Origin of the sequence: Delftia sp. JD2 (assembly GCF_001682645.1) — a bacterium.
In the GTDB taxonomy this organism is placed as follows: Bacteria; Pseudomonadota; Gammaproteobacteria; order Burkholderiales; family Burkholderiaceae_C; genus Comamonas; species Comamonas acidovorans.
Genome location: NZ_LFJT01000009.1, coordinates 55,806 through 112,258 on the forward strand (window position 1 = coordinate 55,806; position 56,453 = coordinate 112,258).

A 56,453-nucleotide genomic window follows, 5' to 3' on the forward strand; every position below is an offset into this window, starting at 1 on the left:
TGAAGTTCGGCCAGGTGCTGTCCACGCGCAGCGACCTGATGCCGCCCGACGTGGCCGAGGAGCTGGCCCGGTTGCAGGACCGCGTGCCGCCCTTCGATTCGCAGATTGCGGTGGACACCATCGAGCGCGCCTTCCGCAAGAAGCTGGACCAGATCTTCGTGAGCTTCGAGCGCGAGCCGGTGGCCAGCGCCTCCATCGCCCAGGTGCACTTTGCCGTGATCAGCGACCGCAACGGCGTGCAGCGCGACGTGGCCGTCAAGGTGCTGCGTCCGGGCATGAAGACCGTGATCGACAAGGACCTGGCGCTGATGCACATGATGGCGCGCTGGGTCGAGCGCCTGTCGGCCGACGGCAAGCGCCTCAAGCCCCGCCAGGTCGTGGCCGAGTTCGACAACTACCTGCACGACGAGCTGGACCTGATCCGCGAAGCCTCCAACGCCGCGCAGTTGCGCCGCAACATGGAAGGGCTGGACCTGGTGCTGATCCCCGAGGTGTACTGGGATTTCTGCCGCAACGACGTGATGGTCATGCAGCGCATGACCGGCGTGCCCATCAGCCAGGTCGAGCGCCTGCGCGAAGCTGGCGTGGATATCCCCAAGCTGGCACGCGACGGCGTGACCATCTTCTTCACCCAGGTCTTTCGCGATGGCTTCTTTCACGCCGACATGCACCCGGGCAACATCATGGTCAGCCTGGAGCCCGAGACCTTCGGGCGCTACATCTCGCTGGACTTCGGCATCGTCGGCACGCTGACCGAGTACGACAAGGAATACCTGGCGCAGAACTTCACGGCGTTCTTCCGCCGTGACTACAAGCGCGTGGCCGAGCTGCACATCGAAAGCGGCTGGGTGCCGCCGAGCACGCGCGTGGACGAGCTGGAGGCCGCCATCCGCGCCGTCTGCGAGCCGTACTTTGACCGTCCGCTGGCCGAGATTTCGCTGGGCATGGTGCTGATGCGCCTGTTCCAGACCTCGCGCCGCTTTCAAGTCGAGATCCAGCCGCAGCTGGTGCTGCTGCAAAAGACGCTGCTCAACATCGAAGGCCTGGGGCGCCAGCTGGACCCCAACCTGGACCTGTGGAGCACGGCCAAGCCCTTCCTCGAAAAATGGATGCTGGACCAGATGGGCCCGCAACGGCTGTGGCGCGAGCTGCTGGCCGAGGCGCCGCGCTATGCCAAGCTCATTCCCGAGCTGCCGCGCCTGATCCATCGCCGGCTCACGCGCAACTCCGGCGAGCACGACGAACTGCTCAAGGAGCTGCTGCAGCAGCAAAAGCTCACCAACCGCCTGTTGCAGGCCATCGTCAGCGCCGGCATCGGCTTTGTCATCGCGCTGATCCTGCTGCAACTGGTGGTGCGGCTGCGCTGGTACTGAGAACACTGACGGGTTTCCGGACCTCTCCCTTTTCCCACTTTGAAACAGGAGTGCCAGCGTGCTGCTCTCTATGGTGATCGCCTACCTGTTCGTGACCATCGCCATCGGCCTGTGGGCGGCCAGGCGGGTCAAGAACACGGCCGACTTCGCAATTGCCGGGCGCCATCTGCCCATGTACATGATCATCACCACCACGTTTGCCACGTGGTTCGGCTCGGAGATCGTGCTCGGCGTGCCCGCCAAGTTCATCGAGGGCGGCCTGCGCGGCGTGGTCGAAGACCCGTTCGGCGCGGGCATGTGCCTGATCCTGGTGGGCCTGTTCTTCGCGGGCAAGCTGTACCGCATGACGCTGCTGACCATCAGCGACTACTACCGCCACCGCTATGGCCGGTCCATCGAGATCGTCTGCTCGCTGATCATCATGCTCAGCTACCTGGGCTGGGTCTCGGCCCAGGTCACGGCCCTGGGCCTGGTGTTCAACCTGCTGTCGGGCGGCACGGTCAGCATTCCCGTGGGCATGGCCATCGGCGTGGTGTCCATCCTGGCCTATACGCTGTTCGGCGGCATGTGGTCGGTGGCGGTGACGGACTTCCTGCAGATGATCATCCTGGTCGTCGGCCTGGTGGTGCTGGCCTGGTTTGCCAGCGACATGGCTGGCGGTGCCGGCAAGGTCATCGACCTGGCCGTGAGCCGCGATCTGTTCCAGTTCTGGCCCGAGCCCAGCTGGCATGAAATCCTCTTCTTCTTTGGCGCGGCCATCACCATGATGCTGGGCTCCATTCCCCAGCAGGACGTGTTCCAGCGCGTGATGTCGGCCCACAGCGAGAAGGCCGCCACGCGCGGCACCGTCATCGGTGGCTCGGCCTATATCTGCTTCGCCTTCGTGCCCATGTTCCTCGTGGCCAGCGCGCTGATCATCATGCCGCAGGAGGCAGCGGAGCTGCTCAAGCAGGACCCGCAGAAGGTGCTGCCCACCCTGGTCATGGACAAGATGCCCTTCGTCATGCAGGTGCTGTTCTTCGGCGCGCTGCTGTCGGCCATCAAGTCCTGTGCCTCGGCCACGCTGCTGGCGCCCAGCGTGACCTTCACCGAGAACATCTGGCGCCAGTTCCGCACCCAGGCCAGCGACCGGGAAATGCTGCTGGCCATGCGCATCAGCGTGCTCGTCTTCAGCATCTGCGTGCTGGCCTACTCGATCAAGATGGAAGGAACGCCCATCTATGAGCTGGTCTCCAGCGCCTACCAAGTGCCGCTGGTCGGCGCCTTCGTGCCCCTGGTCTTCGGGCTGTACTGGAAGCGCGCCACCACGCAGGGCGCCATTTGCGCCGTGGCACTGGGCATTGGCGTGTGGGTGGTCTTCATGGCCACTCCTGCTTTGCACGAGGCATTTCCGCAGCAATTGGCGGGCCTGCTGGCGGCTGTGACGGGGATGGTGGCCGGGTCACTGGCACCGCAGTGGCTGGCCAATCGCAGCGCAGACATTCTTGAATTCAGGCCCGAAAGGTAAGCGCCGCTTCCTCATCATTTGTAAAAACAATTGATGACAATCATCAATAGTTATTAACTATATAGTCAGCAGCTGGGATTGTGGAGGTCCCGGAATGCTGACTTGGGTGGTGTGAAGCACAGGTCGTGACAGTACGGCGGACCTCCGAATAGCAAACGCTTGGGAGGAAGCACCGTCATGAAAACACTCAAACTGATTGCGAGGGCTCGCCGGCTGAAGCTGCGGCCTGTCGCTGGCGTCCGGTTCCGATGGAGTTGGCTTGGAGGCGCCTTGCTTGTGCCAGCCCTGTGCGGCCAGGTGGCAATGGCTGCGCCGAGGATCCCGGTCGCGCCGGTCATTGTCTGGAGCGAGGACTTCGAAAACCCGCAGACACCCCCCATCACCACGGAGGGGCGGGATCTGCTGGCCTACCAGGGCGCGGACCCTGCGGGGCAGATGTATACCGCCGACCCCCTGTACCGGATGAGCGCCAACCAGTGCAATGGCATAGTCACGTCCTTCAACCAGGCTCCAGGTTCGACGGTGATGATTGCGGCCTGCTCGGACCATGGCAATTGGAACAACCTGCAGCAGATGGCCGAGGTCGCCGGGCGCTATCAGGGCCAGAGTGCGGCGGCTGCACGCAACAATCACGTCATGGCAATGCTTACAGCGAATGGGACCTTTCCTGCTGGCGCAATTGCCTTTCGCACCGCCACCAATATTGCACAAAGTGCCAGCAGCAGATTCCTCACGGCCCGTACCGATGTGGTGGCGACCTTCTGCTCGTCGGGATTTGTCGCCCCGCTGCTGCGTTTTTCTCTGATCAATGACGCTGGTACGGAACTGCCCATCTCCACGAACGCGATCAATCCATGCGTGGGTGGACAGTCATTCAATACAACACCTATCGGTATTGCCGGCACCCAGACCGCTGTGGCCCAGACGGTGACTTCTCCGGGAGCACTGCTCTTCAGCGGGACCTCTGTCGGGTTTGTTCTGCACAACGACCAGACCAGCTCCATGGGCAACGATTCGTCGATCGACAACGCGCAGATCATCGATGTCACGCCGCAACTGGACAAGGCCTTCTCGCCTGCCAGCATCCAACTCGGCCAGGTCTCCCGGCTGACCATGACCATCACCAATACGACTGATCTGCTGCGCAAGCGAGGCTGGTCGTTTACCGACAACCTGCCTGCAGGACTGGTCGTCGAGGGCAATGCCAGCACCACCTGCCCCGGAACGACCGTGCAGGCGGCAGCAGGCGGCAGCACCGTGACCGTGTCCAACGGAGACCTGGCCCAGGGCGCTGCCTTCTGCGAGGTGAGCCTCGACGTGCGTCCGACCGCGACAGGCAGCTTCACCAACGGTCCTTCCAACCTCAGTCTTATTGGCCTGAACCAGCCGGCCACACTGGCTGTGCTGGCGGTTGCGCCAGCGGCCGACATGCAGGCCACCAGCGTCGATCTTCCGCCGTCCATGACGGTGGGGGCGCCGGTATCCGGCAGCTTCAGCTGCACCAATGCGGGACCCAGCCCTGCGGCGGCAGCATCGTGCGCCATTTCAGGTCTGCCGGCAGGCGCTTCCGTGTCCTGCACTCCCGCTGTTCCTACAGGATCGCCGCTGGCCGCAGGCGACAGCATCGCCTGCACGGTAGGCTTCACGCCTGCTGTCACGGGCGCCATCACGGCACTGGTGACGGCCGGCAGTGCAACGACAGATCTGGTGCCGAGCAACAATGCGATGTCCTTCCCCTACAACCCAGGGGAGTCGGCGGACATGAGGGCCACGGAGCTGACCCTGCCGGCCTCCATGGCGGTGGGCACGCCGGCATCCGGCAGCTTCAGTTGCACCAACGCGGGGCCCAGCCCTGCGGCGGCAGCCTCGTGCGCCATTTCAGGCCTGCCGGCAGGCGCTTCCGTGTCCTGCACTCCCGCTGTACCTACAGGATCGCCGCTGGCCTCGGGCGCCCGCATCGACTGCACGGTGGGCTTCACGCCCACAGCGGGCGGGGCATTCACGGCCCTGGTCTCCGCCAGCAGCGGCACGCCGGACCCGGTGCCTGCCAACAACACCATCTTGCGCCCCTACAGCCCCGGGGAGCGTGCCGACATGCAGGCCACCTCCATCACGCTTCCCCTGACCATGACGGTGGGCGTGCCGGTGTCCGGCAGCTTCAGCTGCACCAATGCCGGCCCCAGTGCGGCGACGGCGGCTTCGTGCGTGATCTCCGGCCTGCCAGCCGGGGCGACCACGTCCTGCACGCCCAGCGTCCCCACGGCCTCGCCATTGGCATCGGGCGGCAGCATCGCCTGCACAGTGCAGTTCACGCCCACCACAACGGGCACCATCGCGGCCTTGGTGACGGCGAGCAGCAGCACGGTGGATCCGGTGCCGGCCAACAACACCAAGGCCCACCCCTTCAACCCCGTGGAGCGGGCCGACATGCAGGCCACCAGCGTCACGCTGCCGGCCACCGCCAACGTGGGTGTTCCCGTGAAGGGATCGTTCGTCTGCACGAATGCCGGCCCCAATGCGGCGGCCTTTGCCAATTGCTCCATCGCAGGGCTGCCGGCAGGTGCCAGCACCTCATGCACGCCTGCGGTGCCGACTGGCGCGCCGCTGGCCTCGGGTGCCAGCATTTCCTGCACGGTGAGCTTCACGCCCACCACGCAGGGCAGCCTGACAGCCACGGTGACGGCGGTCAGTGGAACCACGGACCCGGAGCCGGCCAACAATTCGCGTGACCAGGAGTTGGTGGTTGCTGCCGCATTGACGCCGGAGCCGGTCCCCGCCACCGGGGTGCCTGCCCTGGTGCTGATGGGCCTTGCCGTCATGCTGGCCGGTATGGGGATGCAGCGGCGCCGGGCACGGCGCTGAACATGGACGCGGCAGGCGCCCCGGCAGCGGGGCTTGCCGGCACCGCCCTGATGGAATGCCAGTCCGCGCGACTGGCATTTTGCATTTCGGGCCATAAGGTACCGACTGATGCATGCGGCTTGCGGCTCTCCGGCCTGGGCCTTTGGGGGCAAGGCAGCCGCAGTATCGGGCGGATGCCTATAATCGAAAGTTTTGCATCTTCTCTCGTATAAGCATTAGCGCCATGCCTATTTATGCATACAAGTGTGGCTCCTGCGGTCATGCCAAGGACGTGCTGCGGAAAATCTCGGATGCTCCGCTGACGACCTGCCCGGCCTGTGGTGCCGAGGCCTTTTCCAAGCAGCTGACGGCTGCCGGCTTCCAGCTCAAGGGCTCGGGCTGGTACGCGACCGACTTCAAGAACAGCGGCAGCAAGAGCGCCGCCACGCCGGCTCCAGCGGCAGACACCCAGGCCTCGGATACATCTGCCGCACCTGCGGCAACTGCGCCTGCTGCGGCCCCCGCATCCGCTCCCGCACCCTCCACGGGCCATTAATCAAGGCTTGCATTTCTCATGTCCGCTCTGCGCAAATGGCTGTTCGCCGGCCTGCTGGTGATTGTTCCTCTGGTGATCACGCTGGGCGTGCTCAACTGGATCATCGGCACGCTGGACCAGACGCTGGCCATCCTGCCCGAGGCCTGGCATCCGGACCGGCTGCTGGGTTTCCACATTCCCGGCTTCGGCGTGGTGCTCACGCTGCTGATCCTGCTGGTGGTTGGCGCTGCGGCCAGCAACTTCATCGGCCGCAAGCTTGTCTCCTGGGGCGATGCGGTGGTCAGCCGCATTCCCGTGGTGCGCTCCATCTATTCCAGCGTCAAGCAGGTGTCCGACACCGTGTTCTCGGACAGTGGCAATGCGTTTCGCACCGCCGTGCTGGTGCAATGGCCGCGCGAAGGCGTCTGGACCGTGGCCTTCGTCACCGGCTCGCCCAGCGGAGAGGTCGCCGCCTATCTGCGTGACGAATACCTGAGCGTCTTCGTGCCGACAACGCCGAACCCGACGGGCGGCTATTTCGTCATCGTTCGCAAGAGCGATTGCATCGAGCTGGAAATGAGCGTGGATGCCGCGCTCAAGTACATTGTTTCGATGGGCGTGGTGACTCCTCCGGATCTCACACTGCCCGCGGAATCCAAATAACAAACTGTCGCGCCCATCCCGGGCGCAGGAAGCTTTTCATCATGGCCATGCGCTCCCATTACTGCGGTCTAGTGACCGAAGCCCTGATGGGCGAAACCGTTACCCTGTGCGGCTGGGTGAACCGTCGCCGCGACCATGGCGGTGTGATCTTCATCGACCTGCGCGACCGCGAAGGCTATGTGCAGGTGGTCTGCGACCCCGACCGTGCCGAGATGTTCAAGACCGCCGAAGGCCTGCGCAACGAGTTCTGCGTGCAGGTCAAGGGCCTGGTGCGCGCACGTCCCGAAGGCACGACCAACGACAAGCTCAAGAGCGGCCAGATCGAAGTGCTGTGCCACGAGCTGAACGTGCTCAACGCCTCGGTCACGCCCCCGTTCCAGCTGGACGACGAGAACCTGTCCGAGACCGTGCGCCTGACCAACCGCGTGCTGGACCTGCGCCGCCCCTACATGCAGCGCAACATGATGCTGCGCTACCGCACGGCCATCCAGGTGCGCAACTTCCTGGACAAGGAAGGCTTCATCGACATCGAAACGCCCATGCTGGGCAAGAGCACGCCCGAAGGCGCGCGCGACTACCTGGTGCCCAGCCGCGTGCACGACGGCGAGTTCTTCGCCCTGCCGCAGTCGCCCCAGCTGTACAAGCAGATGCTGATGGTGGCCGGCTACGACCGCTACTACCAGATCACCAAGTGCTTCCGCGACGAGGACCTGCGCGCCGACCGCCAGCCCGAGTTCACGCAGATCGACTGCGAGACCTCCTTCCTGGACGAAGAGGAAATCCGCGCCATCTTCCAGCGCATGATCACCGAGGTCTTCAAGACCCAGCTGGACGTGGATCTGGGCGAGTTCCCGATGATGACGTACCAGGATGCGGCCTTCCGCTTCGGCTCGGACAAGCCTGACCTGCGCGTCAAGCTCGAGTTCACCGAACTGACCGAAGTCATGAAGGACGTGGACTTCAAGGTGTTCTCCACCCCCGCCACGACCAAGGGCGGCCGCGTGGTCGCGCTGCGCGTGCCCGGCGGCTCGCAGATCTCGCGCGGCGAGATCGACCAGTACACCGAATTCGTCAAGATCTACGGCGCCAAGGGCCTGGCCTGGATCAAGGTCAACGAAGTGGCCAAGGGCCGCGATGGCCTGCAGTCTCCCATCGTCAAGAACCTGCATGACGCGGCCATTGCCGAGATCCTCAAGCGCACGGGCGCACAGGACGGCGACCTCATCTTCTTCGGCGCAGACAAGGAAAAGATCGTCAACGACTCCATCGGCGCGCTGCGCCTGAAGGTGGGTCACAGCGAATTCGGCAAGGCCAACGGCCTGTTCGAGAACCGCTGGGCGCCGCTGTGGGTGGTGGACTTCCCCATGTTCGAGCACGACGAGGAAAACGACCGCTGGGCGGCCGTGCACCATCCCTTCACCTCGCCCAAGGACGGCCACGAGGAACTCATGGTCACCGACCCGGCCAACTGCCTGGCCAAGGCCTACGACATGGTCCTGAACGGCTGGGAGCTGGGCGGTGGCTCGGTGCGTATCCACCGCGCCGACGTGCAGAGCAAGGTGTTTGACGCGCTCAAGATCTCGCCCGAAGACGCCCGCGCCAAGTTCGGCTACCTGCTGGACGCGCTGCAGTACGGCGCGCCCCCGCACGGTGGCCTGGCCTTCGGCCTGGACCGCCTGATCACGCTGATGACGGGTGCCGACTCCATCCGTGACGTGATCGCCTTCCCCAAGACCCAGCGCGCCCAGGACCTGCTGACGCAGGCACCTTCGCCCGTGGACGAAAAGCAGCTGCGCGAGCTGCACATCCGCCTGCGCAACCCGCTGGCGGCCACCCAGGGCTGAGGACCGGGCCTGGCGGCTTGATACGGACGGCAGAAGCTGGCACAGCTTCTGCCGTTTTTCTTTTTGCGGAGAGCTTTCATGCGTTTTCAAGGCATTGCATCGCTGGCGCTGGCTGTGCTGGCAGGGCTGGGCCTGTCCGGCTGCGGGGAAAAGAAGACCGAGCTGGGGCAGGGTGGCTCGGAGATCACCGGCTCCGCCGGGCCCCTGGGCGCGAACAATGGCTCGCGCGAACTCGTGCGCTGCGACGCGCCCGTGGCCACGCTGGCCCTGGCCGAGAATCCCAACGGCTACGTCATGGGGTCGGGCTACCAGCTGCCCGCCTCGCCCGTGCCGCTGATCAAGCTGCTGGCCCAGCAAAGCGGCTGCTTTCGTGTGGTGGACCGGGGCGCGGGCCTGCGCGGCACGGTGCAGGAGCAGGACCTGAAGAACGCCGGCGTACTGCGCGAGAACTCCACGGTGCGCAAGGGCCGTGGCTATGAGGCGCAATACACGCTGACGCCCAGCCTGACCTTCAGCGAGCAGGACGCGGGCCGGGGTCTGGCCGGCGTGGTTGCCATGATTCCGGTGCTGCGGGACATCGCGGGGCTGGTCGGCATGGTCGAGCAGGTCAAGTTCAAGGAGGCGCAGACCGCGCTGCTGCTGTCGGACAACGAAACTACCGAGCAGGTGGCCGCTGCCACGGGCGCCGCCCGCACCACCGATCTGGGCGTGGGCGGCATGGTGCTGGGCCGCCTGGGCGCGGCGGGCGCGGGCTGGAGCAATACCAACGAGGGCAAGGTCATCGCCGCCGCCTTTCTGGATGCGCACAACCAGCTCGTGCATCAGGTACGCGCGCTGCAGGCCAAGGATCTGCCGCCTCCCGTGGCGACCAAGGCGGTCCAGGGCAAGGGCTGATGCCTGCCATGCCAGGCTACAAGATCCCTGAATCGGTGCTGGTCGTCATCTACCGCGATGACGGGCAGGTGCTGCTGATGCGCCGCACGGCACCGGCGCCTGAGGGCGGGGAGTTCTGGCAGTCGGTGACGGGCAGCAAGGACCATGAAGGCGAGTCCTGGCGCGAGACCGCAGTGCGCGAGGTGCGGGAAGAAACCGGCATCGACCCCGAGGCGCCCGGCTGCCTGCTGCAGGACTGGGCGCTGGAGAACATCTACACCATCTACCCGGCCTGGCAGCACCGCTATGCGCCCGGTGTATGGCACAACCGCGAGAGGGTTTTCGGCCTGCGGATTCCGTCCTACACCCCTGTGTTCTTGAATCCGAGGGAACATACCGCATCTGCTTGGCATCATTGGCATGACGCTGCCGAGCGCTGCTACTCCCCGTCCAATGCGGAAGCCATCCTGATGCTGCCGCGATTCGCTTCACTGGAGCTGGACTGATCCCGATCCCTGTGTTCCTGACCGCCTATGACTGACAACGTGAAATCCTCCCACGAGGTGGACCCCGGCCCGTCCATACTGCGCGTCGCGACCTACAACATCCACAAGGGCGTGCAAGGCATGGGTCCCGTGCGCCGCCTGGAGATCCACAACCTGGGACACGCTGTGGAGCAGCTCGATGCCGACATCGTCTGCCTGCAGGAAGTGCGCAAGATGAACCACAAGGAGGCCGCGTACTTCGAGCGCTGGCCCCAGGTCTCGCAGGCGGAGTACCTGGCTCCCCTGGGATACGAGGCCGTCTACCGCACCAATGCCTACACGCGCCACGGCGAGCATGGCAACGCGCTGCTCACCCGCTGGCCCGTGGTGGGCCACCAGCACGAAGACATCTCCGACCACCGCTTCGAGCAGCGGGGCCTTCTGCATGTGGAGGTGGAGGTGCAGAACCGGCGCGTGCACACCATCGTGGTGCACCTGGGCCTGATCCCCGGCAGCCGCGTGCGCCAGGTCTCACAGCTCAAGCGCTTCATTGAGCGCGAGGTGCCGCCCGGCGCGCCCGTGGTGGTGGCTGGCGACTTCAACGACTGGGGTGGCCAGATCAAGCGCATGCTCGGCGGTTTCGGCCTGTACGAATACGACGAATTGCCCAGCGTGCCCACCTATCCCTCGCGCCTGCCGCTGGCCCAGCTGGACCATGTCTACGTGCGCGGCCTCACCCCGCTGGGACTGCATGTGCCCAAGGGACGCATCTGGTGGCGCATGTCCGACCATCTGCCGCTGATTGCCGAATTCCGCCTCTAGCCCCGGGTTCTGTCACACAAGCCATTCTTTTGCTATTGAAATGATAGCTTTCAGCGCGGGCAGAACCTGCGTTTGGGTGGAAAATCCCTTGCGTGCCATGCCGCGGGTTTCGCTGTTACCATGCCAGCCATGTTCAGAGAACTCGTCGACATGAAACAAGACAGCCAGGCCGAGGGCACCCCCGTCTCGGTCAAGATCCGCGAACGGTTGAAGCAGGCGCAAAAGCGCTTTCATGCGAACGACAACATCTCCGAATTCATCGAGCCCGGTGAACTCGAGCAGCTGCTCGACGAAGTCCAGGACAAGATGCAGGGCGTGCTCGACAGCATGGTCATCGACACCACGCACGACCACAACACGCGCGCCACGGCGCGCCGCGTGGCCAAGATGTATGTCAACGAGGTGTTCCGTGGCCGCTATGTGGCGCAGCCCGCCATCACCGAGTTCCCCAACGCCGAGCACCTCAACGAGCTGATGATCGTCGGCCCGATCACGGTGCGCAGCGCCTGCAGCCACCATCTGTGCCCGGTGATCGGCAAGATCTGGATCGGCGTGCTGCCCAACAAGAACACCAATGTCATCGGCCTGTCCAAGTACGCGCGGCTGGTGGACTGGATCATGGGCCGCCCCCAGATCCAGGAAGAGGCCATCATCCAGCTGGCCGACCTGATCCTCGACAAGACCCGCCCTGACGGCCTGGCCGTGGTCATGGAGGCTTCGCACTTCTGCATGTCCTGGCGCGGCGTGCGCGAGATGGACAGCAAGATGCTGAACTCCGTTATGCGCGGCGCCTTCCTCACCAATCCTGAACTGCGCCGCGAGTTCCTCTCGCTGGTGTCCAGCCGCAGGTAACTCCCCGGGGTGGCGTCCCCGGACGCCTCAAGCAACACCCCAGGCTGCGCAGTGCGCGGCCTTTTTTCTTTCCCGCGCCACGCCCCGCTTTCCCCGGACCTGCCCATGTCGCTGCAAGCCTTTGCCCTGATCATCATTGCCGGCCTCATCCATGCCGGCTGGAACATCGTGGCCAAGAAGGCGGGCGGCGACTCGCGCTTCGCTTTCTTCACCTCGGTCATCATGATGGTGATCTGGGCACCGCTGGGCTGGTGGGTGGGGCGCGATGTGGTGCCCACATGGGGCCGCAACGAATGGCTGGTGGTGCTGGCCAGCGGCCTGCTGCACGTGGCCTACTACGTGACCTTGCTGCGTGGCTACCGCAGCGCGGACCTCACCGTGGTCTATCCGCTGGCGCGCGGCTCGGGGCCGCTGCTGTCGTCCATGGTGGCGGTGGTCTTCCTGGGGGAGCAGATTTCCTCGCTGGGCGTGCTGGGCATTGCCGGCGTGGTGGTTGGCGTGTTCCTGATCGCGGGCGGCCCCGGCCTGCTGCGCGCACGCCATGACCCCGAAGCGCGCGAGCGGCTGCGGCTGGGCCTGTGGTACGGCCTGCTGACGGGCGCCTTCATCGCCAGCTACACCGTGGTGGACGGCTACGGCGTGAAGATGCTGCTGATGTCGCCCATCCTCATCGACTACATGGGCAACTTCGTGCGCGTATTCCTGCTCGCTCCCGTGGTGCTGCGCGACCTGCCCACTGCGCGCAGCCTGTGGCGCACGCAGTGGCGCTTCGCGGCCCTGGTGGCGCTGATCAGCCCCATCGCCTATGTGCTGGTGCTCTACGCCATGCAGGATGCGCCCATGTCGCACGTGGCGCCTGCGCGCGAAGTCTCCATGCTGTTCGCGGCGCTGATCGGCGGGCACATGCTGCGCGAAGGCGACCGCCTGGCGCGCATTGCGGGCGCGGTGTGCATTGCCGTCGGCGTGACGGCGCTGGGCCTGGGCTGAGCACCATGGCTGCAATGCGGGTGTTGGGCTGCGATTTCAGCAGCCGGCCTACGGCGCGCAAACCCATCACCATGGCCCTGGGCCACCTGCTGGCTGGCGACACGGTGGTCCTGCAGGAGCTGCTGGAGTTCGCCTCGCTGGACGCATGGGCCGCCTGGCTGGCCCGGCCCGCCGATGCGGCGCAGTCGGCGCAGTCGGCCTGGGTGGGCGGATTCGACCTGCCTTTTGGCCTGCCGCGCGAACTGGTGGAGCAACTCGCCTGGCCCACGGACTGGGCGGCCTGCATGGACCACTATGCCGGCCTCACGCGCCAGGCCATACGCGAGCAGTTCAAGGCCTTTTGTGCGGCGCGGCCCGCAGGCGGCAAGTTCGCACACCGCGCCACGGACGGGCCTGCGGGGGCCAGCCCTTCCATGAAATGGGTGAACCCGCCCGTGGCCTACATGCTGCATGCCGGGCTGCCCTTGCTGCGCGCGGCCGGCGTGCATCTGCCGGGCCTGCAACGGCCAGGCGAAGGCGATGCGCGCCGCGTGGCGCTGGAAGCCTACCCGGGCATGCTGGCGCGCGCCGTGATCGGGCGCCTCAGCTACAAAAGCGACGAACCCGTGCGGCAAACGCCCGAACGCCATCAGGCGCGTGTGCAATTGCTGGCGGCGCTGGAGAGCGGCGACAACCCGCTGGCGCTGCGCCTGCGTATCGACGCCGAAGAAACCCGCAACCAGTTGCTGGCAGACGGCAGCGGAGACCGGCTGGACGCCGTGATCTGCATGCTGCAGGCCGCCTGGGCCGCGGCCCGCCGTGCACAGGGCGATGCGCTCTACGGGTTGCCGCACGACCTGGATCCGCTGGAAGGCTGGATCGTCACCGCGCAAGCCTGACCCAAGCCGCGCTGGAACATGCGATGAATCGAAAAGAGAGAAGCGATGCCGACCTTTGAAACCCTGCTGGCCTTTTTCGGCGTGGCCGTGCTGCTGGGCCTGAGCCCGGGGCCTGACAACCTGTTCGTGCTCATGCAATCGGCCCAGCGTGGCTGGCGCGTGGGCCTGTGCGTGGTGCTGGGCCTGTGCCTGGGGCTGGTGGTGCATACGGCGGCGGTTGCGTTGGGCCTGGCGGCGCTGGTGGCTGCATCGCCCCTGCTGTTCACCGCCATCAAGCTGTGCGGCACGGCCTATCTGGCCTGGCTGGCCTGGGGCGCGCTGCGCGCCGTGGCCCGGCCGGGCGAGATGCCGCAGGCCGGCGCAGCCGACCCGCTGACCCCCGCACGGGCGCTGCGCTGGGTGGGGCGTGGCGTGGTGATGAACCTCACGAATCCCAAGGTGCTGATCTTCTTCCTGGCCTTTCTGCCGCAGTTCGCTGACCCCGCGCGCGGCGGCGTGGCCACCCAGGTGATGGTGCTGGGCTGCGTGTTCATGCTGGCGGCGCTGCTGGTGTTCGGCGCCATCGCCTGCTGTTCGGGCTGGTTCGGCGTGCTGCTTCAGCGCTCCGTGCGCGCCCAGAACTGGCTCAACCGCGTGGCCGGGCTGGTCTTCCTGGGCATGGCCGTGCGGCTAGCCCTGGTGCAGCGTTAGGAATACTCCGCTTTTCGCTGCGGGCCACGGCGCAAGGGCCGGGCCGTGGCACAGTCCACGCCATGTTTTCCCGATTGCGCAATCTTTCATGGTCTGCCGCCTTGCTGATGGCGGGATTGTCCGGACTGGCCCTGCTGATGGTGGCGGCCTGGCTGGTGGGCAGCCTGTTGAGCCAGCCGGACCACCAGCCTGTCGGCGCGCCGCCCGCGGACTGGCCGGTCCAGACGCTGCAGTTGACCACCGACGAGGGCGGGCAGGTCCGGGGCTGGTTCGCCAAGGGGCAGCCGGGCCATGGTGCCGTGCTGCTGCTGCACGGCGTGTACGCAGACCGGCTGGCCATGCTGGCGCGTGCGCGCATGCTCCATCGGCAGGGGTACTCCGTCTGCCTGATCGACCTGCCAGCGCACGGCGAAAGCAGTGGCGAGCGCATCAGCTTCGGCATGGTTGAAGGCGCAGGCGTGCGTGCCGCCATGGCCTATGTGCGGCAGCAGCTGCCGGGCGAGAAGGTGGCGGTGATCGGCACATCGCTGGGCGGCGCGGCCCTGCTTTTGTCCCATGTGGCGCCGGGGCCGGATGCGGTGGTGCTGGAGTCCGTGTTCCCTGACATCCGGCAGGCCATAGACAACCGCGTGCGCGCGCACATCGGCTGGCTGGCGGACGTGGTCACGCCCTTGCTGGCGTGGCAGCTGCCGCTGCGCCTGCATCTGGAGCTGGCGCAACTGCGCCCCATCGACCATGTGAAGGCGCTGGGCGCTCCCGTGCTGATCGCGGCTGGCCTGCAGGACCGGCACACCACGCCCGCAGAAACGCGCGAGTTGTTCGATGCGGCGCGTGAGCCCAAGGCGCTGTGGATGGTGGAGGGCGCCGCGCATGTGGACCTGTACGACTACGCGCCCAAGCCCTACGAGCAGCGGGTGCTGGGATTCCTGGATCGATATCTGGGCCATTGATGGAGACAATGGCGGGCAGGCCTTGACCTGCCCATCTGATGCCGTCTCCACCAAGCCCATGCCACAGACCACGGCCCACACCATTGCCATTGCCCAGGTCCTGCAGATCGTGCAGGGCGTGCAGCGCAATGGCATGGATGTGCCAGCCATCCTGCGCCGCGCCGGCATTGCGCCGGCCCTGCTGGAGGCGCCGCTGTCGCGCGTGACCCAGGCGCAGTACGCGGCGCTGATCCGCGTGCTGCGCCGCGTCTGCCGCGACGAGCTGTGGGGCCTGTGCCGCCATCCGCTGCCCGTGGGCAGTTTTGCCCAGGCCTGCCGCAGCATGCTGCCCTGCCGCACGCTGGGCGAGGCATTGCAGGCCGGGCTGCGTTTCTACCGCCTGGTGCTGCGCGACTTCGCTCCCCGGCTGCAGGTGGTGGATGGCGTGGCCCGCATCGCCATGGTGTCGCTGCGCGAGCGTGATGCGCCGCTGGCCTATGCCGAGCGTTCCTTTTGCTTTCTGGGCTATGGCGTCATGTCCTGGCTGGTGTCGCGCAGGATTGAGCTGACGGGCGTGTGCGCGCCGGCCGGAGCCAGCATGCCGTATGGCACGGAGGCGCAGCGCCTGTTCCTGGCGCCGCTGCAGCGTGACCGCGACTTCACGGGGCTGGAGTTCGATGCGCGCTGGCTGGAGCTGCCCGTGGTGCAGACCCCGGAGAGCCTGACCGAATTCCTGGACCAGGCGGCCATGGGCCTGGTGATCCGCTACCGAGACCGCACGCGCCTGGGCGAGCGCATCCGCCGCCTGCTGCGCCGCGATCTGACGGGGGAACTGCCTTCGCTGGAGCAGGTCGGCGCCGCGCTGTCCATGACACCGCAGACGCTGCGCCGCCGCCTGCGCGACGAAGGCCTGGGCTTCCAATCCCTCAAGGACGACCTGCGCCGCGACGCCGCCATCGAATTGCTGAACCGCCCGGATCTGACCCTGGCCGACATCGCGGCCCGCGTGGGGTTTGCGGAGGCCAGCACCTTTCACCGCGCCTTCAAGGGCTGGACCGGCCTGCCGCCGGGCGCCTACCGGCAGGCCCAGCATCGCGGCCGCTGATCTTTTTTGCCAATCATTTTGAGACGATCGGCGATTGGTGGCTGAAGGCCCGGTGGCCACACTGTCCATGGACCCTGCCACTGCGGCAGGGCACACCGCCCCGCCAACGAGGGCGGAGCACCGAAGGACAAGGAGACAAGCCATGGAATCGAGCCGACGCGGCTGCCTGAGGGCGGCGCTGGCATGCGCCGCCAGCGCCTCACTGGGTGCCGCCCTGGGAACAGCATCGCCGATCGCCTTTGCACAGCCGGCAGGCGGTGCCTATCCGTCCAAGCCGCTGCGCATGGTGATTCCCTATCCGGCGGGTGGCGGCACGGACATCATCGGCCGCATCATTGCCCAGCAACTGAGCCAGGCCTGGGGTCAGCCCGTGGTGGTGGAGAACCGGCCGGGCTCCAGCGGCATCATCGGCGGCGATGTGGTGGCCAAGTCGGCGCCCGATGGCTATACGCTGCTGCTGGGGATCACGGCCATGATCCAGGCGCCTGCGCTGTACGCAAAGATGCCTTATGACGTGCTCAAGGACTTTGCCCCCGTATCGCAGGTGGCCCTGTCCTCGGACCTGTTCGTGGTGCCGCGCGACGTGCCAGCCACGACGCTGCAGGAGTTCATCTCCCTGGTCAAGGCCCATCCGGGCAAGTACAGCAACGGCAACTACGGCAACGGCACCTCCTCGCACATGCATGGCGAGCTGCTGCGTGCCCGGGCCGGGCTGGATCTGGCGCTGATTCCCTACAAGGGCGCGGCGCCGCTGGTCAACGATGTGCTGGGCGGGCAGCTGTCGTCGGGCTTCATCGACGTGTCCTCGGCCAATGCGCACCTGAAGTCCGACAAGATCCGCATCCTGGCCATCACCGGCATGCAGCGCCATCCGGCGCTGCCCGAGGTGCCCACCTTTGCCGAGCTGGGGCTGGCGGGCTTCGAGGCCAATGGCTGGTTTGCCACCTTCGTGGCGGCGGGAACGCCCCGGCCCATCGTGGACAAGCTCTCGGCCGAGGTGCGGCGCATCGTGGCCTCGCCCGAACTCAGCGGCCGCCTGGCGGCCATGGGGCTGCGCCCGGTGGGCGGCACGCCCGAGGAGCTGTCAGCGGCCATGGCGCGCGACCTGCCGCGCTGGGCGCGCATCGTCAAGGATGCGGGGATCAGGCTGGAGTAGCCGGCACTGCTCGTGCCCGTGCCTGTGCGCCGTCTTCGCTGTCGCCAGTGCCCCGGCCCGGCGGCAGGGGCTGTGGCCAGGCAGGCTGCGGCGGCCGCAACTGCTCCAGCACACGGCTGAGCCGCAGCACGCCCAGGTCGTCAAAGCGGCGGCCCGCGATCTGCACGCCGATGGGCAGCTGCCCATCATGCCCGCAGGGCACGGACGCGGCGGGCTGCTCTGACATGTTGTAGGGCACGGTGAAGGCAATGTGCTCCAGCGGTCGCAGCGGGTCGTTGGTGGGGCTGGGCAGGTGGGCCGGGAAAGCCGTGATGGGCGCCACGGGCGACAGCACATAGTCGAAGGCCGCCGTGGCACGCACCGTGGCCACGCGCAGCAGGTGCGATTGCTGGCTGGCCACGAACAGCTGGGTGGCGGTGATGGACCCGGCACTGTCGGCCCAGTCGCGGATGAAGGGCAGGACCACGTGGCGCTGGGCGTCCGGCAGCGACTGCATTTCCACATGCGAGCGCATGCGCCAGAAATGGTCGAGGCCGTCGAGCATGTCGCGGGTGAGCCAGGGCTGGATGATCTCGATATGGGCACCGGCCGATTCCAGCCAGGCCGCAGCCTGCTCCACCACGGCACGCACGCGGGGCTGCAAGGGCAGGCCGCAGCCGGCATCCAGCAGCAGGCCTATGCGCAGGCCGCGCACCTGGGCGGGGTCCATGTCGAAGCCGCTCCAGGCAATGTCCTGGTGCGGCAGGCCCATGCTGTCGCGCGCATCGGGCAGGGACAGCGCCTGCATCATCAGTGCGGCATCGGCCACGCTGCGCGTCATGGGGCCGGCGCAGCGGCCGGTATAGGGCGGGTCGATGGGCACGCGGCCCAGGCTGGGCTTGAGGCCGAAGATGCCGCACCAGCCTGCGGGCAGGCGGATGGAGCCGCCAATGTCCGTGCCCACATGCAGCGGCCCGTAGCCGGCTGCCGTAGCGGCGCCTGCGCCTGCGCTGGAGCCGCCCGGCGTCTTGTCCAGATCCCAGGGGTTGAAGGTGTTGCCGTGCAGCGAGGACAGGCCCGAGGACAGCATGCCGTAGTCGGGCATGGTGGTCTTGGCGAAGAGGATGGCGCCCGCCTCGCGTAGCCGCGCGGCGGGTGGTGCATCCAGCGGGGCCGCGACCTGGGGCGTGGCGGCCGTGCCCACGGGGGTGGGGTCGCCGCGCGTGGCGATGTTGTCCTTGACCGTGGCGGGGACGCCGTCCAGCAGGCCTGCCGGCTCGCCGCGCAGCCAGCGCGCCTCGCTGGCGCGTGCCTGGGCCAGTGCGGCCTCGGGGCGCAGCAGGTAGGTGGCGCCCAGGGTCGGCTCCCAGCGCTGCACATGGGCCAGCAGCTCGTGCATGACCTCGACGGGCGAGAGGCTGCCCTCCCGGTAGGCGCGCAGCAGCGCATGGGCGGGTAGGTCGTGCAGGGCCTGTGTCGTTCCAGTCATCGCGGCTTCCTTGAGGATGGCGGTTCCAGCGGCAGATCCGCCGCAGTGTGGACCGGGGCCACCGGCGCGCCTGTCGCCTGTGGCTCAGCCGGTGCGCGGCTCAGGTGGCCCAGGACAGTGCCGAGAGATCGTTGACGAAGATGGGCATGTCCTTCCACAGTCCGCGCAGGTTCTTGTTGGCCACGGTGACCCATTGCGGCGTGTAGAGGAAGGCGTGCACGCAATCCTGGGCCAGCAGGCGCTGGGCATCGCCCAGCAGGCGCGAGCGGTCGGCGGGGCGCGAGGCGTTCTTGATCTTGTCGTACAGCTCGTTGAACTGGGCGGACTCGTAGCCCCAGTAGTAGTCGGGCTTGGCGAAGTTGCCCAGGTCGAAGGGCTCGACATGGGAGATCAGCGTCAGGTCGTAGTTCTTGAGGGTGTAGGTGCCCGACAGCCACTGCGCCCATTCGACGTTCTGCAGCTTGGCGCGGATGCCGATCTTGGCCAGCTGCGCGGCAATCACTTCGCCGCCCTGGCGCGCGTAGGGCGTGGGCGGCAGCGTCATGGTCAGCTCCAGCGGGGTCTTGACGCCGGCCTCGGCCAGCAGCGCCTTGGCCTTTTCCACGTCGAAGGGGTTGATGCCCGTGGTGTCCACGTAGCCGAAGGCCGTGGGCACGTAGTAGCTGCCGATGGGCAGGCCGTAGCCGTCACCCGCGCCGTCGATCACGGCCTTGCGGTCGATGGCCGCGGCGATGGCGCGGCGCACGCGCGCGTCGCCCAGGGGCTTGCGTGCGTTGTTCATGGCCAGGATGGTCTTGGCGCGCGAGCCGCTGACCACGACCTGGAAGCGCCCGTTGGCCTTGAACTGGGCCACGCTGCGCGGCGTCACGCGCGGGAAGGCATCGACGTCGCCAGCCAGCAGCGCAGCGACCTGGGCCGCAGGGTCCGAGATGAAGCGAAAGCTGGCGCGGCGAATGCGCAGGCCGGAGGCCATGCGGTGTTGCGGCCAGGCCGTGAGCGTGACCGAGGCGCCCTTGCTCCAGTTGCCCAACTGGTAAGGGCCCGTGCCCACGGGGCGCGTGGCGTTGGTGGCCGCGCTCTTGGGCTCGACGATGATGGAAGTCGCCTGGCCGAGCACGAAGAGGAAGTCGGGATCGATGTCCTTGTTGATCACGACCACGGTATGGTCGTCCACCACGCGCGTGGACAGGGAGGCGAAGGTCCGCTTGTCCTTGTTGGTGCTCTTGTCGTCGCCCGCCCGGTCGAAGGAATACTTCACGCTGTGGGCGTTGCAGGGCTCGCCGTTCTGAAAACTCACGCCCTTGCGCAGGCGAAAGGTGTAGGTCTTGAGGTCGGGCGAGACCTCCCAGCTCTCGGCCAGCAGCGGCGAGACGCTGCCGTCCGGGTTGATCTTGGTCAGCGTCTCGAACAGGTTGTAGAGCACGATCTCGCCGATGGACGATGCGGCGCCGGCCGTGGGGTCCAGCCCCGGGGGCTCCAGCGTCATCGCCAGCGTGATGCTGTCCTTGCGGCTCTGGGCCAGCGCAGGCCAGGGCATCAGCAGGGGCAGGCCGGCAGCAGCGGAGCTGGCCAGCAGGGAACGGCGGTTGAACATGAACAGGTCTCCGGAAATTCTTGCAGATGGTTCTCGGGCCGCTGTCTGCGGCCTGCAGCAGTGTTTTTACACCACGACGCACGGGTGCGTGGCCCTGGGGGCCTGGTCCGCGCGGGCGGCCGTCAGCTTTCAGGCCCGGTGCTGCAGGGCGATGCGCGGCACGGCCCGGACCAGGGCCTGCGTATACGGGTGCTGTGGGGCGTGGAACAGCTGCTGCGGTGCTCCGCGCTCGACGATGCGGCCCTCGCTCAGCACGATGGCGTCGTCGCACAGGTGCTGGACCACGGCCAGGTCGTGGCTGATGAACAGATAGGACAGGCCCAGCTGCTGCTGCAGATCGTGCAGCAGGTTCAGCACCTGGGCCTGCACCGATACGTCCAGCGCACTCACGGGCTCATCGGCCACGATGAGGCGGGGCCGTGTGATCAATGCCCGCGCAATGGCGATGCGCTGGCGCTGGCCGCCCGAGAACTCGTGCGGGTACTTGTCCAGATCCTGCGCGCGCAGGCCGACCTGTTCCAGCGTGGCGCGGGCCAGGTCGCGCCGGGCGCTGCGTTCGGGCGACGCAGGCTGTGCGAGCAGGGGTTCGCAGACGATGTGCTCCACCGTCATGCGCGGGTCCAGCGAGCCGTAGGGGTCCTGGAACACCATCTGGAAATCGCGGCGCGCCATGCGCAGGGCCTGGTTGCCGAGCCGGTGCAGGTCCTGGCCCAACAGCCGCACGCTGCCGGCGCTGGGCGTGTCCAGCGCCATGACCAGGCGTGCCAGCGTGGACTTGCCTGAGCCCGACTCGCCCACCACGCCCAGGCTGCGCCCCGCCGCCAGCGTGAAATCCACGCCGCGCAGCGCATGCACCTGCTCCGGCGCGCGCCACAGCGACCGGCGCGGCAGCTGGTAGCTGCGGGTCAGACCTGTCACTTGCAGCAGGGGTGCATCGGCAGCCGGTAGCGTCTGGACCGGTGGCGTCTGGAGGGGGTGCCCTGTCATGCGCATTCCTGTGCAGGCAGGCCCTGTGCAATGGCCTCGGGGCGCAGGCAGCGCACCACATGCGGCTGTGCCCAGGCCTGCAGTGATGCTGGCGTGGGCCGCTGCGGGCGCTCCAGTACCACGGGGCGCGGGCGCTCGCTGTGGCAGGCCGGCTCGGTGAAGCTGCAGCGGCCCGCGAAGGCGCAGCCGGCCGGCAGGTCCACCAGCTCGGGCACGGTGCCGGCAATGGTGGGCAGCCGGGCCGGCGGCAGGCTGCCGGGGGCGGACAGGTCCAGCTGGGGCCTGGCCGCGAACAGGCCGCGCGTATAGGGATGGGCGCGGCGCGCGAAGATGGCCTCGGTCATGCCGCTTTCGACCACGCTGCCGCCGTACATGACCAGCAACTGCTCCACGTTCTGCGCTATCACGCCCAGGTCGTGCGAGATCAGCAGCAGGGCCATGGAATGCTCGGCTACCAGTTCCTGCAGCAGGTCCAGGATTTGCTGCTGAACGGTCACGTCCAGCGCCGTCGTGGGTTCGTCGGCAATCAGCAGGTCGGGCCCGCAGGCCAGGGCCATGGCGATGGTGATGCGCTGGCGCTGGCCGCCCGAGAACTGGTGCGGATAGTCGTCATAGCGCTGGGCCGCACGGGCAATGCCCACGCGCTCCAGCAGCGCCACCGCATGCGCGCGCGCGGCCTGGCGGCCCAGGCGCAGGTGATGGCGCAGCGGCTCGGCCACCTGGCGGCCGATGCCGTGCACGGGGTTCAATGCCGTCATCGGCTCCTGGAACACCATGGCCATGCGGTTGCCGCGCAGGCGGCACAGCGCGTTCTCGTCCATGTCCAGCAGCTCCTTGCCGTTGAGCTGGATGCTGCCGTCCACCTGCGCATGCTCGGGCAGCAGGCCCATCAGCGCCAGGGCGGTCAGCGACTTGCCGCAGCCCGACTCGCCGATCAGGCCCAGCGTGGCGCCGCGCTCCAGGATGAACTCCAGGTTCTGCACGGCGCGCGCGCGGCCGCGCGGGGTCTGCAAGGTGATGGTGAGGCCGGAGACTTCGAGCAGGGGCATGGGCGCGTGCCTTCCTCAGCGCTGGCGCGACAGGCGCGGGTCGAGCAGATCGCGCAGCCCGTCGCCCAGCAGGTTGAGCCCGAGCACCGACAGCGCAATGGCCAGGCCCGGCCACACGGCCAGCAGCGGTGCCTGGAACATGAGGGTCTGCGCCTCGCTGAGCATGCGGCCCCAGGAGGCCTGGGGCGGCTGAGTGCCCAGGCCCAGATAGGACAGGGCGGCCTCGGCCAGAATGGCCAGCGCGAACTGGATGGTGGCCTGCACCACCAGCACCGGCAGGATGTTGGGCAGCACATGGCGCCAGGTGATGCTGGCGCGGCCATGTCCGCAGGCGCGTGCGGCCAGCACGTATTCGCGCGCCCACACGGCCTTGGCCGATGCCCGCGTGATGCGCGCGAAGGTGGGGATGTTGAAGATGCCGATGGCAATGATGGCGTTGACGATGCCTGCGCCGAACACGGCCGTGAGCATGATGGCCGACAGCAGCGCGGGAAAGGCAAAGCTGAAATCGGCCAGCCGCATGATGGCCTCTTCCACCCAGCCCCTGCGGGCTGCCGCGACCAGGCCCAGCGCCACGCCCATCGACAGCCCGATGCCCACGGCAATCACGCCGACCAGGATGGAGCTGCGCGCGCCCAGGAACAGCAGCGAGGCCACGTCCCGCCCATAGGCGTCGGTGCCCAGCCAGTGCAGGGCGCCCGGTGCAGCCAGCTTGGCGTCCATGTCCATGTCGTAGGCAGAGCCCGGCGTCCACCAGAAAGACAGCAGGGCCGTGAGCAGCAGCAGCGCGGTCAGCACCGCTCCCAGCAGGAAGCTGCGGTGGCCCAGCATGCGCCGGCCCGCTCCGGCGGGCGCGCCCAGGGTGACGGCCCGCGTGGGCCGGTGGCCCGGTGGCGGGGCGGAGGGAGAGGGCGAAGGAGGGCTGTGCGGCTGGCTCATACGTCGCTGGCTTCGATGCGCGGATCAATGGCCGCGTACAGCACGTCCACGATGAAGTTGATGACCACCACCATGGCCGCCAGCAGCAGCACGCAGTTGCGCACCACGATCAGGTCGCGGTTGGCGATGGACTGGAAGATCAGCCGGCCCAGACCCGGCAGGTAGAACACGTTCTCCACCACGATGGTGCCGGCCAGCAGCTGGGCGAACTGCAGGCCCATGACCGTGAGCACGGGAATCATGGCGTTGCGCAGCACATGGCCCCAGAGCACGGCACGGCGCGACAGTCCCTTGGCGCGGGCCGTGCGCACGAAGTCCTCGCGCAGCACCTCCAGCACGGCCGAGCGCGTGATGCGCGCCAGGATGGCCGCCTGCACCACGGCCAGCGAGATGGCCGGCAGCAGCAGCGCCTGCAGTGCCTGCAGCGGGCCGCCGCCGTCGGCCTCGCTCCAGCCGGGAAAGCCGCCGGCGGAAAACCATTGCAGCTTCACCGAGAACACCAGGATCAGCAGGATGGCAAACCAGAAATTGGGGATGGCGATGCCGACCTGTGCCAGGCCCATGATGCCCAGGTCGCCCCAGCGGTTGTGGCGCGAGGCGGCATAGATGCCGGCGGCCAGTGCCAGCACGGTCGTGATGAGCATGGCCATCACGGCCAGCGGCACGGTGACGGCCAGCCGTTCCAGCACCAGCTCGCTGACCGGCGTGCTGTAGGCGTAGCTCAGGCCCATGTCGCCGTGCAGCAGTCCCTGCAGCCACTGCAGGTAGCGCTGCCAGGCCGGCTGGTCCAGCCCCAGTTGCACGGCCAGCGCCTGCACCGCCTCGGGCGCGGCATCGGGGCCCATCAGCGTCTGGGCGGCATTGCCGGGCAGCACCTCCAGCACGCCGAAAACCACGGCTGATGCGCCCAGCAGCGTGGCTGCCAGCATCAGCAGGCGCTTGAGCAGAAAGATGCTCATGGGCAATCGGCCTCGGCAGGGTGGGTGGCGGTCACGTCGGCGGAGTGGGTGGGTTGTTCTTGGAAGGGCCCGAATGGTACTGCGCACGGCCCATGCGCGCAGCATAGCGGCCTTTGAAGCGGCAGGGCCCCGATGGACGGGGACGCGGCCATCGATTTCAGGGCGCCGGGCTTGCCCGTGCAGCCTCCATGCTTATGTGGCGGACAGGATAATGGCGGCATGACTGATGCCACCTTGCTGCAAGGCCCGTTCGGGGCACATGGGCCCGCCCGGCCCGGAGCGTGGCTGGCACTTGCGAGGGACCTGCCATGGCTTTGATGATCACCGACGAATGCATCAACTGCGATGTCTGCGAGCCCGAGTGCCCGAACGATGCGATCTCCATGGGCGAGGAGTACTACGAGATCGAGCACAGCAAGTGCACGGAGTGCGTGGGCCATTTCGATGAGCCCCAGTGCGTGCAGATCTGCCCGGTGGCCTGCATTCCCGTGAATCCCGCCCATGTGGAAGACCGCGAGACGCTGATGCAGAAGTACCTGCGTCTGCAGTCCCAGGCTCCCGCTTCTTCCTGAACGTTCAGCCCTTGTCGCTCTCGGCCGTGGCCGGGCGTGCAGGCTTGGGGCGCGGCGGCTTGGTGGTGTGGATCAGCAAGGTTGCCTTGTCCATGTTGCCGGCCTGCAGTTCGGGCCAGGCCTTGAGGGAGTGGGCGATGCTGTCCTCGATCAGCTGGCGCTGGTCGGGTGCGGGCTTCTTGAGCACCCAGTTGGCGACTTCGGCCTTGTGGCCCGGATGGCCTATGCCGATGCGCAGCCGCCAGTAGTCGGCCGAGCCCAGCTGGGCATGGATATCGCGCAGGCCGTTGTGGCCGCCGTGGCTGCCGCCGCGCTTGAGCTTGACCTGGCCGGGCTCGAAGTCCAGTTCGTCATGGACCACCAGGACTTCCTCGGGCAGGATCTTGAAGAAGCGCGCCAGCGCGCCCACCGACTTGCCCGACAGGTTCATGAAGGTCTGCGGCTGCAGCAGCCAGACGTTCTCGCCGCGCACGCTGGCACGGGCCATGAGGCCGAAGTAGCTGCGCTCGGGCACCAGTTGGACCTTGAGTTCGCGCGCCAGCGCATCAATCCACCAAAAGCCCGCGTTGTGGCGGGTGTCCTCATACTCCGGCCCGGGGTTGCCCAGGCCGACAAACAATTTGATCATCGGGCGATTATCTCCATGGCGGCCGCAGCCGGCGGGCGAGGGTGCTCCCCCATGCAAAAGGCCCACGCGAGGTGGGCCTTTTGCAGGTTTGCGGCAGCCGGGGCCACCGCAAGGGAAAGCCAAGAATTACTTCTTGCCCTTCTTGGCCGGAGCGGCCGGGGCTGCCACGGGAGCTGCCGATGCATCAGGAGCCACTTCGGGCAGCTTGATGGAGATCAGGGCGGGGTTCTTGTTGGAACCGCGCACCACGGCCTTCACGCCGTTGGGCAGCTTGACGCCTTGCAGGCCCAGGGTGGACTTGGAAGTCAGGCCGCTCAGGTCGACGGTGATGAACTCGGGCAGTTGGGCGGGCATGCACACCACGTCCAGTTCATGGACCAGGGGAGTGATCGTGCAGTTCTCGACCTTGACGGCCTGGGACTGTTCCATGCCTTCGAAGTGCAGCGGCACCTTCAGGTGAACCTTGGTCTTGTCGTCAACGCGCTGGAAGTCCACGTGCAGGATGAGCTGCTTGTAGGGGTGGAATTGCACGTCGCGCAGCACGACCTTGGAGGTCTGGCCGTTGACTTCCATGTCCAGGATGCTGGAGTGGAACACTTCCTTCTTCAGGGCGTGCCACAGGGCGTTGTGATCGATTTCGATCAGTTGGGCTTCGGCAGCACCGCCGTAGACGATGCCAGGGGCCTTGCCCGAATTGCGCAGACGGCGGCTCGCACCCGTACCTTGCTTGGCGCGCTCAAAAGCGACGAATTGCATAACTAACTCCTAGATGGATGGACCGCGACCAGCCTCATCCGTTGATAAAAGAACGCCTGTCCGATGCGGACCAGGCTGCTCTTGCGGTGTCCCGGGGTGGTCCTGAAACCACTCCGGAACGCGCAAACCTCCCGAAGGAGGTTTGCTGGGTTCCGACCACAGGGGCCAATATTTTATTCAGAGAACAGGCTCAGCACCGAATCACCGGTGGAAATCCGCTGGATCGTCTGGGCAATCAGGGGTGCCACGGACAGTTGGCGGATCTTGCCGCAGGCCTGTGCCTCGGCGCTCAGGGGAATGGTGTTGGTCACCACGACCTCGTCCAGGGCGTTGCCGTTGCCGATGCGCTCGATGGCCGGACCCGAGAAGATCGGGTGCGTGCAGTAGGCATAGACACTCTTGGCGCCGCGCTGCTTGAGCACTTCGGCCGCCTTCACCAGCGTGCCGGCGGTGTCGATCATGTCATCCATGATCACGCAGTTGCGGCCGTCGATGTCGCCGATGACATGCATGACTTCGGAGACATTCGCCTTGGGGCGGCGCTTGTCGATGATGGCCAGGTCGCAACCGAGCTGCTTGGCCAGCGCACGTGCGCGGACCACGCCGCCGACGTCAGGGGAGACGACGATCAGGTCTTCGTAGTTCTTCTGGCGCAGATCGCCCAGCAGCACCGGCGTGGCATAGATGTTGTCCACGGGGATGTCGAAGAAGCCCTGGATCTGGTCTGCGTGCAGGTCCATGGTCAGGACGCGCTCGACGCCCACGGCCTGCAGCATGTTGGCCACGACCTTGGCCGTGATCGGCACGCGGGTGGAGCGCGGGCGGCGGTCCTGGCGGGCGTAGCCGAAGTAGGGAATCACCGCGCAGATGCGCTCGGCCGATGCACGCTTGAGCGCGTCCACCATGACCAGCAGTTCCATCAGGTTGTCGTTGGTCGGTGCGCAGGTGGATTGCACGACGAAGACGTCGCGCGTACGCACGTTCTGCTTGATCTCGACGGCGACTTCTCCATCGGAGAAGCGACCCACGTCGGCTGCGCCCAGCGTGGTGCCGAGGTGCTGAACGATTTCAGTGGCCATGCCAGGATTGGCATTGCCGGTGAAGACCATGATGTCAGGATGATGTGAATGCATTGAGCGCCCCAGTACGATGGGTTTGCCTTGACGCGAAAGACGTTTGGCAGGGGAGGAAGGACTCGAACCCTCGCATGCCGGAATCAAAATCCGGTGCCTTTACCAACTTGGCGACTCCCCTACACAGGCCTTCTGCCGCAGGCAGACAGCCTATAAACTTTCATCTTTCAGCCAATCCTTGAGAGGATGGGCCTGCAGATTGCCGCAAACTCTGACGTTCCAGGCGCCAGGGGCATCCTTTAAGTCAATCGTTTGCGTCAGTGGTGCAAATACTGCACTTCCTGAGCCCGTCATTCTAGCATGCAGTTTTAGTGAGTTTAGCCAATCGATGGCTTTTTTCACTTCAGGCTGCAGCCTTTCGGCGACAGGCTGCAAGTCGTTTTGGCCAAAGCCATAGTGATCTGCAGCAAAGTCTTCGATTGTAGCATGGGCGTGATCGCGCTTGAGGGTTGCGTCGCGGAAGATGGACAGGGTCTCCAGCCCCGCCTCGGGCTTGACCACCACGAACCGCTGGGGCGGCAGGGCATTGGCCTGTTCCAGCGGCGTGATGTGCTCGCCTATGCCTTCCACCCAGGCGGAGTTGCCGCACAGAAAGAAAGGCACATCGGCGCCCAGGTCCAGTGCAATGCGCTGCAGCTCGCGCCGCGTCAGGTTCAACTGCCACAGGCGGTTCAGTGCGATCAGGGTCGATGCCGCATCCGACGAGCCCCCGCCCATCCCGGCCTGCGCCGGCAGGCGCTTTTCCACGCCGATGTGCACGCCCGCGCTGCAGCCGGTCGCCTGCTGCAGAGCCCGTGCGGCCCGCACGATGAGATCGTCGGCAGGAAGTGCCATGCCCGACAGGTCCTCGCGGCTGATCTGGCCGTCGCCACGCCGGTCGAAGTGCAGCGTGTCATGCCAGTCCAGCAGCATGAAGACCGATTGCAGCAGGTGATAGCCATCGGCGCGGCGGCCGGTGATGTGGAGGAACAGGTTGAGCTTGGCCGGAGCCGGCACGTCGTGGAGCGAGCGCATGGGCTGGAGAGGATGAGGAAAAAGAGGCAGGTGCGGCAGCTGGGGATGGAGCAGGCGCGCCCGGCGGAAATCAGGGCGTGTCGAGCACGATGCGCAGCGCGGCCGGCGGCTGCGGGTCATTGCGCCGGGCGGACAGGCGGCCCTGCTCCATGCGGGAGAGGTCGACCTGCCAGCCTGCGGCTGCGGTGGCCCGGCCCTGCAGCCAGTCGAACAGGGCGGCAATGGGCAGATCGCTGCCGGTCAGCTCCTGCACCAGTGCGGGCAGCGAGTCCGAGGTCTTGCGCTCCTCGCCTTGTTGCAGGCTTGCCTGTCCCGGTTCCCAGAGCAGACGCGCCAGTGTCGAGCCCAGGGGCGTGAACAGCAGCAACTCGCCGCGCTGGGGCGTGCCCAGCAGCTCGAAGCCTGCGCTGAAGGATTGGTTTTGCGCATCTTCCACCTGCAGCGCCAGCCGGCCCGCCCAGTGGCCTGCAGCGGTGGGGGCGGTTGCGTCGGCCTGCAGCTGGCGGGGTGGCAGCGCACAGCCGGCCAGGGCCAGCAGTGCGGCGGCGGCCGCCGTGGCGCACAGCTGCCGGCGTGCAAGGGCGGGATGCGGCAACCCGGGCACGGCGCGGTAGCTCAAAGCGAGACGCCCAGGCGGCGCAGGGTTTCGCGCAGGGTCGTGTTGTCGGGACTGGTGGCCAGGCCCTGGCGCCAGATCTTCTGCGCGCGTTCGCGATCGCCCTTGGCCCAGAGCACTTCGCCCAGGTGTGCGGCGATCTCCACGTCGGGGCGTGATGCGTAGGCGCTTTCGAGCAGCCTGAGGGCTTCGTCCAGGTCGCCCCGGCGGAATTTCACCCAGGCAAGGCTGTCGGTGATGAAGGGGTCGCCAGGCGACATTTCCAGCGCCTTGCTGACGAGCTTTTCGGCTTCATCCAGATGGATGCCGCGTTCGGCGAAGGAGTAGCCCAGCGCGTTGTAGGCGTGCTGGAAATCAGGCTGGCGCGCGATGATGCCGCGCAGCAGCCGCTCCATTTCGTCATGCTTGCCAATGCGCTCCGCCAGCAGGGCGGTGTCATAGGCGAGCTCGGCGTCTTCAGGGTCCTGCTTTTGCAACTCGGCCTGCAGCGCGTAGGCCTGGGCATTCTGATTGGCATCGCGCAGCAGCTGCACTTCGGCCAGGCGCTTGAGCCGCTGCTGGCTGGGGCCGCTGGCGGGCACGGCCTCGATGAGGGCGCGGGCTTCCTTGAGCTTGCCCTGGCGCGCGAGCAGGGCGGCACGGCGCGCCTGCACGCTCAGCAGGTTGGGCGCGTCGTCGATGCGGCGCAGCAGGGCGTCGGCCTCGGCGAACTTGCCCTGCTTTTCTGCAATCTGGGACTGCAGCAGGTAGTACTGGGACTGGGCCGCACTGCGCGCCACACCGGCGGGAATCTGCGGCACGAGCTTGCCGAAGCGCTCGGTGGACGCCTGGGCTGCATCCACGTCGTTGGACTGCAGCTGCAGCGCGGCCAGCGTGGCCCAGGCTTCGGCGTAGTCGGGGGAATCCACGGTGATGGAGACCAGCTGCTGGCGGGCCTCGTCCATGCGCTGCTGACCCAGCAGCACGCGGGCATAGGCCATGCGCATCTGGGCTGAAGGGTTCTTGGCCAGGTAGCGTTTGACGATGGGCTCCGCCTCAGGCATGCCGGCTTCCAGCAGTTCCATGGACAGCAGGGCCACGGGGCCGGTATCGGGTGTCAGCGCCTGTGCCTTTTGCACGGCCTGCATGGCGGCAGCCTTCTGCCCGGCGCCCAGGCGCATGTGGCCGATGGTGGCCCAGGCAAGGGGGCCGCTGGCGGGGTTGTCGGTTTCGCCGGCCATTGCCTGCTCGACCACATCGGCCGCCAGGACCTTGTCGCTGGCATTGTTGTAGAGCTGGGTGATGCCCAGGTAGGTGGCGGGCTTGGAGGGCGCAGGCGTGGCCTCGATCTCGCGCTTGAGATAGCTGCCGGTATCGGCGATGCGGTTCAGTGCCACCAGGATCTGGAGCACGAAGCGGTTGGCGTCGCGGGACTGGGGGAAGGCGTCCAGCCAGGCGCGGGCATTGGCCAGGGCGCGCTCGCCGGAGCGCGACTGCAGCGCCAGCTCGGTGCCGCGCCGGTACAGCTGCTCGCTGCCGCTGGTGCGTGCGGCCTCCATCATCATGGCCTGAGCGTCGCCCAGCGCACCTTCGCTGGCGGCGATCTCGCCGACCAGGATCTCGTAGAACAGCTCGGCGTTGAGGGCGGCGCGATCGTCCTCCGCAGAGGCGGCGGCGGACGAGGGAGGTTCGGGGGATTCCGTCTCGATGGTGGCTGCGGTCTTGCCCGGGAGTGCCCAGGCAGTGGCGGAACCCATGGCCAGGGCTGCTGCCACGGCAAGTCCCTGAAGGCGAAGGCGATGATCCATCGAACCATAATAATCGAAGCCCAGACCACATTTCGCACAACTACAGCACAACCCGGATCGCATGCCTGAATTGCCAGAAGTAGAAGTCACGCGGCGCGCTTTTGCCGCGCAGATCGCCGGAGCGCGCATTGAATCCGTGGCCTTGGGCAAGCCCTTGCGCTGGCCGTTGGGCATTGCCCCCGAGCAGCTGGCTGGGCGCGATGTGCACGGCGTGCGTCGGCGCGGCAAGTATCTGCTGATGGAACTGAGCGAGGGCCTGCTGATGCTGCACCTGGGCATGTCGGGCAGCCTGCGTTTCGTGGCCCCCCATGAAGCACCGCTGGGGCCTGCAGGGACGCATGACCATTTCGACCTGCAGACCAGCAAGGGCCTGCTACGGCTGCATGATCCGCGGCGCTTTGGTGCGGTGATGTATGTGGCGGCCGAGAGCGATCCCTGGGCGCGCAGGCTGCTGGACCATCTGGGGATGGAGCCGCTGGATGACAGCTTCTCGTTCGAGACCTTCCGGGCCGGCCTGAAGGCCAGCCGCACGCCCATCAAGCAATTGCTGCTGAACGGCAGTGTGGTCGTGGGCGTGGGCAATATCTATGCGTCCGAGGTGCTGTTCATGGCGCGCATCGCGCCCACGCAGCCGGCCTGCGAGGTCGGGCCGCGCAAGGTGCGCCGGTTGTTCGAGGAGATCCGCCGTGTGCTGGCCCTGGCGGTGGAGCAGGGCGGCACGACGCTGCGCGATTTCTCCGCGCCCGATGGCATGGCCGGCCACTTCCAGCTGCAGGCCAAGGTCTATGGCCGCGAAGGCCTGCCCTGCACGCACTGCGGCTCGCCCGTGCAAATGCTGCGCCAGGGGCAGCGCAGCACCTACTTCTGCGCGCGGTGCCAGAAGGCGGGATGATCGCTTCAAAAAACGGAGCGAATTCTCAACGTCTCGTAACGCCTGTTGCGGCTGCATTGCGGCAGGTCCCGCGAAGCATTTGCAGAAAACGCCTGTTTCTGTAAATTTCAGGCACCAACCGCCGCAGATTGATGGTGAAATATTGTTTCATTTGTAAATAAACGATATTTTGTCCTTAATCCCCCCGCTCCAGGGGCCGGCCTTGGGGCGCCGCAGCAGGCAAAATGGGGCGACGGTGCTATATTTTGAAGAGAACAGGCATCACGCTTGCGGCGCAATGTCGAGGCGATCACTAGGCATCGGCAGACATTGGCGATGCAATGGCGGGGGAAACACGTGGGACCATCATTCAACGAGCAATTCGACCAGCACGGCGCATGGCGCCGCGGCTTTGCGCAGCAATTGCATGCGCTGCGCGAATGGCTGCAGTCCCAGGAGCTGCTGGATGTCGCGGTGCAGGAGCGGCTGCAGCGGCTGGAAGCCCAGGTGCGTGGCGACAAGGTCATGGTGGCCTTCGTGGCCGAGTTCTCGCGCGGCAAGTCCGAGCTGATCAATGCGGTCTTCTTCGCCCACTATGGCCGCCGCCTCATGCCGGCCAGCGCAGGGCGCACGACCATGTGCCCCGCCGAGCTGGGTTGGGAGGCAGAGCTGCAGCCCAGCCTGCGCCTGTTGCCCATCGATACGCGCGAATCGCTGGAAAGCCTGGGCCAGTGGCGCGCCCGTCCCGAGGCCTGGCTGCAACTGCCGCTCGACGTGAACAATGCCCAGCAGATAGCCGACACGCTGGCCAAGGTGGCCGAAGTGCGCAAGGTTTCCGTGGAACTGGCGCGGACCTGGGGCTTCTGGCATGACGAGGATCAGGGCGGCAATCCCTTCGTGGATGAGCAGGGCCTGGTCGAGGTGCCCATGTGGCGCCATGCGCTGATCAACATGCCCCATCCCTTGCTCAAGCAGGGGCTGGTGATTCTGGATACGCCCGGCCTGAATGCCGTGGGCGCCGAGCCCGAGCTGACCGTCAACCTGATCCCCCAGGCCCATGCCGTGGTCTTCGTGCTGGCGGCCGATACCGGCGTGACCAAGTCCGATCTGGCCATCTGGCGCGACCATGTGCTGCCGCCCGATGTGGCTTCTGGCCAGCATGCGCTGGCCGACTCCCGACTCGTGGTGCTCAACAAGATAGACACGCTCTGGGATAGCCTGAGTTCCGCGTCGCAGGTGCAGGCCCAGCTGCAGCGCCAGCGCCAGGAGTCGGCACAGATGCTGGGCCTGCCCATGGAGCGGGTGCTGCCCGTGTCGGCGCAAAAGGGCCTGGTGGCCAAGGTCTCCAGCAACGATGCGCTGCTGCAGGCCAGCGGACTGCCCGTTTTCGAGAACATGCTGGCCGAGGGCATCATGGGCCAGCGCCAGAAGGTACTGCAGACGGCCGTCAGGGCCAATGTGCAGCAGTTGCAGGTCGAGGTGGAGCGCGTGCTCAACATCCGCCGCCGCGACCTGGACGACCAGATGGCCGAGCTGCGCAGCCTGCGCGGCAAGAATGCCAGCGTCATCGCCTCCATGCGCCACCGCATCGAGAGCGAGCAGCAGGATTTCGATGCCAGCGCCGCCAGGATCCAGGCCGTGCGGCTGGTGCACATGCGCATGCTGCGCGACATCTTCCGCCAGCTGGGTTCCAGCGCGCTCAAGCAGGAACTGGTCGATCTCAAGGATGCGCTGGAGCAGCGCGGCCTGAAGCTGGGCGCCCGCAAGGTCTATGCCGAAACCTTCGAGCGCCTGCGCACCGTGGCGACCCGGGCCCAGGCGCAGGCCGGAGAGATCCAGTCCATGCTGGGCGCGACCTTCAAGGAACTCAATGCCGAGTTCGGCTTCTCGCTGCAGGCTCCGGCCCAGCTGGAACTGGCCGAGTTCGGCGGCGACCTGCAGCGCATCGAGGCCAGCTATACCCAGTACCTGGGCCTGGGCCACGCGCTCAGGCGCAGCAATCCTGCGTTTGCGCAGCGCCTGATCAAGGCGCTGGCGATGCGGTTGCGCACGGTGTTCGAGTCTGCGGCCAACGACGTGGACATGTGGAGCAAATCCGCCACAGCCCAGCTCGATGCCCAATTGAAGGAGCGCAAGCGCAGCTTTGCCCGCCGCATCGAAGCGGTGGACCGCATACAGAATGCGGCCTCGGGCCTGGTGGAACGCATTGCCGAGATCGAGACCGCTGACGAACAGCTCACGGCCTTGCAGCTGCAGCTGGGGCAGGCCACCATGGAACTGCTGCAACCCCTGTCGCCCACGCCCGCCTTCCCCGGCCTGGCAAAGGCTGCACAGGAAACCTCACTGACTGCTTGATATCTTGACCTTTCCCTCGATTGCCACGCCCGTCGTGCAGTGGCAGGCGTCGCATGGACGCAATCACCTGCCCTGGCAGCAGACGCGCGATCCCTACCGCGTCTGGCTCTCCGAAATCATGCTGCAGCAGACCCAGGTGAGTACCGTGCTGGGCTACTACCAGCGCTTTCTCGATGCCTTCCCCGATGTCGCCAGCCTGGCGGCCGCACCGCAGGACGCGGTGCTGGCGCTGTGGAGCGGCCTGGGCTACTACAGCCGCGCGCGCAACCTGCACCGCTGTGCCCAGGCCGTGGTCGAGGACTGGGGTGGTGCCTTTCCCGGCAGGGCCGAGGATCTGGCCACGCTGCCCGGCATAGGCCGGTCCACGGCCGGCGCCATCGCCTCCTTTTGCTTTTCCGAGCGTGTGCCCATCCTCGATGCCAACGTGCGGCGCGTGCTCACGCGCGTGCTGGCCTTCGATGCCGATCTGGCGGTCGCCAGGAATGAGCGCGAACTGTGGGACCTGGCCCAGCAGCTGTGCCCCACCGAGGACTTGCAGCAGGCCATGCCCCGCTATACCCAGGGCCTGATGGACCTGGGTGCCACCATCTGCACGCCGCGCAAGCCCAGCTGTCTGGTCTGTCCGCTGCAGCCGCAGTGCCGGGCGGCGCGCTTTGGCAATCCCGAAAACTATCCCGTGCGAACGCGCAAGCTCAAGCGCAGTTCCGAGGCCTGGTGGCTGCTGATCGCCGTGGACGGGCAGGGCCGCGTCTGGCTGGAGCGCCGTCCGCAGCAGGGCATCTGGGCGGGGCTTTATGCGCCGCCCGTGTTCAACGGGCGCGAGGCGCTGGAGCAGGCGGTGGCACAGCACTGGCCAGGAACGGCGCCCCTGGACTGGACCGATCTGCCCGCCTTTCTGCATGTGCTCACCCACCGCGATCTGCACCTGCATCCGGTGCGCCTGCGCGTGCAGGGTGGCGGCATCGATGCCGCCACGCCGGACGGCCAGGGCTGCTGGGCCGATGCCGGAGCCTGGGCCGACATGGGCCTGCCAGCCCCCGTGCGCAAGCTGCTGGATGTGCAATTCGCGGGCTGAGGCCACGGCCGGACCGGCTGGCTAGAACCTGCGGCGCGGCAGCAGCAGGGCGCAGCGCAGCAGCATCCAGGCCAGCCACTGTTCCCGTGCGCCGGGCGTGCGCCTGGCGCGTGCGGTGGCGTCGGCAATGTGCAGGCGCAGGCAGCCAAGGGCATGGCGGTCCCCGCTTTGCACGGCCTGTTGCCAGGCCTGCTCGCAGCGCTGGCGCTCCAGCGCCTGATTGTCCGGGCTGCGGATATCGCTGATGGCGGTGATGGTGCTCATGGCTGCAGCGCTCCCACGGTTGGGCGGGTGCCTGCGTCTGCATCGCCGCGGTCGCCATCCTGCCGGCCGAAGGCATACCAGTCCACATGCCGCGTGCAGACCATGATCAGGGCCAGCACCGCGAACAGCGCGATCGATCCCACGATGAGCGCGCTTTGCTCCAGTTGCAGCAGCACGTACAGCAGGCCGTAGAGTGCGGCGATGCCCGCCGCAAACGGCAGGCCGCGGCGCAGGCTGCCCAGGATGTGGCTGGCGTAGTAGCCCAGCAGCAGCACGCAGGCCGAGGCGGCAATGCCGTAGGCACTGGCAAATCCCATGTGCTCCGACAGGCTGATCAGCAGCAGGAAGAAGCTGCACAGCGCCGATCCCACCAGCAGGTACTGGATGGGATGCACGCGCAGCTGCTTGAGCACTTCAAACAGGCCGACGGCCACGAAGGTCAGCACTACGAAGAGCAGGCCGTACTTGGTGGCGCGGTCGCTCAACGAGTAGGCGTTGATGGGGTCCACGAAGTCCGTATCCAGCGATTCCAGGCAAGGGCCGCTGTTGGTGGCATGGGCGGTGGCCGCGTATTCCTCCATGTCGCGGCGGCCGGGCTGGCACAGCGGCTGCTGGTCGGTGAAGGCCTGGCGTGCGGACGAGGCCAGGGCCGAGAGGTTCCAGCTGGCTTCGAAGCCCTTGTCGCTGATCTCCCGCCGGTTGGGCAGAAAGCTGCCACCGAACGAGGGATGGGGCCAGTCGGCCGACAACTGGACCTGGCTGTGGCTGCCCAGCGGCACGAAGGCCAGCTTTTCGGTGCCCACCAGTTCCAGGGCAATCTTCAGTTCAAGGGGCCCGTCCTTCTTGAGCAGGGCCGGCGCCAGTTCCGCCTGCAGGCCCTGCGAGTAGCGCTCCAGTGATGTGCCGGGGCCCACGTCCAGGCTCTTGCCATCGGCTTCGATGGTGGCCGAGCGTATGCCGCGCGGATCGGTGAGCGACAGCGCCACGCGCAGTGCACCGCAGCGCACGGTTTGGTTGGCCGCCGTGTCGATGGAGGGCCTTTCCAGGTACTGGGCGGCGTTCGTGAAGCTGGCGCTGATGCTGTCCTGCATGGCATAGGTGCTGACCTGGTGCAGGCCGCGCGAGCGCTCCTCCATGCGCGCCGTGGCCTGGTGGCGCAGTTGGTCGGGCAGCAGCATGCGCTGGAACTGGCGCGTGGTCCATTCGGTCTTGCTGCCTTTTTCCAAGCCCGTGGTCTCGGTGCAGTTTTGCACCAGCACCGGGCCCATCAGCGTCTGGCGGCCAGCCAGGCTGGCGACCACGCCCTGCACGGCGTTGTCGCGGTTGCGTATGCGGTCCCGCACCACGTCGTGTATCAGGCCCAGGCCCAGCATCAAAAGGCCCAGCATGACCAGCAGGGCCACGCCTTTGGCAAGCAGTCGGTTCTTCATTCCACATCCCGTTCGTTGATCGTGGACGCAGTCTGGGCGGTGGCTGTGTGGCCGAAATGAAGTGTGTGAAGCGGGTGTGAAGTCGGATTCGCAGGGCCGATAGGGGGGGGCGTCAGTGTGCCCGCAGTGGCCAGTTCAGCGTGACACGCAGCCCGGGCTGGGCGTTGGCGGCCTGCATGCTGCCGCCGTGCAGCAGCATGATGCGCAGCACGATGGACAGGCCCAGGCCCGTGCCGCTGCGCTCTCCGTTGGGACGGGGGGTGGTGAAAAAGCGTTCGCCCAGCCGGCCGAGTAGCGCCTCGGGCACGCCGGGGCCGTGGTCGCGCACGCTGACGCGGCCGGGCTCCAGGTCCACGTGGATGCTGCTGCCCTCGGGGGCGAAGTCGATGGCGTTGCTCAGCAGGTTGCTCAGGGCCAGCACCACCAGGTCCTGCTCCCAGGGGCCGCTGCTGTCCTGGCCTTGCAGAACCAGCTGGATGCGGCGCTGGTGCGCTGCGCTGTGGACTTGCGCCATGGCCTGTTCGGCACAGGCCTGCAGGCTGCAGGCCGTGTGCGCGTGCAGGGCGCGGCGCTGCTCCAGCTGGCTCAGGCGCAGCAACTGGTCCACGAGGTTTTGCAGGCGCTGGCACTGGTCCACCACCTGGCGTGCGAACAGTTCGCGGTCGGCGGCGGGCAGGTCTTCCTGCAGCAGCTCGCCTGCGCCACGGATGGCAGCCACGGGGCTCTTGAGCTCGTGCGTGAGGGCACGCACATAGCCTTCGATGTAGTCGCGCCCTTCCAGGCGGCTGCGCATGTTCTCCATGGCGCGGGCCAGCTCGCCCAGCTCGCCGGGCATGCGCGGGGCCTCGGGCATGGGAGGGGCGGTGGTGGGGGAGGCGGCCTCGTTGAGCGTGGGCGCCTGTACCTGCTGGGCATAGCTGCGCAGGCGCCGCACATGGATGACCAGCCACCAGGTCACGGCAAAGCCCACGCCGGCCGACAGCAGCAGGAACAGCAGGCCGCCGCGCAGCATCTTGCTTTCCGCGCTGTCCACGATCTTCTGCACCGAGTGGGCGGGCTTGGAGGCGGTGAGCACGCCCGCCACGCGGCCATCGACCATGATGGGTGCCGAGACATACATGACGCTGCTGGCCTCGTCGTTCTGCACCTCGCGCGTGGTGCGTGCGCCGTATTCGCCGCGCAGCGTGCGGTACACGTCGCGCCAGCGCGAGTAGTCGGCGCCCTGGTCCAGCCCGGCGGAGTCGAACAGCACCAGGCCCTTCTGGTCCGTGACGGTGACGCGCATATCCAGGCTGGTCTTGCGCGTGTCCCAGATCCAGACCTTGACGGTCTGGTTGGCATAGGCCTGCATGTGGTGCGCGAAGCGGCTGTCGGCGGGGCTTTGCTGCAGCACGCCGCTGGCCATGTCGTCGCTGGCCAGCGCGGCCAGGGCGTAGGCGGTCTCGACCAGCGTGTCCTCGGTCACCTTGCGCACGCTGGGCTTGACCTCGACCATGAAGACGCGCAGCACGAAGAATGCGGCCAGGCCGTTGATGACGAAAAAGGCGAAGAACAGCCGCAGTCCGAGGCGCATGGCGTGCTGCGGTGGCTCAGCCCGGCAGCGTCAGGCTGTAGCCCATGCCGCGGTGGGTGGTGATGAAGTCCTGCTGCGGCGCCTGGGCGCGCAGCTTGGCGCGCAGGGTCTTGACGTGCGTATCCACGGTTCGGTCCGTGCTGTCGCTGTCCTGGCCCCAGATGCTGTCGAGCAGGAACTCGCGGCTGAGGATGCGCCCGGGGCGCTCCAGCAGGCAGCGCAGCAACTGGTACTCGCGCCGCGTCAGCTCCAGGGGCACACCCTGCATGCGCACGCGCTGGCCCTGTGGATCGATGCTGAACAGGGCATCGGCCGGCGTTGCGCTGGCCGTTGGCGTGGGCTGCAGGCGCTGCGCACGGCGCAGCAGTGCGCGGGTGCGGGCCACCAGCTCGCGCGGGCTGAAGGGTTTGGTCAGGTAGTCATCGGCGCCCAGTTCCAGGCCCAGCACGCGGTCCATTTCCTCGCCGCGTGCGCTGAGCACCAGCAGCGGCACGGCGGCGCCGGCCTGGCGCAGCTCGCGGCACCAGTCCAGGCCGTTGCCATCGGGCAGGCCCACGTCCAGCAGCAGGGCATCGGGCGGCTGCGCCTGCCATTGCGCGCGTGCATCGGCCAGCTGCAGGCAGTGGCGCACGGCGATGCCGTCGCGCTCCAGCGCATAGCAGACGGTGCGCGCGATGGCGGGGTCGTCCTCCACCAGCAACACGCGCGGGGCGTTCGTCATCGGCAAGCCTTGCATCGCAATGTTCCGGAGGCGGGGCCTGGCGCTCAGACGTCGTGCGCAAGCAAGTCGGCAGGCTTGAGCGTGGGCCGGCTGTCCAGCGAGCGGTGCCGGCACAGCGTGGGCCAGCGCGGGGCAAAGTGCCGCGCCAGTTCCTCGACCAGGAAGACCGAGCGGTGCTGGCCCCCCGTGCAGCCGATGGCCACGGTGACATAGCTGCGGTGGTTGCTGGCCATCATGTCCAGCCAGGACTCCAGGAACTGCTGGATGTCGCGGCGCATCTGGTCCACGCCGGGCTGCTGGCGCAGGAACTCGGCTACGGGCGCGTCCATGCCGGTCAGCGGGCGCAGCTGGGGTTCGTAGTGCGGGTTGGGCAGCATGCGCACATCGAACACATAGTCGGAATCCGAGGGCAGGCCGTGCTTGAAGCCGAAGGACTGGAAGACCAGGGTCATCTGGCCCACCGGGGCCGCAATCAGCTCCTTGATATAGCTTTGCAGCTGGGACGAGCGCAGGTGGCTGGTGTCGATGACATGCGACTTCTCGCGCAGGTCGCCCAGCAGCTCGCGCTCGGTTTCTATGTCCTGCACCAGGGCGCGGCGGCCTTCGGCGACCGGCCCCTGCGACAGCGGATGGCGGCGCCGGGTTTCGGAGAAGCGCCGCACCAGGGTGCCCGTGGTGGCGTCCAGAAAGACCAGGTGGGGCACGACGCCCTGGCGCTGCAGTCGTTCCAGCTGGCCGGGCAGGTGGGGCAGTCCGCCGGCGCTGCGCGCATCCATGGCAATGGCCACCTTGTTGCTGTGGCGGCCGTGCTCCAGTTCGACGAAGGCGGACAGCAGCTCGGGGGGCAGGTTGTCCACGCAGTAGTAGCCGGCATCCTCCAGCGCATGCAGGGCGACGGATTTGCCCGATCCGGACATCCCGGTGATCAGCACGATCTCAAGCGACATGGCATCAGCCTCCATTGGTGTTGCGCGCGCCGTTGGCCGCGCGTCCCGGCTTGGACCGTGTGCGGTCGGCATCGGCCTGGGGCCGCTGCCGGCCGGCCCGTCGCGGGGGTGGGCGGGGTGCAGGTGCCTGGCGCGCCATGGCCAGCATTTCGCGGGCATGGGCCATCGTGGTTTCGGACTGGCGCTCGCCACCGAGCATGCGCGCCAGCTCGGCCTCGCGTGCGGCGCTGTCCAGCGGCTGCACGGTGCTGAGCGTGCCTTGCCTGGCGCGCTGCTTGGCCACCAGGTAGTGCTGGTCGGCGCAGGCGGCAACCTGCGGCAGGTGGGTGACGGACAGCACCTGCCGCGATCGGCCCAGTGCGTGCATGAGGCGGCCCACGGTCTCGGCGACGGCGCCGCCCACGCCCGAGTCCACCTCGTCGAAGATCAGCGTTCCGGCCTCGCCCAGCTCGCTGGTGGTCACGGCAATCGCCAGCGAAATGCGCGACAGCTCGCCGCCCGACGCCACCTTGGCAATCGGCTTGGGACTGGCCCCAGGATGGCCGGCGACCAGGAAGGCCACGCTGTCCACGCCAAAGGCACCGGGGGAGTCGGCCGTGGACAGGGCGGCCTCGAACAGGCCGCCTTCCATGCCCAGGCCCTGCATGGCCTGGGTGATGGCGCGCGACAGGCGCGGCGCAGCCAGTGCGCGCTGCTGCGACAGCACCCGGGCGCTGGCCTGGTAGTGCTGCTGCGCCGATTGCTCGGCCGCATGCAGGGCCTCGATGTCCACGGCGGCGTCCAGCTGCTGCAGCTCCTGGCGCCAGCCGGCCAGCAGTGCCGGCAGTTCATCGGGCGTGCGGCGGTAGCGGCGCGCCAGCTGCATCCACAGCGACAGGCGTTCATCGAGCTCGGCCAGGCGCTCGGGGTCCAGGTCGGCGCGGCGCAGATAGCTTTGCAGCGAATGGCGCGCATCCTGCGCCTGGGCCATGCATGAGGCCAGCACGTCGGCAATGTTCTGGAAGTCGGGCTCCAGGTGCTCCTGGTTCTGGATCAGGTGGCTGGCGCGGCCCAGCGGAGTGATCACGCCGGCCTCGTCGTCCTCCAGCATCTGCAGCGTGGTCTGGGCGGTGTCGATCAGGGTCTGGGCATGGGACAGGCGCGTGTGCTGGGCATTGAGCTCGTCCCACTCGTCGGCCTGCGGGGCCAGCTTGTCGAGTTCGGTGATCTGCCACTGCAGCCGCTCGCGCTCGCGCTGCAGGCTGTCCTGGGCGGATTGCGCATGCTGCAGCGCCTGCCGGGCCTGGGACCAACGGCTCCAGCAGCCCTGGACCTCGCGGCTGTCGATGCCGGCATAGGCGTCCAGCAGGGCGCGCGCCGCATCGGGCCGCGTGAGGCTTTGCCAGGCATGCTGGCCGTGGATGTCGATCAGTTGCTCGCCCAGGGCGCGCAGCTGCGTGGCCGTGGCCGGCGTGCCGTTGATCCAGGCGCGGCTGCGGCCCTGGGTGTCCACCGTGCGCCGCAGCAGCAGGCTGTTGTCCTCGCAGGCCAGGCCTGCGGCCTCCAGCCAGGGGCGCAGCCGCGCGCAGCCGTCGAACTCCACGCAGATGTCGGCCTGGGTGCAGCCTTCGCGCACCACGTCCGCGTCGGCGCGGGCGCCCAGGGCCAGCTGCAATGCGTCGATCAGTATGGATTTGCCGGCGCCGGTCTCCCCAGTCAGCACGGTGAAGCCCGCATGCCAGTCCAGATCCAGGGCCTGCACGATCACGAAGTCGCGCAGAACGATGCGCTTGAGCGCCATGGTCAGGCGCCTCCCTCGTTCCAGCCCAGTTTCTTGCGCAGCGTGGCGAAGTAGTTCCAGCCCTTGGGATGCAGAAAGCGCACGCTGTGGTGGGCGCGGCTTACGAGGATGCGATCGCCGTGCTGCAGCGAGGCCAGGGACTGCATGTCGAAATTGGCGCTGACATCGCGCCCGGCCACGACCTCGATCGTGACCTCGTTGGCATCGGACAGCACGATGGGGCGGTTGGACAGGTTGTGCGGCGCAATGGGTGCCATCACCCAGGCAGGGATGGAAGGGTGCATCATTGGCCCGCCGGCGGACAGCGCATAGGCCGTGGAGCCCGTGGGCGTGGCCACGATCAGGCCGTCGGCGCGCTGGTTGGAGACAAAGCGGCCGCCCACCTCGATGCGCAGCTCCACCATGCCCGAGGTGCCGCCGCGGTTGACCACCACGTCGTTCATGGCCAGGGCCTCGAACACGCATTGGCCGTCGCGGATCACGCGGGCGCACATCAGAGGACGCAGGTCCTCCTCGTATTCGCCCTGCAGCATGGGCGTGAGCGTGGCCTCGAAGTCCTCCAGCGCGATGTCGGTGACAAAGCCCAGGCGGCCCTGGTTCACCCCGATCAGGGGCGTTCCGTATTGCGCCAAGTGCCGGCTCACGCCGAGCATGGTGCCGTCGCCGCCGACGACCAGGCCCAGGTCGCAATGCCTGCCCAGGCCATCGACATCGAGGGTGGGGTAGTCTGTGAGCCCTGCGTGCAGGGCCGATTGGGTATCAAGCACGACTTCGCAGCCCTGGCGCCTGAGGAAGTCCGCAATGCGCTCAAGCGCGTTGCTGGCATTCTCGGACGGGGCGCTTGCGCTGGGAGCGTGGTACTTCCCGATCAAGGCAACGTGGCGAAACGTGGACGTCATTTCTGGAAATTACATCATTAAAATCATCACATGCTCGACGAACGTGCCAAGTTGTTGCTCAAAGCGCTGATCGAGCGTTATATCGCTGACGGCCAGCCTGTGGGCTCGCGAACCCTGTCGCGTGCGTCGGGGCTTGAATTGTCGCCTGCCACGATACGCAATGTGATGGCTGACCTCGAAGACCTGGGGTTGATCATCAGCCCGCACACCTCGGCGGGCCGCATTCCGACCGCCCGGGGCTACCGGCTGTTCGTGGACACCATGCTCACTGCAGACCGTGCCGATATCGTGACGCCCGAGCTCGCGCCCGAGCAGCCGCAGAAAGTCATCGCCAACGCCGCCAACCTGCTGTCCAGCCTTTCCCAGTTCGTGGGCGTGGTGCTGGTGCCGCGCCGCACCTCGGTGTTCAAGCACATCGAATTCGTGCGGCTGTCGGAGCGGCGCTTTCTGGTCATCATCGTATCGCCCGACGGTGACGTGCAAAACCGCGTCATCTTCACCGACGTGGACTACTCGGGCTCGCAGCTGATCGAAGCCTCCAACTTCCTCAACAGCCACTACGCGGGCCTGGCCATGGAAGAGGTGCGCGAGCGCCTCAAGGGCGAGGTGGAGCTGCTGCGCGGCGAGGTGGCCACGCTCATGCAGGCGGCCGTCAACATCGGCACGGAGGCCATGACCAGCGCCCAGGAGGACGTGGTCATCGCGGGCGAGCGCAACCTGCTGTCGGTCAGCGATTTCTCCAGCGACATGGGCAATCTGCGCCGCGCCTTCGACCTGTTCGAGCAAAAGACCCAGATCCTCAGGCTGCTGGATTTTTCCAGCCAGGCGGAAGGCGTGCGCATCTACATCGGCGGTGAAAGCCAGGTCGTGCCTTTCGAGGAGCTGTCCGTGGTCAGCGCGCCCTACGAGCTCGACGGCAAGGTGGTGGGTACGCTGGGCGTGATCGGGCCCACCCGCATGCACTACGACCGCATGATCCAGATCGTGGACATCACCTCCAAGCTCGTCAGCAATGCGCTGAGTCACAAGCGCTGAGTCCTGCGGGTTAGGCTCTACAATAGTTGTTTGCCATGGCCTGCATCCGTGCTGCCTTGGTGAATCAGGGGCCTTAGCTCATGCTTGGTTAGAGCAGCGGACTCATAATCCGTTGGTGCCCAGTTCGACTCTGGGAGGCCCTACCATCCATTGGTATGAAAAGCCTGCCGCCTTTCCGGGCGGCAGGCTTTTTTGCTGGGCGCACGACTGCCGCATGGCATGCCATCGCCCGGTTGCCGGGGAAAGCGGTCGCCGGGTTTTTTGCAGAAATATGGCGCTTTTGTCCGGGAGCCCCAAAACCCGCTGCTACAATGCGAAGCGTTGCGGCTGTAGCTCAGCTGGATAGAGTACTTGGCTACGAACCAAGGGGTCGTGGGTTCGATTCCTGCCAGCCGCACCAAAAAACGCAAAGCCCTGAAGTTGAAAGACTTCAGGGCTTTTTCGTTTTCTGCATCTGCATCCCTGGGATGCCAGTCAGGCCTGTTCCGCTTTCGGCAGCGCGATGCTGAAGGCGCTGCCCTGGCCGGGCGTGCTTTCTATCTCAAGCTGCCCGCCATGTCGGGCGGCCACGGTGCGCACAAAGGCCAGGCCCAGGCCCACGCCGTCGAGGTGCTGGTGGTGGTCCAGGCGCTCGAACGGCTGGCTCAGCCGGGCGACGGCCTTCCCATCCATGCCGGGCCCGTGGTCCCGGATGGTGATGCGGCAATGGCCTGCGTCCTGCTGCAGCAGGCATTGCACCGTGGCAGGGGTTGCCTGATCTGCGCGCGCTCCGTACTTGATGGCGTTGCCGATCAGGTTGACGGCCGCGCGGTGGAGCATGCCCGCATCGCCCAGCACGGGGCATTCCTGTTCGGGCAGGTGGAACTCCAGCTTCACATGGGCCGCAGAGGCCTGGGCCCAGCAGCTTTCCACGGCCTGGTCCAGCACCAGGCCCAGGTCCAGCCGTTCCCGGCGCAGCGCCTGCTGCTGGGCGCGTGCCAGGTGCACGAAATCGTCGGCCAGCTGCAGGGAGGCCTGGGCATAGCCTTCGATGCGCGGCAGCAGGAGGCCGAGGTCGGGCGCCTGTACGGCGCCGCGCTGCATCTCCAGCAAGGTGATGATGGATGCCACGGGCGCACGGATGTCGTGCGAGATGAACTGCATGGCCAGATCGCGCTGGGCCTGGGCGCTGCGCAGATCGCTGATATCGACCAGGGTGATCAGCCAGCCCGTGGTCGGCGGTGCCTCGAAGGTCTGGGTCAGCAGCATCAGGCTGCGTCCCATGGGGTCGCGCCCCTCGCTGCTGGGCGGCAGGCCGTGGGCGGCAAGTGCCTCGGGCGTGAGCAAGGGCTGGCCGGCGGATGCGCCGGCTGCCGTCTCCAGTGCCCGCAGACCATCGAGCAGCCGGGGCAGGGCATCGCCGGCACGCAGGCCATGTCCCAAGCTGCGCGCATAGGCGTGGGCTGCGGCATTGGCCAGCAGCACATGGCCCTGCCGGTCGCAGACAAAGGTGGGCGAGGGCAGCTGGCGCAGGCTTTCGCTGACGAAATGGTGCAGGGCGCGCAGTTGGCGCGAAGCCTGCTCCACGGCCGCGATGCGCTGGTCCAGCAGGTCGCCGCCCAGGCGCAGCGCGGTGGGCAGGCCCTGCCCCTGCAGGTCGCGCAGCTCCAGCGCCAGAAAGCGCGCGGCGGCGCGCAGGCGCAGCCAGCTCCATAGCGGATAGGCCAGGGCCAGGCCCAGCAGGCCGGCTGCAGGCGCCGTCTGCACCTGCCACAGGCGCGGTGCAAGCCCGGCCAGCGAAAGGCAGGCCAGGGCCAGCAGCGTGCAGGCCAGCATGCCGCCCGACGGGCCCAGCCAGGCCAGGGCCAGCAGGGCCAGCAGCACGGCTGCCGCATTGAGCGCGCGGTTGAGCGTGGCCGACGCGGGATGCACATGCGAGCCCTGCAGGCTGCCATTGAGCACATGGGCCAGCATCTCCACGCTGGAGATGGGCCGCGCGCTGGTGCCCAGCGGTGCGGTGAAGCGGCTGCCCAGGCCGGTGGCCGTCGTGCCGATGAGCACGTATTTGCCGCGGAATGCCGCTGCAGGAATGCGGCCGCGCAGCACATCGATGTAGGAATAGGTGGTGAAGGGCGAGCGGTCCCTGGCGCCTTGCTCCGGCCTGGCCTGTGCAAAGGCAATGATCTCCTGCTGGCGGCGTTGCCAGGAGGGTGCGTCGGGGTCCATGGGCGGCACGGGCTCCGGGCGGGCGCATGCGCGGCCGTTCTCGCCCACGCAGTGCAGGGCCAGCGCCATGTGCCACCAGGGCTGCTGCGCACTGCCTTCTATGGCATGGAAGCCGCGCACCGCGCCATCGGCGTCCACGGGCAGCTGGGTGTGGCCGAGCGCCGCTGCGGCCTGTGCGAAGGCCGGCAGCGGGCCGCTGCCTGGCGCCACGGGCAAGACGGTGCGGCCGCTGCGCTGCAGAACGCGCGCCAGCAGCAGGTCGTCGCCGGGGTAGTCCAGGTCTTCCTCGCTGAGCATCACGTCCAGGCCTATGGCGCGCGGCGGTGCCTGGCTGATGCGCTCCAGCAGGCCGGCGTGCAGGGCGCGGCGCCAGGGCCAGCGGCCAATGGCGTCGATGCTGGCATCGTCGATGGCGACGATGACGATGTCCTGCGATGCCTTGGGCCGGTGCAGCCAGCTGGCCGTGTCCTGGACGAAGCCGTTGATGCGGTCGAGCTGCCCGTCGCCGCTGAGCCAGAACGCCAGGGACAGCAGGCCCGCCGCCAGCAGCAGCCAGTCCCGCCGCAGTCCACGGCCACGCGCAGGCGCTGGCTGCGCCGGCGTGGCGGGGCTGTCAGGCGAGGGCGGCTGGGTGGACAAGCGCGGTCAGGGAATGAACGGGCACGGCTACTGGCGCTGCAGGCGCTCTCCGTTGCCCGAATGCATCATCTCGCCGCTGGCATCGACGATCCAGCTGCCGGTGCGGAATTGGCGCGCGGCCGAGAAATCGCTGCGCAGGCCGTTGGCATCCTCGATCTGCAGGCGCAGGTAGTAGCTGCCTGCGGGCAGGTCCTCGGTGCTCCATTGCGGCTGGTCGGTCCAGAGGTCCACCAGCGGCGCGGTGAACTCCTGGTCGCGCGCCACCATCACGTGGTAGCGCTGGCCGGGCTCGCCGCTCCAGCGGATCTGGCGGCTGCCTTCGGCCGGGCCGTCACCCATCTGCAGCGCGCTGGCCGAGGGCTGGGGCGGAACGGCCGCCAGTTGCATGGCCTGGGCTGCGGCAAACGGGCCCTGGTCGGGCTGTCCATTGGCCAGCGTGCGAATGCTGGCGGCACGCCAGAGATAGCGTCCGGCCGGCAGGCGGGCCAGCGTGGTGGCGGGCAGTGTGCAGTCGTTCAGGTCGCGTGCATCGATGGCGGGCTCGGCAAAGCCGGCCTGCGCATCGGCAGAGACGACCTGGATGCGGTAGCGCGCGGCGCCCACGACCTGGGTGCATTGCAGGCTGGCGCGGCCCAGGCCCACGGTGGCGTCGGCCTGCGGTGATTCATACAGCGGCGGCACGGGATGGGCCTTGACGCGCAGGGCGCGGCGGCTGGCGGCGCCCGGAATGCCCTGGGCATCGATGCCGCGCAGGGACAGCACGTAATCACCGTCCTCCACGCCCGCCAGGCGAAGCGGCGATGCCGTGGCCTGGAAGCTGGCGCTGCGCAGCACCTGGGTCATGTCGGCATCGCGCGACAGCTGTAGCTGGTAGCGCACGGCGCCCGGCAAGCCAGGCAGGGGCAGGCTGATCCAGTTGGCGTCTTCCGCCAGCGCAGGCCACGCCGTGATGTCGGGCGCACCCAGCATGGGGCGGGGCTCGCCTACGCGGCCATTGGCGGCCACGGCCACGCCCTGGCCCGGGCGCAGCAGCGCATCGCCAGTGTTCGCGCTTGAAGCGTCGGAGCCCACGGCGACGGTGCCTTCATCGACGGCGGCTGCCGTGCTGCCGGCGGCATCGGCCTGGACCAGGAAGCGGGTGCCGCGCACGCTGGTCGATGCAGCGGGCGTGCGGATCTCGAAGCGGCGCTGTGCGTTGCCGGGTTCGGGCGGCACGGAGGCCTCGACGCCGCCCTCGCGCAGGTCCAGTACGGACTGCAGGCTGCCGGCACGGCCCTTGCGGCGCATCTGGCGCAGCACCACATCGGACTGCGACTGCACGCGCACCAGGGAGCCATCGGCCAGGCGCACGGCGACGAATGCGTCCGGGGCCAGCTGCAGGCGCTCGCCTTCCTGCAGCGTCTGTCCCTTGCGCAGGGGCTGGCCCGCATCGTCTCCGGCCGCGCCCTGCGTATCGGCCAGGTGGTCCAGCGGGCGCGTGCTGCGTGCATCGCCCTGCACGAATTCCACGGAGGCGACAGCGGCGCGCAGCAGGCGCACGGGAATCTCCAGCACGGAGCCGGGCCGCAGGCGGTAGGGATTGGCCACGCCGTTGTGCTGCTGCAGGTCGGTCCACTGGCGGGCATCACCCAGGTAGCGGGCCGCCAGCTGCTCCAGCGTGTCGCCGGCGACGACCCGGTGCGCCATCGTGTCGCCGTTGCGGCCCACGGGTTTGATCTGGGCCTGCGCGCCGCCCAGGCCGAGCAGGCCCAGCAGGCCGAGAGCGGCCAGCATGCAGGCCCGCGATACGGGCCTGCCCAGGGCGGCAGGCATGTGTACGGTCATGATGCCTGCTGCAGCGCCTGCAGCGCTGCGTCGGGCACATCGAGGCGATAGCCATAGCCGTACACGGCACTGATGGCGTAGGGCTGTCCGGCGCGCAGGTTCAGCAGGGCGCGCAGGCGCGAGATATGCGTGTCCAGCGAGCGCGACTGCACTTCGGCGTTGTGTCCCCACACGGCTTCGCGCAGGTGCTCGCGCGACAACAGCCGGCCCTGGTTCTGGAACAGGGTCAGGGCCAGCGTGTACTCGCGGTGCGTCACCTCGATGGGCTGGCCGTGCATTTCCAGGCTGTTGGTGGTGGTGAGGAAACGGTAGGGACCGAACTCCAGCACGCTTTGCGTGTTCACCGGATAGGCGCGGCGCAACAGGGCGGCCATGCGCGCGCGCAGCTCGGCATGGCGCACGGGCTTGACCATGAAGTCGTCGGCGCCGCAGGACAGGCCCTCGACGATGTCGGCCTCTTCGCTGCGGTGGGTGATGATGAGGATGGGCAGCTCGCGGCTGACATGGCCACGCGCCCATCGCACCAAGTCCGTTCCTTCCATGTCCGGGAGGTGCCAGTCCACGATCAGCAGGTCGAAGCTCTCGCGGCGAAGCTCCAGTTGCAGGGCCGAGCCCGTCTGGTAGGTGTGGCAGCTGTGGCCCGTCTCCAGCGCGACCTGACGCAGCATCTCCAGTTGCAGCGGATCATCGTCCAGAGCAGCTATACGCATCCAAATGTCCTTTCACGCACGCGCCGCAATCCCGGCGCCGAGCCCGCGGGCAAGACTGCCCGCAAATAGGCGGTTTCTCAAGCGAAGCTTACCCTTACTCTGCGGCATCGCGCAGTTGCTGCAGGGCGGCCAGCACCAACTGGGGGTCTGCGGGCTGCAGCCGGGGCTGCAGTGCGGACAGGGCCGCCTCGCCTTCCTTTTGGAGCTGGCCAATGGCCTGGCCGGCTTCCTTGGGGGCGTCGAAGCCCAGGCTTTGCAGCAGCAGCTGGCCGTCGGCGGCGACGAGCTTGAAGTAGAACTTGCCGTCGGCTTCGCGGTATTGCTTGAACTGGGGCAGGGCCTGCCTGGCGGCCTTGGCCTTGGCGGCCACGGGGGCCTGTGCCAGGCTGCGCAGGCCGACGGCCGAGCGCAGTTCGCGGATCAGGGGCAGGGTCTCGCGGCGGGCCTTGGCGGCGCCGGCCTGCAGGATGTCCTCCAGCTCGGCAGGGTGGGCCACCAGGTGCTCGTAGCGCTCGCGCATGGGCGCCAGCTCGCGGTCGATGCGCTCGAACAGCTGCTGCTTGGCGTCGCCCCAGGCAATGCCTTCGGCGTACTGGCGGCGCAGCGCCTCGGTTTCCTCTTCGCTGGCAAAGCCCTGGTAGATCTGGAACAGGGCCGAGCCCTCGACTTCCTTGGGCTCGCCGGGCGTACGCGAGTCGGTGGTGATGCTGCCGATGAGCTTGCGCAGCTGCTCGCGCGAGGAGAACAGCGGGATGGTGTTGTTGTAGCTCTTGCTCATCTTGCGGCCATCCAGGCCGGGCAGCGTGGCCACGTTCTCCTCGACCTGCGCCTCGGGCAGCGTGAAGAACTCGCCGCCGTAGATGTGGTTGAAGCTGGAGGCCATGTCGCGCGTCATCTCGATGTGCTGGACCTGGTCGCGGCCCACAGGCACCTTGTGCGCATTGAAGGCCAGGATGTCGGCCGCCATGAGCACGGGGTACATGAACAGGCCGGCGGTCACGCCGTCATCGGTCTCGGTGCCGTCCGCGTGGTTCTTGTCCACGGCCGCCTTGTAGGCGTGGGCGCGGTTGAGCAGGCCCTTGCCGGTCACGCAGGTCAGCAGCCAGCACAGCTCGGGGATCTCGGGAATGTCGGACTGGCGGTAGAAGGTCACATGCTCGGGGTCCAGCCCCGCCGCCAGCCAACTGGCCGCGATCTCGATGGTGGAGCGCTGCACGCGTGCCGGGTCCTGGCATTTGATCAGGGCGTGGTAGTCGGCCAGGAAGTAGAAGTTCTCGACCTCGCGCGAGCGGCTGGCCGCGATGGCCGGGCGCAGCATGCCGGCATAGTTGCCGAGGTGCGGGGTTCCGCTGGGAGTGATGCCGGTGAGGAAACGGATGGTGCTCATGACGGGAGGCTTCGACAGGCAAGAAAGAAAAACAGGGAGCCGCAGAGACAGCCGGTGGACCGTTCTGCAGCGCGTTCAGCGCAGCAGCGCGATCAGCGGGGTCAGCGCGAAGTCGATCACGGCGTAGCCCAGGTCCATCAGCGGGCGCAGCCACAGGCTGCCGACCACGCCGGCGATGACCAGGCCCATGACGATGAAAAAGCCCCAGGGCTCGATGCGCGCCACCCACTGCGCCTGACGCCAGGGCAGCAGGCCGACCAGGATGCGGCCACCGTCCAGCGGCGGCAGCGGAAACAGGTTGAATGCCCACATCACCAGATTGACCAGGATGCCGGCACGGCACATTTCTATGAAGAAGCGCTCGCCCACGCCCGATCCCACCAGAACCACCAGCAGCACGCCCCACAGCAGGGCCTGCACGAAATTGGAGGCCGGGCCTGCCAGTGCTACCCAGATCATGTCGCGCTTGGGGTTGCGCAACTGGTCGAAGCGCACGGGCACGGGCTTGGCGTAGCCGAACAGAAAGGCGCCCGAGGTAGCGAAGTACAGCAGCAGCGGCATCAGGATGGTGCCGATGGGGTCGATGTGCTTGATGGGGTTGAGCGTGATGCGTCCCATCATGGCGGCCGTGTTGTCGCCGAAGTGGCGCGCGGCATAGCCGTGGGCTGCCTCGTGCACCGTGATCGCGAAGAGCACGGGCAGGGCATAGATGAGTACGGTCTGGATGAGGTTGGAGATGTCCACGGCGGGCATTGTCTCAGACGCTGGCCACCCTTGCCGCTGGCAGCCGCCAGAGCCCGTGCGCTGCGCTCTGGCCGCGTAGATATGGTGGTTTCCCGCAGATTGGCAATGCCCCATTCTGTGTTGCAAAATGAAACACCGATGAGATGATTCCCTCAACAGGTTTTTCACCAAGGCCCTCGGGCCATATGTACAAGAGGTGGCACGTGGGCGTACTGGGCTTGGGCAGGCTGCCGATAGGCTGGCGGCTGGTGATTGCGTTCGGCGGTATCAATCTGCTGGTCTTCACGATGATGGCGGTCACGGTGTTTTCACTGGGGCAGGCCGAACAGGCGCTGGCGGCCGGGGGAGCGACCACGGTGGCCGAGCAGGCGCTGGTGCACACGCGCTGGTGGGTGCTGGGGCTGGGGGCTGCCGTTTGCGTGCTGGCCCTGGTGGCCTGGTTCAGCCTGCGGCGGGGAATCGTGCAGCCGCTGGGCCAGGCCATCCTGATTGCCGAGACCGTGGCTGCCGGTGATTTGAGCCAGGAGTTCTCGACCGAGCTGCAGGGCGACTTCGGTCGCCTGCTGGGCGCGCTGGGCACCATGGAGGACACGCTGACCGAGCTGGTCGGCCGCATCAAGCAGTCCACGGATTCCATCGGCCTGTCGGCTGGCGAGATCGACGCCGGCAACTCCGACCTGTCGCGCCGCACCGAGGCCCAGGTCTCGGCGCTGGCCCAGACGGCGGCCAGCATGGAGCAGCTCACCGCCACCGTGCGCCAGAACGCCGACCGCGCGCATTCGGCCAGCGGCCTGGCCGTCGATGCCTCGTCCACCGCCAAGCGCGGCGGGGCCGTGGTGAGCGAGGTGGTGCAGACCATGGAGGCCATCAGCGGCAGCTCGCGCAAGATCGTGGACATCATCCAGGTCATCGAAGGCATCGCCTTCCAGACCAATATCCTGGCGCTCAACGCGGCCGTGGAGGCGGCGCGTGCGGGCGAGCAGGGCCGGGGCTTTGCCGTCGTGGCCAGCGAGGTGCGCAGCCTGGCCGGGCGCTCGGCCGAGGCCGCCAAGCAGATCAAGGAACTGATCACCACCAGCGTGCGCCAGGTGGAAAGCGGAGCCGGCCTGGTCAACCAGGCGGGCGCCACGATGCAGGAAATCGTGGGCGCCGTGGGCCAGGTATCGGGCCTGCTGGGCGAAATGTCGCAGGCGCTGCGCGAGCAAAGCGAGGGCATCGCCCAGGTCAACGCCGCCGTGGGCCACATGGACAGCGCCACCCAGGAGAACGCAGCCCTGGTGCAGCAGGCCTCGCGCGCGGCCTCGGCGTTGAGCGAGCGCGCCCAGGATCTGGAGCAGGCAGTGGGCGCCTTCAAGCTCGATGACGAGCCCGAGTCTGCGGCGGGCGCGGGGTTCTCGGCAGCGCAGGCCAAGCCCGCGCTGGCCCCGTCCGTTGCCGTGGCGCCCGCAGCAAGTTCTCCAAGGACGCCAAGTTCGCCAAGGCCACAGCAGCGTGCGCCGACTCCTGCGGCCCGGCCGCTGCAGTCGCTGGAATTGGCGCAGCACTGATCTGCATCTTTCTCGTCAGCGTCTCTTCACAACACAAACGCCGGGCTTGCCCGGCGTTTGTCGTTCATGCGGTGCGGAGCATGGCCCCTGCTCGGGCCATCTTCATCAGGCCATCTCAAGGCCCAGGGCGTCCAGGCTGCCCCTTCCCTGGCGCACCACGGTCGGCGGATTGCCCAGGGCCATGGGAACCAGGTCGATCACGGTGGTCGGCTCCGAAGGGCAGGCGCCTGCATCGACGATGGCGTCAAGCTCGTGGGGAAAGCGCTCCAGGATGGCGTCCGCGTCGTGCAGGGCCTCGGTCTCGCCCGGCGGGATCAGCGTGGTGGCGATCAGCGGCTCGCCCAGTTGCTCCAGCAGCAGCTGCGTGCCCTTGCGGTCCGGCACGCGCAGGCCGATGGTCTTGCGCGAGGGATGGCTCAGGCGCTTGGGCACTTCCTTGGAGGCTTCCAGGATGAAGGTGTACGGCCCCGGCGTGGCCAGCTTGAGCAGGCGGTACTGTCGGTTGTCCACGCGCGCATAGCTGGACAGCTCCGACAGGTCGCGGCACAGCAGCGTGAGATGGTGCTTGTCGTTGATCTGCCGGATGCGGCGAAGCCGCTCCACCGCAGGGCGGTCGTCCAGATGGCAGACCAGCGCGTAGCTGGAATCCGTGGGAATGGCCAGGATGGCGCCCTGGCGCAGCATGTCGGCGGCCTGCTTGATGAGACGGGGCTGGGGATTGTCGGGGTGGGCTTCGAAGCGTAGGACCATGGTGTGCGTTGTTGGCGGGAGGAGCTCAGGCCAGCTGTATGCGCTCGCTCAGCAGTTCCCATACCGGCGTCAGCTGGCCCGGCAGGTAGGGCAGGTCGCCCAGATCGGTGTGCGATTCCTCGGGGCTGTGGAAGTCGCTGCCGCGCGATGCGGCCAGGCCGAATTCGCGCGCCATGTCGGCATAGATGGTGTATTCGCTGGGCCGGTGGCTGCCGGTGACGACCTCTACGCCCTGGCCGCCATGGGCCTTGAATTCGGAAAACAGCGCGTATTCCTCGTTGGCCGTCAGCGCGTAGCGGGCCGGATGGGCGATCACCGCCACACCGCCGGCCTGCGTGATCCAGCGCACGGCATCGGCCAGGCGGGCCCAGGTGTGGGGCACGTAGCCGGGATGGCCTTCGGTCAGGTAGTGGCGGAACACCTCGCCCGTGTCGCGGCAGCGGCCCGATTCCACGAGAAAGCGTGCGAAATGGGTGCGTGAGATCAGGCCGGGATTGCCGGCGAAGCGCAGCGCGCCTTCGTAGCTGCCTTCGATGCCGGCCAGCTCCAGCTGGCGAGCCATCTCGCGGGCGCGTGGGCCGCGCCCATCGCGCGTGGCGTGCAGCCCTTCGAGCAGGGCGGGGTCGTCCGCGTCAAATCCCAGTCCCACGATGTGCACGGTGGCACCTGCAAAGCTCACCGAGATCTCGGCGCCCGTCAGGTAGTCCATGCCGCAGGCGCGCGCGGCGGCGGCGGCGCGGTGCTGGCCGCCGACTTCGTCATGGTCGGTCAGCGCCCACAGCTGCACGCCCCGGGAGGCGGCGCGTTCGGCCAGTTGCTCCGGCGTCAGCGTTCCATCCGAGACCACGGAGTGGCTATGCAGATCGGCGTTCAGATAGGACTTGGGCACCGGTCCATTGTAGGTGTCGGTGCTTTTCCGAGCCGGGAAGTGCGGCTGGGGGACTTCCCTGAGTGCGGGTTAACAGGCCTCAATAGTGACGGATGCATGACGATGATCAGCCAGGCGCCGTCAAGGGTGGACAAGAATGGTTTCCGGAGCGATGGGCGGCAGGGGCGCCATGGCCTGGCTCCGGCATTGTTATAAAAAAGATCGGTTTTTCCATGAATCTGAATCAAATCACGGTCGCCCAGAAGCTGTGGGCCCTGGTGCTGGGACTGCTGGTGAGCATGCTGGTGGTCAACGGCGGCATCCTGGTCTATCTGCACGGGGTCAACGAGAAGATCAACACCGATGTGATGACCGCGCAAAGCGGCGCCACGCTGGCGCGCGAGTGGCGGCATCTGACGCAGATGAGCGTGGAGCGCTCCATCGTCGCGGCCATGTCGCCCGACGAGACGCTGGCCGCGCAGCAGCGCGCGTTGATGAGCAAGGGCATAGAGCGCATCAACGTGCTGCAAAAGCAGGTGGGCGACCTGCAGCTGGGCACGCAGTCCAAGCAGGCGCTGGACGCCGTGGCGGCCGAGCGCCGCGAGACGCTCAAGGCCAACTCGGCGGCCCAGGAGGCGCGCAAGGCCAGCGATTTCGCCACCACGTTCGACATCGTTGAAAAGCAGCTGCGCCCGGCGGCCGAGCGCTACAACAGCGCGCAGGAAGCCTTCGTGCAGCAACTGGAGCGCCAAAGCGAGCTGGCGCGCGAGGAAGGCGTGGCCCATCGGCGCCAGGCGTACTGGATCGGTGCGCTGGCCAGTGCGGTCATCGTGGCCCTGGGCCTGTTCATGGGGGTGGCCATCATGCGGTCGATCACGCGGCCGCTGGACCAGGCCGTGGCCCTGGCCGACGGCATTGCCGCAGGCGACCTCACGGGCTCGGTGCAAAGCAACCGGGGCGATGAGCTGGGCCATCTGCTGGGCGCACTCAACGGCATGGCGCAGCGGCTGCGCGGCGTGGTGGGCGAAGTGCGCTCTGGCGTGGAGTCTGTGTCCACGGCCTCCAACCAGATCGCCAGCGGCAACCAGGACCTGTCCTCGCGCACCGAGCAGACAGCGGCCAACCTGGAGGAGACGGCGGCCAGCATGGAAGAGCTGACGGCCACCGTCACCCAGTCGGCCGACACGGCGCGCCAGGCCAACCAGCTGGCGGCCACGGCCGCGCAGGCGGCCGAGCAGGGCGGTGCCGTGGTGGCCCAGGTGGTCACCAGCATGCAGCAGATCACGGACAGCAGCCGCAAGATCGCCGACATCATCGGCGTGATCGACGGGATTGCCTTCCAGACCAATATCCTGGCGCTGAACGCCGCCGTGGAAGCGGCCCGCGCTGGCGAGCAGGGCCGGGGCTTTGCCGTGGTGGCGGGCGAGGTGCGTTCGCTGGCCCAGCGCAGCGCCGAGGCCGCCAAGGAAATCAAGCTGCTGATCACCACCAGCGTGGACAACGTGCAGTCGGGCTCGAAGCAGGTGGAGCAGGCGGGGCGTTCCATGGAGGAAATCGTCTCCAGCGTGCGCCGCGTCAGCGACCTCATCGGCGAGATCACGGCCTCGTCCACCGAGCAGCGCGACGGCATCGGCCAGGTCAACCAGGCCGTGACCCAGCTCGACCAGATGACCCAGCAGAACGCGGCCCTGGTCGAGGAATCCAGCGCGGCTGCGCTGGCCATGCAGGACCAGGCGCGGCGCCTGTCCGAGGTGGTGGCGGTGTTCAAGCTGGGACAGGAGGGCAGC

Annotated in this window: 49 protein-coding genes and 3 tRNA genes (2 of these 52 cut by a window edge); 25 read left to right on the forward strand and 27 right to left on the reverse strand. The window is 67.4% G+C overall.

The window, feature by feature from the left end; genetic code table 11:
* The 16 genes from ubiB to ACM14_RS07430 form a co-directional block, all read left to right on the forward strand.
* A protein-coding gene (gene ubiB, locus ACM14_RS07355; RefSeq protein WP_013800840.1) for a ubiquinone biosynthesis regulatory protein kinase UbiB crosses the window boundary here: on the forward strand, positions 1 to 1,373 show its 3' portion. It extends 193 nt beyond the left edge of the window; 1,373 of the gene's 1,566 nt are visible here — the last part of the coding sequence; its start codon lies beyond the left edge, outside the window; the stop codon is at positions 1,371 to 1,373.
* 58 nt (positions 1,374 to 1,431) lie between these two features.
* On the forward strand, positions 1,432 to 2,880 hold the full coding sequence (locus ACM14_RS07360; RefSeq protein WP_065345758.1) for a sodium:solute symporter family protein: 1,449 nt from the start codon (positions 1,432 to 1,434) through the stop codon (positions 2,878 to 2,880).
* Between the two features lie 1,002 nt (positions 2,881 to 3,882).
* A complete protein-coding gene (locus tag ACM14_RS32385) occupies positions 3,883 to 5,742 on the forward strand; it encodes a DUF11 domain-containing protein (protein WP_254662012.1) in 1,860 nt (619 codons plus the stop codon).
* 223 nt (positions 5,743 to 5,965) lie between these two features.
* Positions 5,966 to 6,277: an FmdB family zinc ribbon protein gene (locus tag ACM14_RS07370; protein ID WP_034396889.1), complete on the forward strand. Its 312-nt coding sequence runs from the start codon at positions 5,966 to 5,968 to the stop codon at positions 6,275 to 6,277.
* Positions 6,278 to 6,295: 18 nt separating this feature from the next.
* Entirely contained in the window at positions 6,296 to 6,919 is a 624-nt protein-coding gene (locus ACM14_RS07375; RefSeq protein ID WP_012207252.1) for a DUF502 domain-containing protein, read from the forward strand.
* A 41-nt stretch (positions 6,920 to 6,960) separates the two neighbouring features.
* The gene (gene aspS, locus ACM14_RS07380) at positions 6,961 to 8,763 is read left to right on the forward strand and encodes an aspartate--tRNA ligase (protein ID WP_013800843.1); all 1,803 of its coding nucleotides are present in this window, start codon (positions 6,961 to 6,963) and stop codon (positions 8,761 to 8,763) included.
* Between the two features lie 78 nt (positions 8,764 to 8,841).
* Positions 8,842 to 9,657: a CsgG/HfaB family protein gene (locus ACM14_RS07385; protein ID WP_065345759.1), complete on the forward strand. Its 816-nt coding sequence runs from the start codon at positions 8,842 to 8,844 to the stop codon at positions 9,655 to 9,657.
* Complete coding sequence (gene nudB, locus ACM14_RS07390; protein WP_012207249.1) at positions 9,657 to 10,142, forward strand: dihydroneopterin triphosphate diphosphatase; 486 nt, start codon at positions 9,657 to 9,659, stop codon at positions 10,140 to 10,142. The genes ACM14_RS07385 and nudB overlap by 1 nt, the downstream gene beginning before the upstream one ends.
* A gap of 27 nt (positions 10,143 to 10,169) precedes the next feature.
* Positions 10,170 to 10,943: an endonuclease/exonuclease/phosphatase family protein gene (locus ACM14_RS07395; RefSeq protein ID WP_012207248.1), complete on the forward strand. Its 774-nt coding sequence runs from the start codon at positions 10,170 to 10,172 to the stop codon at positions 10,941 to 10,943.
* 129 nt (positions 10,944 to 11,072) lie between these two features.
* The gene (gene folE, locus ACM14_RS07400) at positions 11,073 to 11,795 is read left to right on the forward strand and encodes a GTP cyclohydrolase I (RefSeq protein WP_052155430.1); all 723 of its coding nucleotides are present in this window, start codon (positions 11,073 to 11,075) and stop codon (positions 11,793 to 11,795) included.
* 105 nt (positions 11,796 to 11,900) lie between these two features.
* Positions 11,901 to 12,782 carry an EamA family transporter gene (locus ACM14_RS07405; protein WP_013800847.1) on the forward strand — a complete coding sequence of 294 codons (882 nt, stop codon included), beginning with the start codon at positions 11,901 to 11,903 and terminating at the stop codon, positions 12,780 to 12,782.
* A gap of 14 nt (positions 12,783 to 12,796) precedes the next feature.
* The gene (locus tag ACM14_RS07410; protein ID WP_065345760.1) at positions 12,797 to 13,660 is read left to right on the forward strand and encodes a DUF429 domain-containing protein; all 864 of its coding nucleotides are present in this window, start codon (positions 12,797 to 12,799) and stop codon (positions 13,658 to 13,660) included.
* Positions 13,661 to 13,705: 45 nt separating this feature from the next.
* Positions 13,706 to 14,350, forward strand: a complete 645-nt coding sequence (locus tag ACM14_RS07415) for a LysE family translocator (protein WP_065345761.1) — start codon at positions 13,706 to 13,708, stop codon at positions 14,348 to 14,350.
* Between the two features lie 62 nt (positions 14,351 to 14,412).
* On the forward strand, positions 14,413 to 15,300 hold the full coding sequence (locus ACM14_RS07420) for an alpha/beta hydrolase (RefSeq protein ID WP_065345762.1): 888 nt from the start codon (positions 14,413 to 14,415) through the stop codon (positions 15,298 to 15,300).
* Positions 15,301 to 15,358: 58 nt separating this feature from the next.
* Positions 15,359 to 16,384, forward strand: coding sequence for an AraC family transcriptional regulator (locus ACM14_RS07425; RefSeq protein WP_065345763.1), 1,026 nt, complete (start codon positions 15,359 to 15,361; stop codon positions 16,382 to 16,384).
* 142 nt (positions 16,385 to 16,526) lie between these two features.
* Positions 16,527 to 17,540 carry a tripartite tricarboxylate transporter substrate binding protein gene (locus tag ACM14_RS07430; protein WP_065345764.1) on the forward strand — a complete coding sequence of 338 codons (1,014 nt, stop codon included), beginning with the start codon at positions 16,527 to 16,529 and terminating at the stop codon, positions 17,538 to 17,540.
* Here ACM14_RS07430 and ACM14_RS07435 read toward each other — a convergent pair.
* From ACM14_RS07435 to ACM14_RS07460, 6 genes are all read right to left on the reverse strand, one after another.
* The gene (locus ACM14_RS07435) at positions 17,527 to 19,008 is read right to left on the reverse strand and encodes an amidase (RefSeq protein ID WP_065345765.1); all 1,482 of its coding nucleotides are present in this window, start codon (positions 19,006 to 19,008) and stop codon (positions 17,527 to 17,529) included. The genes ACM14_RS07430 and ACM14_RS07435 overlap by 14 nt on opposite strands.
* 100 nt (positions 19,009 to 19,108) lie before the next feature.
* Entirely contained in the window at positions 19,109 to 20,602 is a 1,494-nt protein-coding gene (locus ACM14_RS07440) for an ABC transporter substrate-binding protein (protein ID WP_013800854.1), read from the reverse strand.
* 129 nt (positions 20,603 to 20,731) lie between these two features.
* Positions 20,732 to 21,589, reverse strand: a complete 858-nt coding sequence (locus tag ACM14_RS07445; protein WP_065345792.1) for an ATP-binding cassette domain-containing protein — start codon at positions 21,587 to 21,589, stop codon at positions 20,732 to 20,734.
* Complete coding sequence (locus tag ACM14_RS07450; protein WP_063328213.1) at positions 21,586 to 22,638, reverse strand: ABC transporter ATP-binding protein; 1,053 nt, start codon at positions 22,636 to 22,638, stop codon at positions 21,586 to 21,588. The genes ACM14_RS07445 and ACM14_RS07450 overlap by 4 nt, the downstream gene beginning before the upstream one ends.
* Positions 22,639 to 22,653: 15 nt before the next feature.
* The gene (locus ACM14_RS07455) at positions 22,654 to 23,577 is read right to left on the reverse strand and encodes an ABC transporter permease (RefSeq protein WP_065345766.1); all 924 of its coding nucleotides are present in this window, start codon (positions 23,575 to 23,577) and stop codon (positions 22,654 to 22,656) included.
* Positions 23,574 to 24,536 (reverse strand): ABC transporter permease, encoded by a 963-nt coding sequence (locus ACM14_RS07460; protein WP_013800857.1) that lies wholly within the window; start codon positions 24,534 to 24,536, stop codon positions 23,574 to 23,576. Before ACM14_RS07460 ends, ACM14_RS07455 begins: the two co-directional genes overlap by 4 nt.
* 308 nt (positions 24,537 to 24,844) lie before the next feature.
* Between ACM14_RS07460 and ACM14_RS07465 the strand changes: the two genes are divergently transcribed.
* On the forward strand, positions 24,845 to 25,108 hold the full coding sequence (locus ACM14_RS07465) for a YfhL family 4Fe-4S dicluster ferredoxin (RefSeq protein WP_012207234.1): 264 nt from the start codon (positions 24,845 to 24,847) through the stop codon (positions 25,106 to 25,108).
* Between the two features lie 4 nt (positions 25,109 to 25,112).
* On the opposite strand, the gene pth is transcribed toward ACM14_RS07465, so the two are convergent.
* The 7 genes from pth to ACM14_RS07500 form a co-directional block, all read right to left on the reverse strand.
* Positions 25,113 to 25,736 carry an aminoacyl-tRNA hydrolase gene (gene pth, locus ACM14_RS07470; protein ID WP_065345767.1) on the reverse strand — a complete coding sequence of 208 codons (624 nt, stop codon included), beginning with the start codon at positions 25,734 to 25,736 and terminating at the stop codon, positions 25,113 to 25,115.
* A gap of 126 nt (positions 25,737 to 25,862) precedes the next feature.
* Positions 25,863 to 26,492, reverse strand: a complete 630-nt coding sequence (locus ACM14_RS07475; RefSeq protein WP_013800859.1) for a 50S ribosomal protein L25/general stress protein Ctc — start codon at positions 26,490 to 26,492, stop codon at positions 25,863 to 25,865.
* A 173-nt stretch (positions 26,493 to 26,665) separates the two neighbouring features.
* Positions 26,666 to 27,625 carry a ribose-phosphate pyrophosphokinase gene (locus ACM14_RS07480; RefSeq protein WP_012207231.1) on the reverse strand — a complete coding sequence of 320 codons (960 nt, stop codon included), beginning with the start codon at positions 27,623 to 27,625 and terminating at the stop codon, positions 26,666 to 26,668.
* 44 nt (positions 27,626 to 27,669) lie between these two features.
* A tRNA-Gln gene (locus ACM14_RS07485) sits at positions 27,670 to 27,746 on the reverse strand.
* A 29-nt stretch (positions 27,747 to 27,775) separates the two neighbouring features.
* Positions 27,776 to 28,639: a 4-(cytidine 5'-diphospho)-2-C-methyl-D-erythritol kinase gene (gene ispE / locus ACM14_RS07490; RefSeq protein WP_065345768.1), complete on the reverse strand. Its 864-nt coding sequence runs from the start codon at positions 28,637 to 28,639 to the stop codon at positions 27,776 to 27,778.
* 70 nt (positions 28,640 to 28,709) lie between these two features.
* Positions 28,710 to 29,258, reverse strand: coding sequence for an outer membrane lipoprotein LolB (locus ACM14_RS07495; RefSeq protein ID WP_254662014.1), 549 nt, complete (start codon positions 29,256 to 29,258; stop codon positions 28,710 to 28,712).
* The gene (locus tag ACM14_RS07500; RefSeq protein WP_175403247.1) at positions 29,255 to 31,042 is read right to left on the reverse strand and encodes a tetratricopeptide repeat protein; all 1,788 of its coding nucleotides are present in this window, start codon (positions 31,040 to 31,042) and stop codon (positions 29,255 to 29,257) included. The genes ACM14_RS07495 and ACM14_RS07500 overlap by 4 nt, the downstream gene beginning before the upstream one ends.
* 61 nt (positions 31,043 to 31,103) lie before the next feature.
* On the opposite strand from ACM14_RS07500, the gene mutM reads away from it, so the two are divergent.
* The 3 genes from mutM to mutY all read left to right on the forward strand — a co-directional run bounded on the left by mutM (position 31,104) and on the right by mutY (position 35,343).
* Complete coding sequence (gene mutM / locus ACM14_RS07505; RefSeq protein WP_065345770.1) at positions 31,104 to 31,934, forward strand: bifunctional DNA-formamidopyrimidine glycosylase/DNA-(apurinic or apyrimidinic site) lyase; 831 nt, start codon at positions 31,104 to 31,106, stop codon at positions 31,932 to 31,934.
* A 336-nt stretch (positions 31,935 to 32,270) separates the two neighbouring features.
* Entirely contained in the window at positions 32,271 to 34,268 is a 1,998-nt protein-coding gene (locus ACM14_RS07510; protein WP_013800863.1) for a dynamin family protein, read from the forward strand.
* 4 nt (positions 34,269 to 34,272) lie between these two features.
* Complete coding sequence (gene mutY, locus ACM14_RS07515; RefSeq protein ID WP_065345771.1) at positions 34,273 to 35,343, forward strand: A/G-specific adenine glycosylase; 1,071 nt, start codon at positions 34,273 to 34,275, stop codon at positions 35,341 to 35,343.
* A gap of 21 nt (positions 35,344 to 35,364) precedes the next feature.
* Here mutY and ACM14_RS07520 read toward each other — a convergent pair whose 3' ends face one another.
* From ACM14_RS07520 to ACM14_RS07550, 7 genes are all read right to left on the reverse strand, one after another.
* Entirely contained in the window at positions 35,365 to 35,607 is a 243-nt protein-coding gene (locus ACM14_RS07520; protein WP_065345772.1) for a hypothetical protein, read from the reverse strand.
* Entirely contained in the window at positions 35,604 to 37,037 is a 1,434-nt protein-coding gene (gene creD / locus ACM14_RS07525) for a cell envelope integrity protein CreD (protein WP_065345773.1), read from the reverse strand. Before creD ends, ACM14_RS07520 begins: the two co-directional genes overlap by 4 nt.
* A gap of 112 nt (positions 37,038 to 37,149) precedes the next feature.
* Positions 37,150 to 38,610, reverse strand: a complete 1,461-nt coding sequence (gene creC, locus ACM14_RS07530; protein WP_065345774.1) for a two-component system sensor histidine kinase CreC — start codon at positions 38,608 to 38,610, stop codon at positions 37,150 to 37,152.
* 16 nt (positions 38,611 to 38,626) lie between these two features.
* On the reverse strand, positions 38,627 to 39,331 hold the full coding sequence (creB, locus tag ACM14_RS07535) for a two-component system response regulator CreB (protein WP_065345775.1): 705 nt from the start codon (positions 39,329 to 39,331) through the stop codon (positions 38,627 to 38,629).
* A gap of 44 nt (positions 39,332 to 39,375) precedes the next feature.
* The gene (gene rapZ / locus ACM14_RS07540; RefSeq protein WP_012207220.1) at positions 39,376 to 40,278 is read right to left on the reverse strand and encodes an RNase adapter RapZ; all 903 of its coding nucleotides are present in this window, start codon (positions 40,276 to 40,278) and stop codon (positions 39,376 to 39,378) included.
* Between the two features lie 4 nt (positions 40,279 to 40,282).
* Positions 40,283 to 42,058, reverse strand: coding sequence for a DNA repair protein RecN (gene recN / locus ACM14_RS07545; protein ID WP_065345776.1), 1,776 nt, complete (start codon positions 42,056 to 42,058; stop codon positions 40,283 to 40,285).
* 2 nt (positions 42,059 to 42,060) lie between these two features.
* Positions 42,061 to 42,957, reverse strand: coding sequence for an NAD kinase (locus ACM14_RS07550; protein ID WP_012207218.1), 897 nt, complete (start codon positions 42,955 to 42,957; stop codon positions 42,061 to 42,063).
* Positions 42,958 to 42,987: 30 nt separating this feature from the next.
* Between ACM14_RS07550 and hrcA the strand changes: the two genes are divergently transcribed.
* From hrcA to ACM14_RS07565, 3 genes are all read left to right on the forward strand, one after another.
* A complete protein-coding gene (gene hrcA / locus ACM14_RS07555) occupies positions 42,988 to 43,992 on the forward strand; it encodes a heat-inducible transcriptional repressor HrcA (RefSeq protein WP_013800869.1) in 1,005 nt (334 codons plus the stop codon).
* Between the two features lie 67 nt (positions 43,993 to 44,059).
* Positions 44,060 to 44,138 (forward strand) — tRNA-Ile (locus ACM14_RS07560).
* Positions 44,139 to 44,315: 177 nt separating this feature from the next.
* Positions 44,316 to 44,392, forward strand: a tRNA-Arg gene (locus ACM14_RS07565).
* A gap of 74 nt (positions 44,393 to 44,466) precedes the next feature.
* Here the strand turns inward: ACM14_RS07565 and ACM14_RS07570 are convergent.
* The 5 genes from ACM14_RS07570 to ACM14_RS07590 all read right to left on the reverse strand — a co-directional run bounded on the left by ACM14_RS07570 (position 44,467) and on the right by ACM14_RS07590 (position 51,501).
* Positions 44,467 to 46,836, reverse strand: coding sequence for a CHASE2 domain-containing protein (locus tag ACM14_RS07570; RefSeq protein WP_065345777.1), 2,370 nt, complete (start codon positions 46,834 to 46,836; stop codon positions 44,467 to 44,469).
* Between the two features lie 27 nt (positions 46,837 to 46,863).
* The gene (locus ACM14_RS07575; RefSeq protein WP_139093389.1) at positions 46,864 to 48,663 is read right to left on the reverse strand and encodes a FecR domain-containing protein; all 1,800 of its coding nucleotides are present in this window, start codon (positions 48,661 to 48,663) and stop codon (positions 46,864 to 46,866) included.
* Positions 48,657 to 49,370: a response regulator transcription factor gene (locus ACM14_RS07580; RefSeq protein WP_012207214.1), complete on the reverse strand. Its 714-nt coding sequence runs from the start codon at positions 49,368 to 49,370 to the stop codon at positions 48,657 to 48,659. The genes ACM14_RS07575 and ACM14_RS07580 overlap by 7 nt, the downstream gene beginning before the upstream one ends.
* Before the next feature lie 94 nt (positions 49,371 to 49,464).
* Positions 49,465 to 50,757 (reverse strand): tryptophan--tRNA ligase, encoded by a 1,293-nt coding sequence (locus ACM14_RS07585; RefSeq protein WP_043825000.1) that lies wholly within the window; start codon positions 50,755 to 50,757, stop codon positions 49,465 to 49,467.
* A 75-nt stretch (positions 50,758 to 50,832) separates the two neighbouring features.
* The gene (locus ACM14_RS07590; RefSeq protein WP_170962005.1) at positions 50,833 to 51,501 is read right to left on the reverse strand and encodes a site-2 protease family protein; all 669 of its coding nucleotides are present in this window, start codon (positions 51,499 to 51,501) and stop codon (positions 50,833 to 50,835) included.
* Between the two features lie 185 nt (positions 51,502 to 51,686).
* On the opposite strand from ACM14_RS07590, the gene ACM14_RS07595 reads away from it, so the two are divergent.
* Entirely contained in the window at positions 51,687 to 53,048 is a 1,362-nt protein-coding gene (locus tag ACM14_RS07595) for a methyl-accepting chemotaxis protein (protein WP_065345779.1), read from the forward strand.
* 105 nt (positions 53,049 to 53,153) lie between these two features.
* On the opposite strand, the gene ACM14_RS07600 is transcribed toward ACM14_RS07595, so the two are convergent.
* Together ACM14_RS07600 and ACM14_RS07605 are read right to left on the reverse strand one after the other, a co-directional pair.
* Positions 53,154 to 53,798, reverse strand: a complete 645-nt coding sequence (locus tag ACM14_RS07600) for an L-threonylcarbamoyladenylate synthase (protein ID WP_012207210.1) — start codon at positions 53,796 to 53,798, stop codon at positions 53,154 to 53,156.
* 25 nt (positions 53,799 to 53,823) lie between these two features.
* A complete protein-coding gene (locus ACM14_RS07605; protein WP_013800875.1) occupies positions 53,824 to 54,687 on the reverse strand; it encodes a 3',5'-nucleoside bisphosphate phosphatase in 864 nt (287 codons plus the stop codon).
* 212 nt (positions 54,688 to 54,899) lie between these two features.
* Between ACM14_RS07605 and ACM14_RS07610 the strand changes: the two genes are divergently transcribed.
* Positions 54,900 to 56,453, forward strand: the 5' portion of a protein-coding gene (locus ACM14_RS07610) for a methyl-accepting chemotaxis protein (protein WP_065345780.1). 225 nt of this gene lie beyond the right edge of the window; the window shows 1,554 of its 1,779 coding nt (coding positions 1–1,554); its start codon is at positions 54,900 to 54,902; its stop codon lies beyond the right edge, outside the window.

Excerpts from the sequence above, each read along its gene's own strand:
- aspS (WP_013800843.1), top strand. The coding sequence starts at position 6,961 with ATGGCCATGCGCTCCCATTACTGCGGTCTAGTGACCGAAGCCCTGATG.
- ACM14_RS07500 (WP_175403247.1), bottom strand. The coding sequence starts at position 31,042 with ATGGATCATCGCCTTCGCCTTCAGGGACTTGCCGTGGCAGCAGCCCTG.
- ACM14_RS07425 (WP_065345763.1), top strand. The coding sequence starts at position 15,359 with ATGCCACAGACCACGGCCCACACCATTGCCATTGCCCAGGTCCTGCAG.
- mutM (WP_065345770.1), top strand. The coding sequence starts at position 31,104 with ATGCCTGAATTGCCAGAAGTAGAAGTCACGCGGCGCGCTTTTGCCGCG.
- ACM14_RS07550 (WP_012207218.1), bottom strand. The coding sequence starts at position 42,957 with ATGACGTCCACGTTTCGCCACGTTGCCTTGATCGGGAAGTACCACGCT.
- ACM14_RS07370 (WP_034396889.1), top strand. The coding sequence starts at position 5,966 with ATGCCTATTTATGCATACAAGTGTGGCTCCTGCGGTCATGCCAAGGAC.
- ACM14_RS07385 (WP_065345759.1), top strand. The coding sequence starts at position 8,842 with ATGCGTTTTCAAGGCATTGCATCGCTGGCGCTGGCTGTGCTGGCAGGG.
- creB (WP_065345775.1), bottom strand. The coding sequence starts at position 39,331 with ATGACGAACGCCCCGCGCGTGTTGCTGGTGGAGGACGACCCCGCCATC.
- creC (WP_065345774.1), bottom strand. The coding sequence starts at position 38,610 with ATGCGCCTCGGACTGCGGCTGTTCTTCGCCTTTTTCGTCATCAACGGC.
- ACM14_RS07410 (WP_065345760.1), top strand. The coding sequence starts at position 12,797 with ATGCGGGTGTTGGGCTGCGATTTCAGCAGCCGGCCTACGGCGCGCAAA.
- ACM14_RS07480 (WP_012207231.1), bottom strand. The coding sequence starts at position 27,625 with ATGCATTCACATCATCCTGACATCATGGTCTTCACCGGCAATGCCAAT.
- ACM14_RS07375 (WP_012207252.1), top strand. The coding sequence starts at position 6,296 with ATGTCCGCTCTGCGCAAATGGCTGTTCGCCGGCCTGCTGGTGATTGTT.
- creD (WP_065345773.1), bottom strand. The coding sequence starts at position 37,037 with ATGAAGAACCGACTGCTTGCCAAAGGCGTGGCCCTGCTGGTCATGCTG.
- ACM14_RS32385 (WP_254662012.1), top strand. The coding sequence starts at position 3,883 with ATGGGCAACGATTCGTCGATCGACAACGCGCAGATCATCGATGTCACG.
- ACM14_RS07420 (WP_065345762.1), top strand. The coding sequence starts at position 14,413 with ATGTTTTCCCGATTGCGCAATCTTTCATGGTCTGCCGCCTTGCTGATG.
- nudB (WP_012207249.1), top strand. The coding sequence starts at position 9,657 with ATGCCTGCCATGCCAGGCTACAAGATCCCTGAATCGGTGCTGGTCGTC.
- ACM14_RS07520 (WP_065345772.1), bottom strand. The coding sequence starts at position 35,607 with ATGAGCACCATCACCGCCATCAGCGATATCCGCAGCCCGGACAATCAG.
- ACM14_RS07455 (WP_065345766.1), bottom strand. The coding sequence starts at position 23,577 with ATGAGCCAGCCGCACAGCCCTCCTTCGCCCTCTCCCTCCGCCCCGCCA.
- ACM14_RS07440 (WP_013800854.1), bottom strand. The coding sequence starts at position 20,602 with ATGTTCAACCGCCGTTCCCTGCTGGCCAGCTCCGCTGCTGCCGGCCTG.
- ACM14_RS07460 (WP_013800857.1), bottom strand. The coding sequence starts at position 24,536 with ATGAGCATCTTTCTGCTCAAGCGCCTGCTGATGCTGGCAGCCACGCTG.
- ACM14_RS07435 (WP_065345765.1), bottom strand. The coding sequence starts at position 19,008 with ATGACTGGAACGACACAGGCCCTGCACGACCTACCCGCCCATGCGCTG.
- ACM14_RS07430 (WP_065345764.1), top strand. The coding sequence starts at position 16,527 with ATGGAATCGAGCCGACGCGGCTGCCTGAGGGCGGCGCTGGCATGCGCC.
- ACM14_RS07600 (WP_012207210.1), bottom strand. The coding sequence starts at position 53,798 with ATGGTCCTACGCTTCGAAGCCCACCCCGACAATCCCCAGCCCCGTCTC.
- hrcA (WP_013800869.1), top strand. The coding sequence starts at position 42,988 with ATGCTCGACGAACGTGCCAAGTTGTTGCTCAAAGCGCTGATCGAGCGT.
- pth (WP_065345767.1), bottom strand. The coding sequence starts at position 25,736 with ATGATCAAATTGTTTGTCGGCCTGGGCAACCCCGGGCCGGAGTATGAG.
- folE (WP_052155430.1), top strand. The coding sequence starts at position 11,073 with ATGTTCAGAGAACTCGTCGACATGAAACAAGACAGCCAGGCCGAGGGC.
- ACM14_RS07450 (WP_063328213.1), bottom strand. The coding sequence starts at position 22,638 with ATGCCCCTGCTCGAAGTCTCCGGCCTCACCATCACCTTGCAGACCCCG.
- ACM14_RS07395 (WP_012207248.1), top strand. The coding sequence starts at position 10,170 with ATGACTGACAACGTGAAATCCTCCCACGAGGTGGACCCCGGCCCGTCC.
- recN (WP_065345776.1), bottom strand. The coding sequence starts at position 42,058 with ATGGCGCTCAAGCGCATCGTTCTGCGCGACTTCGTGATCGTGCAGGCC.
- ACM14_RS07415 (WP_065345761.1), top strand. The coding sequence starts at position 13,706 with ATGCCGACCTTTGAAACCCTGCTGGCCTTTTTCGGCGTGGCCGTGCTG.
- ACM14_RS07580 (WP_012207214.1), bottom strand. The coding sequence starts at position 49,370 with ATGCGTATAGCTGCTCTGGACGATGATCCGCTGCAACTGGAGATGCTG.
- ACM14_RS07465 (WP_012207234.1), top strand. The coding sequence starts at position 24,845 with ATGGCTTTGATGATCACCGACGAATGCATCAACTGCGATGTCTGCGAG.
- ACM14_RS07595 (WP_065345779.1), top strand. The coding sequence starts at position 51,687 with ATGTACAAGAGGTGGCACGTGGGCGTACTGGGCTTGGGCAGGCTGCCG.
- ACM14_RS07585 (WP_043825000.1), bottom strand. The coding sequence starts at position 50,757 with ATGAGCACCATCCGTTTCCTCACCGGCATCACTCCCAGCGGAACCCCG.
- ACM14_RS07475 (WP_013800859.1), bottom strand. The coding sequence starts at position 26,492 with ATGCAATTCGTCGCTTTTGAGCGCGCCAAGCAAGGTACGGGTGCGAGC.
- ACM14_RS07405 (WP_013800847.1), top strand. The coding sequence starts at position 11,901 with ATGTCGCTGCAAGCCTTTGCCCTGATCATCATTGCCGGCCTCATCCAT.
- ACM14_RS07445 (WP_065345792.1), bottom strand. The coding sequence starts at position 21,589 with ATGACAGGGCACCCCCTCCAGACGCCACCGGTCCAGACGCTACCGGCT.
- rapZ (WP_012207220.1), bottom strand. The coding sequence starts at position 40,278 with ATGTCGCTTGAGATCGTGCTGATCACCGGGATGTCCGGATCGGGCAAA.
- ispE (WP_065345768.1), bottom strand. The coding sequence starts at position 28,639 with ATGCGCTCGCTCCACGACGTGCCGGCTCCGGCCAAGCTCAACCTGTTC.